The sequence below is a fragment of the Candidatus Mycolicibacterium alkanivorans genome, assembly GCF_022760805.1.
In the GTDB taxonomy this organism is placed as follows: Bacteria; Actinomycetota; Actinomycetes; order Mycobacteriales; family Mycobacteriaceae; genus Mycobacterium; species Mycobacterium alkanivorans.
In genome coordinates this window covers 3257879-3314475 of the sequence record NZ_JAIVFL010000001.1, presented here as the reverse complement: position 1 = coordinate 3314475, position 56597 = coordinate 3257879, and the positions used below count along the sequence as shown (strand labels likewise).

Sequence of the window (56597 nt, the reverse complement as noted above, 5' to 3'; positions counted from 1 at the left end):
AATTGGAAGCGACATCGCTGGACGAGCTCACGGGCATCCGCTCAGGTAAGCGCTCGTACTATCCGGCGTATGTCCGCAGCAACGAGCGGCTGCACGACACCGTGCGCGCGCTCGATCGGATCTCCGCCGCGGTCGTGCGCACCCATGAAGGGCCGCGGACGCTCGTGGAAGCGGTACTGCAGGCCGCCGCTGATCATCTGCAGGCGGACTGGGTGATGTTCGCGCTGGCCGACGAGGCGATGCCCGCGGCGCGGCCCCGCTTCCTGATGCTCGGCGGCGCCGGATGGGTTGAGCACGAAGCAGAGCTGCCGCCCGAGGCTCGGGCCGAATTGAGGCTTCTGCAGAACAGGCCCGGGGACGCGGGCGGCTGCCGCGCCCCGGGTCGCGTGGTCCGCGTGTCGATGACGCTCGAAGGCGAACCGATCGGGGGCTTGGCGGCGCTGCCCTCCGACGAGGTCGACATTGCCGACACCGATGTGTCGATCTTGCATGTGCTCGCCAACCAGGCGGCGGTCGCGCTGCACAACTCGTCTCTGTTTCACACCGCTACCCTGTTGAAGGGCCGCACGCAGCAACTCACCGTGGAAGCTGATCGGCAGGCGGCAAATCTTCGCACCCGAAGCACCGAACTGCAGGAGGCGCAACGCAATCTGGTCGGGCTACTCAATCACCAAGCCCTCGATGAGGAGCGTCACCGCATCGCTCGTGAACTTCACGACAGCGTCACCCAGGACGTCTGGAGTGCCGGCATGGCGATCGAACTATGTCGCACCGACCTCGCTGAAATCGACGGTGTCCCCGCTCCGCTCATCGAGCGGCTCACGGCGGCGAAAGACCTCACCCGGCACGCGGTTGAACGTTTGAGGGTGGCCATCTATGCCCTCAATACCGACCCGGGCGAGGAACCGGCGTCCTTGCCGGCACTGCTGGGCCGCTTGTCGACCGTTCACCTGCCCTCCGATCTTCGGATTTCGGTGTCGGTGCGCGGCGAGCCCCGCCAGCTCGACGGCGAGTTGGAACGCGCGTTACTGAGGATTGCCGGCGAGGCGCTGTTCAACACGGCCCGCCACAGCGACGCCACGCAAGCCGCCATCCGGTTGCGCTACGGCGCGGACTCCGTGTCGTTGACAGTTTCTGACGACGGCGACGGAAAGCCCGCCTGCTTGAGAAAGTTACTGCGGTTGTCGCAGGCCGCCGATCTCGGGGGCCAGCACCGCGGACTGGTCAACATGGCCGCGCGGGCGCGAGAGTTCGGTGGGTCGCTCTCGATCGGGAGTTCGCCGATGGGCGGGATCAAGCTGCGGGTCGTCGTCCCGCTGGGTGGCACCGATCCGTCAGTGCCGGCCCAGTGATCAGCGCCTCGTACGAAGACGGCGCTCCGACACGGATAGTTCTCGTCGATGATCACGCGGTCGTGCGAGCGGGCTTGCGCTCGATTCTTGAGCGCGAGCCCGATTTGTCCGTGGTCGGGGAGGCCGCCTCGGCCGGTGAGGCGCTCGCAGTCGTCGACGAAACGAGGCCGGACATCGTCGTCTTGGATCTGAAGCTCTCGACCGGCTCCGACACGGAGGGCCTGGAGGTGTGTGAGAAGTTGACGACGCGCTACCCCGAGGTCGGTGTGCTGGTGTTGACCTCGATCATCGACGACGCGGTCGTTGTCGAGGCGATCCACCGCGGCGCTCGCGGCTACGTCATCAAAGATGTTGACACGACTGCGCTGATCGAGTCCGTTCGCGCTGCGGCGCGCAGTGATGGTGTGCTTGATCCACGGTCGGCGGGCGCAGTCATGCGCTCAATGCGCTCGAAGGTGTCCGAGCCTGCGCTGACCGAGCGGGAGCAGCGCGTGCTCGACCTGATGGCCCAAGGTTTGACGAACGGGCAGATCGCAACTCAGTTGTTCGTCTCCGTCGCGACCGTGAAGTTTCACGTTCGCAATATCTTGACCAAGCTCCATGCATCGAGCCGGGCGGAGGCGGCGTATCTGGCGAGTAAGCGGGGACTGATCTAATGACCTTGGCGCAGTTGGTCGATCCGGCCACGGCTACGTCGGATCGAGGATGAGCCATCCACCGTGGTGTTCGTCCACGGTGAACCCGGTGCCCGCAGCGCGCCCGAGTTCGGCCAACGTGGACAAGTCGAAGGTGCGGACGTGACCGAATTCCATCGTCGGCACCGTTTCCAGCGGGACTGCGACGATCACCTGTCGGGACGCCAGGCGCAGCGCTTCGCGAACGACGGCCAAACCGTGAGCGGGCTCCAGGTGCTCGATCAAGTGCACGACGGAGACGAAATCGGCGGCGTCATCAGGCAATGGGACGCGCGCAGCATCGCAGACGACGGTCTCGACGCGCTGACGCCAGGCCGACGCGACCGTCGCTAGCAGGCTCATGGTGGGCGGCGAAATGTCGGTCGCTGTCACCGCATAGCGGCCGGTCTGCGCCATCAGTAGCGGCAAAAACCCGAAGCACGACCCCAGATCCAGAACACGCCCCGAAGGCACCAGCTCGAGCACGCGGTCATACACCGGCGCCATCCCGACCGTGGTCGTGCACGGCAGGCCGGTGTCTGCGGGCGCGGTCCGCGCCTCCTGCAGGGCCCGCAGGGTATTTCGGTAAAACACCAGCCATGCTTCGATCGGGTCGTCGACGGTAGTGCGCACCAGTCCGGTGAAGACGCTCTCGAACGCTTGGTTCCCGTGCAGCCAGCCGGGGGTAAATAGCTCGTCCACCAACAGCGAAGTGACGTCGTTGTTCAACTCGTGCGGCTGCAGATCATGAATCACCTGCAGCCGGTCGGCGCTGCGGTGCAACGCGAAATGTGCGGTCGCCACCACGAGCGGGCCTTCGGGAGCCGGGCAGGCGGACCGATGCGTGACGAGGACGTGCGCGTCTTCGTAGGACCGCGGCGGAAACGTCCGGAACGGATCGACGGGTGTGGGCTGCAGGCCTCCCGCCACGACGCTGGTATCGGTCATCTCACGCCTTCACGGTTCGCGATGGCGAATGCCGCTCGTTCGAGCCCGGACAAGTCGCGCACGACCTCGACTCGACTGCACAGCTGCGCATAGGCCGGTAGATCGCACCCACCGAGCTTCCAGGAGTAGCGCGGTTCGGGGGTGAGCCAGACGACTTCTCGGGCCCTGCGGGCGATGGTCTCGAAGGCGCCCAGGTTGGCATCGTTGCCATTCCCCCGGCCGTCGCCGAGCACCAGAACCGTCGTTCGTCGCGTTACGGCCGCCAGATGCTCGGCCACGAACTCGCCGAACGCCAATCCATAGTCGGAGTTGGCATCCACATCGAGCACTTCGCCGCCGAAGAGCCGACTCAATGCGTCATCGGCGGTGTAATCGGTGAACAAGTCTGTCACCTCGACCATATCGGCGACGAACGCAAACGACCTCACCTGAGAGAACAGATGCTGCAAGCCGTGCACGAGGTGCAGAGTGAATCGGGCCGTTGCGCGCACCGACAGGCTGACATCGGCCAACACGACCAGTCGTGGTCTGTCTTCGGTGCGACGTACCATCACCGGCGCGAACGGGATGCCGTCGTAGCGCATGTTGCGGCGCATGGTGCGGCACGGATCGATCCGCCCGCGGCCGATTGACAGTCGGCTCGTCAGCGCTCCGTGGAAGGTGCGCGTCACGCGGCGTAACGACTCCTCAAGTTCCGCGCGCTCGGCTTCGCTGAGGGTTTCGGCAGCCGTATGACGCTGCTGGGCGCCTTCGATGATGCGCTGCTCGAGGGCCATCAGGGCCTCCAGGTGCCGCTTGATCGCCTCCGGCAGATTGACCAGCGCACCGGCGAGGCGACGCTGTGTCGTCGTTTCGTCGTCGCCGGCTTCGTCGTCGATCGCGTTGAGCCAGGCCAACAGCACTTCCTGCTGGGCGACGGTGAGGTCGGCGTCGACCTTGGTGCCCTGCGCGCGGGAGAGCCGTCCTGGTGCCCCCGCGCCATGCAAGTGGTCTGTCTCCAACTGGACCTGCTGCAATCCGCTCGCCGAGGGGTCGTTGTTCTTGGCGAACACGAGTTCGTCAGTTAAGGCTGCCAAGTCGATCTTGTTGGCTTCCTGGTGCAGGTTGAACTGCTGGGCAAGGTCGTCGGGGTCGAAGTAGTCGCGAATGTCGGCCGGCGGGCCGTGCTCATGGGTCTGCTGCGGGTTTTCGCTGGGCCGATCCGACATTGTGAACGACTCCAGCTGGCCGCTGTCGACGAGGTCGTCATGGCTGTGGCTGTGGCCGTGGTCGTCGTCGGAACCTACCCGGATCAGCGAGAAGAACGCGTCGAACACCGCCTCGAAGGCGGCTAGGTCGCGGCGATCCTTCACCAGTGCCACCCGCAGCCCGCAGCGCAGCGTTTCGCGATCGCCCAACATGCCGGGCTGGGTGGCGCAGCGCATCGCGTCCAAGGCTTCTGAAACAGAGATCCGCAGGCCGGACAGTCGAAGTAACCGAACGAAGCGGTGAATCGCGGCTTCCATGGCGGGTCAACCTTGCGGGGGGCCCGAGGTGTCGGAGGCGATGCGGCCTGCCTCGACGGGCCTGGACCGCGGGCGAGTAAGCATGCGGCTAGAACTTTCGGCGGCGGGCGAAGGACCGGCTTGCTTGGGCGGCACTGACTTCGGCGCCCGATGCGCGACCCGACGGCCCGGCGGGCGGCGTGCTCGGCGTTCCGTAGTACCCGTCGTCGAACCGGCCGAGTTGGTCCTTGGCGGCCCGGACCCGCTTACCCCCCGCCACGTCGTCATCGTGGCTGTGGTCATGATGGTCGTGATGGTCGTGGTTATGCGGCTCAGCCATTTCGGGAACCGCAGCGTTGGGATCGACCAAGCGGGGCAGCACCTGCAGCGCTCTATGGACGTCCTTTTCATACTTGGCGACCACCGAGATCGTCGCCGCCAATGTCTGCGCTGTCAGTTCCTCGGCCCCGAGCACCGCCAGTGTGCGGGCCCAGTCGATCGTCTCCGAGATGGACGGCGCTTTCCGCAGCTCCAAACCGCGAAGGCCGCGGACGATGTCGACCAGCTGCGCCGACAATGCGTCAGGCAAACCGGTGTTCTTACTCTTGACAATCTGCAGTTCGCGCTCGGCCGAGGGGTAGTCGAGAAACAGATGCAGGCAGCGCCGTTTGAGCGCCGCCGCGAGGTCACGGGTGTTGTTCGACGTCAACACAACATACGGCGGCTGGGCTGCGACGAAGGTGCCGATCTCGGGTACCGAGACCTGATACTCGCCGAGCATTTCGAGCAGCACCGCCTCCAAGGCTTCGTCGGCCCGGTCCACCTCGTCGATCAGCAGAACGACCGGTTGCTCTGAGCGGATTGCCTCCAACAACGGGCGCGGCGCCAAGAACCGCTCGGAGAAGAACACGCTTTCTTGAGCTCCGATACGCTCGACCGCTTCTTCGAGATTGTCAGCGTCGGCGATGACCTGACCGATCTTCTCCCGCAAAATCTGGGTGTAGAGGAGCTGCTTGCCGTAGTCCCACTCGTAGAGCGCCTTCGTTTCGTCCTGGCCCTCGTAGCACTGCAGCCGAAGCAGGCGTCGTCCGGTCGCCAGGGCAAGCGCCTTGGCCAACTCGGTCTTGCCGACGCCCGCAGGACCCTCGAGCAGCACCGGCTTGTCCAGACGGGTGACGAGGAAGACCGTCGTGGCTAGGGTGCGATCGGCGATGTATCCGTATTCCGCCAGAGCTTCGACGACGTCGTCGACAGAGCAAAACGGGTCTGCGCCCACGGCTTTCACCCTAGGTCCTTTCTGAGTGATGATCAGTTGGCCGGGGTGCCGCCCGTGTGGATTGGCACCCCGGCCAGCCGGTCAACTGAGCAAATCGTCCAGGTCGCCGTTGAGGCAGTGTTCGACGACCGGCCTGACCGTCTCGAAAGTGCACTCCTTCGGGTTTCCGGGCGTGCACGCGTCTCCGAGGACGTGGTTGGTGAGGTTGTCGATGTCGTCCTTGTCGCCCTTGATGACCTTGTGCTTCTCGTAGAACTTCGTCGGTCCCATACCCAGGCGGTTCTTGATGTAGCTGTCCTGCTTGACGTCGGTGAACTTCTCCGGGATGCCGACGTCGCGCAGCAACCGCACGGCGGCGGCGAGCGCTTGGTCAGCGGCCTGCACGTCTGTCAAGCCGGTCGTGTCGACCCCCATCGCGACGGCGATCTCGGCGAACCGCTTGTACATCACGGGCATGTTGAACGCCCACACCCGAGGCAGCGCGATCGCATTGTTGAGCCCGTGGTGGGTGTCGTAGTAGGCGCTCACCGCGTGCGAGATCGAGTGAATGATGCCCAGACCGCCAGAGTTGAACGCCTGGGCTGCGATGTACTGCGCGTACATCATGCCCTGACGCCCAGGGAGGTCCTGACCGTTCCAGGTCGCCTCACGCAGGTTTTCCGCGGTGAGCTTGATCGCGTAGAGGGCATTGCCCAGCGACGGCGGGAAGTTGAGCCGCGAGACGTAGGGCTCGGACGCATGTGCCAAGACGTCGAAGCCGCACTGAGCGGTGAAGGCGACCGGGCAGTCGTAATAGAGGACCGGGTCGTCGATCGCCAGCGTGGCCACAGCGGCGTCATCGAATGCGACGTATTTGTGCGGTTTGTCGGGGTCGGTCGTGGTGTCGGTGATGACGTAGGCCCACGACGTCTCCGAACCCGTACCGGCGGTCGTCGACACAGCGATGTGGGGAGGATTTTTCGGGTTCTCGGACTGGTTGAATCCTTCGAACTCGTTGACATTGCGACCGTCATGCGCCACCGAAATGCGAGCGCCCTTACAAGCATCATGCGACGAGCCGCCGCCGATCGAAATGAAGCTATCGCACTTGTGTTTCTGGTACAGAGCGACCGAATCCATCACGTTGTAGTCTTTGGGATTCGACTCGACCTGGTCGTAGACGACGACTTCGAGCCCGTGGTACTTCAGCGACTCCACAATCTTGTGGACGGTGTCGGATCCGCGCAGGCCGGTCGTCATCACGAGGGGCTTCTTAAAGCCGAGCTTAATGGCTTCGGGTCCGATCAGCTCGTGCGCTCCCGGCCCGAGCATGGCTCGAGGAAACGGGTGGAATTCTTTAATCGGGAATGGTTTGAGTAGTTCCTCGACTTGCATTGTCTGATGGACCTTTCTGTGCGACACGAATGCCGACGAGACGCCTTCGGTTGAAGTCGCCGCCGTTGACCTGACGCGACCTCGTCGAGCCCGAATCGACCGGGTCGACACCGTTGCGCCTGGCGGTTCTGAGCCTATAGGCGGCCGATGCCGCCGGGGAAGGTCTCGCGGTCAATCCCCTTCTCCCGAGCAGCGAACGCAGCCCGTCGGACGGGTCGCGACCTGGCCACCTGACTAGGTCGGTTTCGGTCCTTCGGATGGCGATCACAGGTTCGGGCCCGCGTTGAGCCTGGGTCATAGGGCAGCTCGACGGTGAATCGGCCGTTGCGGATTCTCGACAAGATCGGCTCGTTGGCCGACGATGTCGTGAGCGTGCAGATCGCCCCGATGACGGGCGCTGGAGTTTCTCGGGGAGGGGGGAGGTCGTCGGGCCGGGTTTCCGAGGGGTTGCCTGGAGGCAGACGCCGTTTTGTTCAGTGCCCGAACATATTTCGTCCACCATGCCCAAGCTCTCGGCGCGGGCGATCTCGATGAGATCGTCAGCGACTACGCTCAGGACGCGGTTTTCATCACACCGAGCGGAGTTCTCAGGGGGAAGGAGGGTGTGCGTGCGGCGTTCACCAAACTCCTCGGCGATGTCGGGGACGCGGAATGGACGTTGAAAACGCAGATCTTCGAGGGTGACGTGCTCTTCCTCGAGTGGTCCGCCGAATCGGAGTCGACGCGCGTAGAGGACGGCATCGATACCTTCGTCTTCAGCGACGGATTGATCCGTACTCAAACCGTCCGATACACGGTCGGCGTCAGGGGATAACGCTGCATCTGATCGCACCTGTTGAACCGGACCTCGTGGCCGCACCGGTGCGCGCCGAAAGGCGTGCGTCGTCTCGGTGCTCCATCGGTTGAAGCTTGTCGGACAGGATCCTGACCTACCCATCTGACTAGGTGCGTTTCGATCCTTTCGCATGGCAGTTGCGCCCGCTTACCGCGCGTAATGTTCTCGCTCGTAACAAGGTGGCAGCGATCGGCCGTTGCCCTCGGAAAGGAGTCGATGTGCCCGAAGACACCAGTGCACCGCAGACGCGACAAGACCCGCCGGACGGCGAGGAACAGCTGGTTTCCAGTGCCAGTCTGGTGGAAGAGGTTTCCATCGACGGTATGTGCGGCGTCTACTGACCGTCGAGAAGTCGCAGATCAATCCATCTGAAATGCCTTTGGGTCGTCAGCCCGGACTGTGACTTATGGACGAGAACGCCGACAGATGCAATCAATTCCTTTCCGCGCCAACGGTTTCGGCGAAGTAATCACCGGCGCCGTCGTCCCCGTGGACGGGGGGGTGTCGCTGTGAACTATCCTCTGCCCGAGGGCTTTTCGGTCGCGATCGACCCGAGTACCCGACGCGTGAACGCCAGAACGCTCGTTGGCGGATCGCCGCCACGCATTTTGCGGCTCACCGACGTCGGACAACAGGCCTGGTCCGAGTTGGCCCGCGGCCCCGCTCACTCCCATAACGCTCGTGTCCTGGGTCGGCTGCTCACCGACGTCAGCGCGGCTCACCCGCGGCCGAACGCAACGTGCGAGCCGCCAAAGGTGACGGTGGTCATCCCCGTGCGCGACCGCCCGCAGAGCTTGAAACGCTGCCTGGCTTCGTTGAGGTATGGCCATCCGATAGTGATCGTCGACGACGCCTCCGTTGACCCAACGGCCGTCGCCGAATTGGCCGAAAGTTTCGGCGCGCGATTGATCCGACGGTCAACCTGTGGCGGCCCGGCCGCTGCCCGCAACACGGGTCTGAAGGCGGTTGAGACCGCAGTGGTTGCCTTCTTGGATAGCGACTGCGTCTGTGTCGATGACTGGATCGGCCGTCTGATCGAACATTTTGCCGACCCGCTGGTCGCCGCCGTGGCACCCCGGATAGCCGCGTTGCCATCATCGACGGCGGCCGGTCGATTCGCAACGAGCTCCGGGGCACTTGATCTGGGCGCCCGCGAGTGCCGCGTGATGCCGGGGGCCGCGGTGCCTTACGTTCCCACGGCCGCGCTGCTCGTGCGCCGGGAGGCGATCGACGACATCGGCGCGTTCGACGAACGTCTGCGCTTCGGTGAGGACGTGGACCTAGTCTGGAGGCTGCACCGCGCGGGCAAGCTGATCCGTTACCAACCCGACGTTCGGGTGCTGCACGCCGAACCCGCTGACTGGGCAAGCCTGTGGACGCGGCGATTCCAATACGGCACCTCTGCGGCACCATTGGCGTGTCGGCATCCTGAGGCGATCGCCCCGCTGGTCTTACACCCCTGGCCCTCGGCGGTTCTGGTGTGTCTTCTGGCGCGCCGACCGCTGATCGCGGCGCTCATCGTCGCGGTGACCGCGGTGCCTGCTACTAGGGGTTGGCGACGCTCAGGAGTGCCAACTCGGGTGGCGGCGAAAATCGCCCTCCAAGGAGTTTTCCAAACCTATTGCGCCGTGGGGCGTTACTGCACGCAGTTCGGCGGTCCGCTGCTCCTGCTCGCGCTCGCGTGGCGCGGCGGGACAAAGACTTTCCAGCGGCGGCGCAGAACTGCAGCTGCTGCGCTGTTGTTCGCAGCCCCCCTCAGGGCGGCGTTCTCCGGCGAGATGCAGCCGGATCCGTTCCGATTCCTGGTTGGGCACCTGGCCGACAACATGATGTACGGCGCAGGGGTTTGGTTCGGTTGCCTGCGGCACCGGACCTTGATCCCCGTCCGCCCAAAGGTTGTCGGGCCGCGTCGCTTGCCTGCGGTCGGGATACCCAGACGGTTCAACAAAAGGCAACAACGATCATGAATGAGGGTTGGTTTGAAACGGTTGCCGGCGAAGTAACAGTTTGCGCCCCGCATTTGTCCGCCGATCACCCACAGTGCCCGAAGTCGTTCGCCAACCAACGATCTGACAACCTTTGGTGAATACGCTCGCGACGTGACCGATACTTACGTCGACGCCTCGTCGTTTCCGCCGCCGGGTGAGTTCGCCTTGAACGCCAACGCTTCGGCGGAGCTCTACCGCGAGGCCGAGCGCGACCGGCTAGCGTTTTGGGGCAAGCAAGCCAAGCGGCTGTCCTGGGACAGCCCGTTCACCGAAGTGCTGGATTGGTCGCAGGCGCCGTTCGCGAAGTGGTTCGTCGGCGGCAAACTCAACGTGGCCTACAACTGTGTCGATCGGCACGTCGAGGCCGGTCATGGCAGCCGGGTGGCGATCCACTGGGAGGGCGAGCCCGTCGGCGACAGCCGCACCCTGACGTACTCCGATTTGCTGGCCGAGGTCTGCAAAGCGGCCAACACGCTGACCGAGTTGGGCCTTGTCGCGGGTGACCGCGTTGCGATCTACATGCCTATGGTGCCCGAGGCGATCGTGGCGATGCTGGCCTGCGCCCGGCTGGGACTCTTGCACAGCGTCGTGTTCGCCGGGTTTTCAGCGTCGGCACTGAAGGCTCGCATCGAAGACGCTGAAGCCAAGCTGGTCATCACCACCGACGGGCAGTATCGCCGGGGCAAGGCGGTGTCTCTGAAAGACGCTGTGGATGAGGCCGTTTCAGGCCAGTCTCACGTCGAGCATGTACTCGTGGTGCGGCGCACTGGAATGGACATGCCTTGGACGGAGGGCCGCGACCTGTGGTGGCATCAGACCGTCGATAAGGCGTCGCCAGAGCACACGCCGGAGGCGTTCGACTCTGAGCATCCGCTGTTCCTGCTTTACACGTCTGGAACCACGGGCTCGCCGAAGGGCATTGTTCACACCTCCGGCGGGTACCTGACTCAGGCGTCCTACACCCACTACAACGTGTTCGACATCAAGGTCGACACTGATGTGTTTTGGTGCACAGCCGATATCGGCTGGGTCACCGGGCACACCTACATCGCCTACGGCCCGCTGTCCAACGGCGCCACACAGGTGGTATACGAGGGCACCCCGGCGTCACCAGATGAGCACCGACATTTCCAAGTGATCGAAAAGTACGGCGTGACAATCTATTACACCGCGCCGACGTTGATCCGGACCTTTATGAAGTGGGGTCGCGAGCTCCCCGACGCCCACGACCTTACGAGCTTGCGACTGCTGGGCACAGTCGGCGAGCCGATCAACCCTGAGGCATGGCGCTGGTACCGCGACGCATTCGGCGGCAACAGGACCCCGATCGTCGACACCTGGTGGCAGACCGAAACCGGCGCGGCCATGATTTCTCCACTGCCGGGCGTCACCGCTGCTGTCCCCGGTTCGGCCACCCAGCCGTTGCCCGGTATCTCCGCGCGTGTCGTCGACGACCACGGCAACACGATTGGACGAAGCCACGAGTTCGGCGAGCACGCACAAGGGTATCTCGTTCTGGACCAGCCGTGGCCGTCGATGCTACGGGGCATCTGGGGCGACCCCGAGCGATACAAGGAAACCTACTGGTCGCGGTTCGCTGAGCAGGGCTGGTACTTCGCCGGCGATGGCGCACGCTACGACGACGACGGCAACATCTGGGTGCTTGGACGCATCGACGACGTGATGAACGTGTCAGGACACCGGATTTCGACCGCGGAGGTGGAGTCTGCACTTGTCGGCCATGCGCACGTGGCCGAGGCTGCCGTCGTCGGCGCTAACGACGACACCACCGGCCAGGCCATCATCGCCTTCGTGATCCTGGAGGCTCACGCTAAGGACACCGGCTCGGAGATGGTCGAGGAGCTGCGCGCGGAGGTGGCCAGAGAAATTTCGCCGATCGCCAAGCCACGCGAGATTCACGTCGTGCCTGAGCTACCGAAGACCCGCAGCGGCAAGATCATGCGTCGGCTGCTGCGCGACGTCGCCGAAGGCCGCGAACTCGGCGACACATCAACCCTGCTCGACCCCAGCGTGTTCGAGGCGATCCGGGAGAGTAAGTAGGCGGGAATGTCGCGATGACTTGGCGAAGTGCGTTCCACAGGAGGAATAGCGAAAGGGCGGTCTACCGGGTGACCGACCGCCTCCATCAAGGACGCGCCGTCCAGGTCCCTGCCGATCGGATTGTCGCGACGGTATCGGCGTGGTTGGCCGAGCTGGGGGTCGATAGCCCGTTGGTCGAGGAATTCGCCCAAGCTGTGAACCGCGGCGACTGGCCGCTTGCTCACCACATCGCCGATTTGTTGTCGGTGGAGATCACGAAGGCGGCGTGAAAAGCCAGGCGCGCCCGCGCAGAGAGCAGCGCATGCGACCAGCGCACGCGCGGGGCCGACGCACCGAGATTCCCGGTGGTTGGGTCTTCGGGATGGATGGGCTAGCTGTGGTGGTGACGTCGGTAGTGGCGCGCCGCTCGTGTGCGGTTGGCGCAGATGTTCTGCGTGCAAAACTTCCGTCGCGCGTCGGTGGCGACGAAAAGCATGCTGCAGGTAGGGTTTTGGCAACGGCGCAAGCGCGTCTGTGACGGACTGACGAGGAGGTCGATCAGGCTGTCCGCAACGGCGGCGAGCGCGAGTTGGTGCTGCTGGTCACTGACCGGGTGATAAGTCATTGTCGTAGCCCATCCGGTCTCAATGTGCACGAGTTGGCGGGTAGTGGTCACGCTGGCAGCGATCTCGTTCACTCGGTTCACGGCGGCCCTATTGGGTGAAATCCCGGCTACGTGTCCATCGAGTATCTCGCGGACAGCGCGGCGAAGTTGGACCGTGGGTGCGAGCGGGGGCGCTGGTGCGCCGTCCGGCACGCGATCGCGCTGAAGGTCCCACCAGAGCCGGCATCTAGTTTCGTCGGAAAGCAAGTCGGTGTGCGGGCTCGTCGTGGTAATGATCGTGTCGGCCAAGTCCACGGCCAGCGGCTCGTCCGCCAGTGGAAATCCGAGAGCTTGAGCTCTGTCGAGTCTCGACGAGGCAACCATCGACATAACGGTATCATGGGGTTGACACCGTTATATCGGTTGTGATATATACCTAACGGTATTATAGTTCCGTAAACGTTAGTCATCGAGAGAGGATGTCCGATGGGATCGTTAGAACTGCTGCGCGGGGCCGACAGCCGCCTGATGGGCCTGGTGTCGACTTTGGCGGCTTCGGATCTGGAGCGCCCCAGCCCATGCAGCGGATGGTCGGTGCGGTCGATGCTCAGCCATACCGTCGCCACGATCGATGCATTCGCCACGGCAGTGGACGGGTTGGGTGGCCCGACCGAGGCGGAGCTCTTTAGTGGCTCGGACATTCTCGGTTCGAACTGGCAGGGGGTTGCCGAGCAGTCGATCAATCGCTCGCAGCGCGCGTGGGCGACGGTGACCGATTGGGACAAGCCCGTCACGACGCTGCTGGGGTCGATGCCGGCCGGTCAGGCCATCGGCATCGTCACGTATTCGACGCTGATCCACAGCTGGGATCTCGCGGCGGCCATCGACCAACCGGTCGAATTCGATGCCTCCGAGGTGGCCTTGGCCGAGGCCGTCGGATCGCAGCTGGTTCCAGGGGGGCGCCCTGGAGGTCTATTCGGTCCGGAGGTCGCGTTGGGGGCCGATGCCAGCCCCACGCAGCGCGTCGTGGCTTTCGCCGGCCGCAATCCACTCTGATTCGGCGGGCTCGTCAGCGCTTCGTAAGAGTTGACGCGCGATTTCGGCGGCAGTGCGACTTTTGCCGGTCCGTAAGCGTTTCGGGCGGGGGGAAACCGGCAGGTAGAGCCACCCGCGGAAAAGGGCCGGGCGCGGGGGACAGCCAGGCCCTTTGTCTCCGGTCCGGTGGGAGGCGACCATGGGGACATCACGACGGTAGCGCCGGACGCTGTGCGTCAGCTTTGAGCGGTGGGTCGGCTCAGCGGCCGGCGAGGTGGCCGGTGCCCGACGGCGACGGCGTCCTCTGGCTGCTTGCGCCGGAACCCACAGAGGTACCGGAGCCTGAACCTGAACCTGAACCTGAATCCGAGTCGGCGCCCGGGTCGGCCGCGCCGACCGGCAGCGGAAGCGGGAGGTCCGACGGCGGCGGAACCATGGGGCGCGGCGCCGGAGTGGTGGCGCCGGAGCGCGACGAGCCGGGCCGATCTCCGCCGGAGGCGGAGATGGTCGTCGTGGTCGGGGCGCAACCCGTTCCCAGGCTGCATGGCGTCCGCGTGGGCCGTGGGGTTGTGGTGGCGTCGGAGGAGGACTGCTTGCGGTCCGGCGCAACGACGTCGATCACCGGCGACGACTGCGCGGGCGCCGGCGGTGGGGTCCGCTGCGACTGAGCGGGTCGCGGTGCGGACGCACCGCAGTTGTCGATCGCGGTTTGCAGCCGCGATTGCAGTGACGAGACCTGGTCGCCGGTGCGCTGCGTGACCGTTGTGACCGCCGCCGCGGGTCCTTGCGCGCAGCCGCCGGTCTGCACCACGCCGCCGTAGGCCGGAGCCCCGCCGGCGAATGTGGGATAGTACCAGGCCAGCCACATCGGGCGGGCGGACACCGCGCCGCTGGCGGTGATCACCTTGGCGAGGTCCTGCTCGGCGGTGGCGGGATTGGCCGCCACGACTTCGAGAGCCTGCAGGCCGGCGGCGTCGAGTCGAAGCCCCCGGACCTCGGCCGGTACGGAGTTGACGACATTGAACACCGCGGTCTGCTCGGTGGGGTCGATCGGGAAGTGCACCACCAACCGTGGGGTCTGCCGCGAGGGGCTCACCGGCGACACCGACACGCTCGGTCCACTGCCGCCGGCGGCGCTGCGCACCGCGTCGAGGATGGTGGACCCGGCGCTGTGCGTCTGGTCGAACGACAGCTGGTTGACGGTGCCGTCGTCGCTGCGGAACCAGTCGATCCGGCCGTCGGTGCCGGCGGCGATCTGGCGAAGCCGAACGGTGTCGTCGGCGACCTGCGCCGGGTCGAGTTGGTTGTGCCGCTGCAGTGTGACGGCGCGGTTCGGGGTGACCCAGAACTCGACGTTCTGGGCGTAGTTCGCGATCAGGCCGAACCGGTTGGCGTCGACGTGGTCGGCGACGTCGGCGATCTGTTCACGGGTCGCGGTCGAGACGTCGACCGCGATGTTGACGGCAACTCCCTGGGCGTAGGTGTTTTCGTGGTAGACCCACGCGTCGCTCACCCCGGGCATCGACGCCAGCGCGCTCTGCGCGGCGTCGGCCGCCTGGGCCAGGTTCTCCGGTGCGCCGCAGCCGGGTGCGGCGGCGGTGATACCGGCCAGAAGGGCGACCGCGGAGAGGATTCGCATCGGACGCCGACGGGTTGAACAAGCTGGCGCGTCGAAAGACGGACCCACTGCCGCACCCACAGAACTGGCCTCCAGCCCTCCCGTTGCATGCTCGCGGACTGCGTGAACGCACGCTCGACCCGCTGATCAGAGAGTTGGGGTAAATCTACACGTGCGACAGATAAATAGCAGGCAGCTTGGCCGACCCGATCGGATAAAGATTCCGCCGGGAGTGAACAGCAGCGGCTACGAGAGGCCGACGGCGTCCGCCGTCGCGGGCAACGCGGCAGCTGTCAGGACCCAGCGCCCGACGATCCTCGCGGCCAGCGCATCGGCGCTGTGGTCCGGAGAAGCCGAGGTCGCGGCCCCGTTGCGGCAGAACCTCTTGACCTCCTCGGCGATGTCGGTGATCTGGGGCGCGACCTCGGCGAGCCGGCCGGCCTGGGCCAGGGAGGTGCCCAGCAACGCGCTGGCCCACCGGGCCGCGGCGTCGGATTCCAGCTCGTCGAGCAGGGTGTCCAGGTTTTCCGGCGTCAGCGGTGAGCACGCCCACGGAGCCATGACGATCTCGTGCGCCCGCTCCAGGGCGGCCTGGTAGAGCGGCGTCTTGCCCGCGAAGTAGTGGTGGACGGCGGGGCGGGTGATGTCGGCGAGATCGGCGACGTCCTTCAGGGTGGCGGCGTCGAAGCCGCGGCAGGCGAACACCCGGATGGCCGCTGAGATCAGAGTGCGGCGGCGGGCTTCGCTGTCGGAGCCGGGCGGCCGTCCGACACGTCGGGCCTCGGTGGAGGGAACCGCTCGCAGATTGAGCCTCGCCCGTCGCTGGAGCTGGGTGTCCGGTGCGTCGGCCAATGCGACACGGGTAGCCATAACGGTGAAGCTAGGAGCCGAAGTTGTGAGTCAGATGTGCGCGGCATAGCAATCCGATCAGAGGCCCTTTTCGGGCCCAATGCGGGCATGCTGGATCTCATGTGTCGGAACATCACCGAGCTGCGCGGCCTCGAGCCGGCGGCCACCCCCGAGGAGATCACCGCCGCGGCACGCCAGTACATGCGCAAGGTCAGCGGCATCACCCGGCCGACCGACGCCGTCGCCGACGCGTTCGAGACCGCCGTCGCCGAGGTGGCCGCCACCACCGCGCGTCTTTTGGCCGAATTGCCGCCGCGCCGTCAGCCGCCGAAAACCGTTCCGCCGCTGCGTCGTCCGGAGGTCCGGGCGCGAATCGCCGGTTCGGCGGGGCGGGCACCGTGACCGCTGCGCTCAAGGAGTGGAGCGCGGCGGTACACGCGCTGCTCGACGGCCGGCAGAGGGTGCTGCTGCGTAAGGGCGGCATTGCGGAGAAGCGATTCGCCGTCGAGGCCGAGGAATTCCTGCTGTTCCCGACCGTCGCCCACAGCCATGCCGAGCGGGTGCGCCCCGAGCACCGCGACCTGCTGGCCCCGGCCGCGCCTGACAGCACCGACGACCAGGTGGTCATTCGGGTGGCCGCGAAAGTGGTTGCCGCAGTGGGCGTCGAGCGTGACGAGGGCCTCGCCGACATCGAAGACCTGCACATCTGGACCGGCGATTCGGTACGTGCCGACCGGCTCGACTTCCGCCCGCGCCACCGGCTGACGGTGCTGGTGGTTCAGGCCGTCCCGCTGGTCGAGCCGATCCCGCTGCCCCGCGCACCGCAGTACGGCGGGTGCACCAGCTGGGTGCAGCTGCCGGTGCGTGTCGAACTCGGCGAGCCGGTCTGTGACACCGACGCGCTAGCCGCGATCGCCGGTCGGGTCCGCGCAGCGGTCGGGTGAGGGAGCCTCTCCTGCATGCAGTCCACATCGGGCGCAGGTCCACCCTGGGGGCGGTCACCGGCGGCCATGTCTTCCTGGGTGTCGTGGCCCCGACCGGTTGAAAATCTAACCGCGGACCGCGCACCAGTAGGCTGGTTCGTTGTGGCTGCCACGCTCTGGGCGATCAGTGATCTGCACACGGGTCACACCGGCAACAAGCCGGTCACCGAATCGCTGTACCCGTCGACACCGGACGACTGGCTGATCGTCGCCGGTGACGTCGCCGAGCGCACCGACGACATCCGTTGGTCACTGGATCTGCTGCGCCGTCGCTTCGCCAAGGTGATCTGGGTGCCGGGCAACCATGAACTGTGGACCACGGGCAAGGACCCGATGCTGGTGTTCGGCCGGGCCCGATACGACTATCTGGTCAACATGTGCGACGAGATGGGTGTGATCACCCCGGAGCACCCGTTCCCGGTGTGGACTGAGCAGGGCGGCCCGGCGACCATCGTGCCGATGTTCCTGCTCTACGACTACACGTTCCTGCCGCCCGGTGCGACGACCAAGGCCGAAGGGCTGGCGATCGCCAAGGAACGCAACGTCGTCGCCACCGACGAGTTCTTGTTGTCCAGCGAACCGTATGCCACCCGTGACGCGTGGTGTCGGGATCGGCTGTCCTACACCAAGTCTCGTCTGGAAGACCTGGATTGGATGACGCCGACGGTGTTGGTCAACCACTTCCCGCTGCGCCGCGAGCCCTGTGACGTGTTGTTCTACCCGGAGTTCTCGCTGTGGTGCGGCACGGTCGCGACCGCCGACTGGCACACCCGCTACAATGCGGTGTGCTCGGTCTACGGCCACCTGCACATCCCGCGGACCACGTGGTATGACGGGGTGCGCTTCGAGGAGGTCTCGGTCGGATATCCGCGAGAGTGGCGGCGCCGCAAGCCCTATCGCTGGATGCGCCAGATCCTGCCCGACCCGCAGTATGCGCCGGGCTATCTCAACGAGTTCGGTGGGCACTTCGTGATCACCCAGGAGATGAGGGAGCAGTCGGAGAAGTTCCACGACCGGCTGCGCAGCCGACGCGGATGAGCGAACTCATGCCCGCGGTGCTCCCGGAGGTGACCGACCTGGTCTACGCCGAGCTGTACGACGACCCGCCGGACCTCGCGCCGCTGCCGCAGGAGGAGCCGTTGATCGCCCGGTCGGTGGCCAAGCGGCGCAACGAGTTCGTCACCGTGCGGCACTGCGCGCGCGTCGCCCTCGAGCAGCTCGGTGTGCCGCCGGCCCCGATTCTCAAGGGGGAGAAGGGCGAACCCTGCTGGCCCGACGGCGTGGTCGGCAGCCTCACCCACTGCCAGGGGTACCGCGGCGCGGTGGTCGGGCTGACCGCGTCGGTCCGCTCGGTGGGTATCGACGCCGAGCCGCACGGCGTGCTGCCCGACGGAGTGCTCGACGCCATCAGCCTTCCGGCTGAGCGCTACCAGATCGGCGCCCTGCCCGGCGGACTGCACTGGGACCGAATCCTGTTCTGCGCCAAGGAAGCAACCTACAAGGCGTGGTTCCCGCTCACCGAGCGCTGGCTCGGGTTCGAAGATGCCCACATCACCTTCGACGTCGACGCCACCGGTGTGTCCGGGAGCTTCGTGTCCCGGATCCTGATCGATCCGGCCGCCCGATCCGGTCCGCCCCTGACACAGTTGGAGGGCCGGTGGTCGGTGGGTGGCGGGCTGGCGTTGACCGCGATCGTGCTGTGACATCCCAACCCGGCGGGCAGGAGCGTAGCGACTCGGCGATCGTGCCCGGCATCGTCGTGGTCGACAAACCCGGCGGTATGTCGAGTCACGACGTGGTGGGCCGCTGCCGGCGCATCTTCGGCACCCGCAAGGTCGGACACGCCGGCACCCTGGACCCGATGGCCACCGGGGTGCTAGTGATCGGAATCGAGCGCGCCACCAAGATTCTCGGACTGCTCACCGCCACGTCGAAGTCGTACACGGCGACCATTCGGCTCGGCCGCTCCACCACCACTGATGACGCCGAAGGTGAAGTGCTGCAAGATGTTCCGGCCGATCAGGTGACCGACGATCAGATCGAGGCCGGGATCGCGAACCTGCGTGGCGAGATCTCACAGCGGCCCTCCTCGGTGAGCGCGGTCAAGGTCGACGGCAAGCGCGCCTACCAACTCGCGCGCGAGGGCCAGGAGGTTCGGCTGGCTGAACGTCGCGTACGCATCGACCGTTTCGACGTCCTAGCGACCCGGCGCGATGGACCGTTCGTCGACGTCGACGTCGCGGTGGACTGCTCCTCGGGCACCTACATCCGGGCGCTGGCGCGTGACCTCGGTGCGGCACTGGGCGTCGGGGGGCACCTGACCGCGCTGCGGCGGAACCGCGTCGGCCGCTACGGGCTTGACCATGCCCGCACGTTGGAGGAACTCGCCGATCACCCGCAGCTGAGCTACACCCTGGACCAGGCGTGCCTGCTGGCGTTCCCGCGGCGCGACATCACCGCAGAACAGGCAGAGGACACCAGCCACGGCCGGCCATTGCCCGCCGCGGGCATCGACGGCGTCTACGCCGCAGCCGATTCCGGGGGGCGGGTGTTCGCGCTGCTGCAGGACAAGGGTCCCCGCACCACGTCGGTCGTGGTGATCCGCCCGGCGACCTTGGCCGACTGAACGCGTGATCGTCGCGCACATCTGCAACGACGTCGCCGAAGACCTCAAAGGAGAGATCCTCGGCGACGTCGTCGCCGGGACCCCGACCGCCGTCGCGATGTCCGAGCCGGGCTCGGGCTCCACCGTCGCCTCGGTGCGCACCTGGCCCGGCTGGAAACCGTGACCGCGATCAAGCACCTGCTCGACGAGGTCGACGGACTGGAGCTGGCCGGACCGGTGCGGTGGGGGACCACACCGTCGCTGCAGGGTCCGGCGTCAGTGCCGGTACGCATCAGGCGGTAGTGAGGCCAGCCTGACTTCGGGCTGGTCAGGTGTCGGATGTCAGCATGAGGGCATGACTGAGACGCACTCCATTCCGAAGGCCGGCTCGATCCTGATCGCCGACCTCACCGGTGACGCGGTGGTTCGGGTGCCGGCTGACGCAACCGTCGCCGACGTCGCCAAGGCGATCGCCGACCACCAGGTCGGCGCGGTGGTGGTCGGGGACGACGCACGGCCCACCGCTTTGGTGACCGAGCGTGACGTGGTCCGGGTGGTGGCCTCGGGGCGGGATCCCGCCGCGGTTCGCTCGGCCGACGTTGCCAGTACACGTCTGGTGTGGTGCGAGGCCGACGAGACCGTCGACCAGGCCGCCATCCGGATGACCGATCATTCGATCCGGCACCTGTTGGTGGAGCGCGACGGCGCGTTGGCGGGCATCGTGTCCGCGCGCGACCTGCTCGGGGTGTACGCCACCGACGCCGATCAGGTCTGAGACGCGAGTTCCCCAGCGTAGGCGAACGCCGGCGACCATCGTCAGGTCGCGCACCCCACTGTTGGGCGTTTCGTCAGGACCCACCACCGAAAGTTTAGGTATTCATCACTTGATCTGGGGATCTAGCGCTTCGGTCCACCAGGGCGCGCCGTAGGCTTGGCCACGTGGAGCGGTGGCGGGGACAGGAAGAGATCCCCTCGGACTGGGGCCGATGCGTTCTGACCATCGGCGTGTTCGACGGCGTCCATCGGGGGCACGCGGAGCTGATCGCCCGCGCGGTCAAGGCGGGCCGTGAACGCGAGGTCCCGACGGTGCTGATGACGTTCGATCCCCACCCGATGGAGGTGGTGTTCCCGGGCAGTCACCCCGCCCAGCTGACCACACTCCAGCGTCGTGCCGAGCTGGTGGAGGAACTGGGCGTCGACGTGTTCCTCGTCATGCCGTTCACCGCCGACTTCATGAAGCTGACCCCGGATCGCTACGTCCATGAGCTGCTCGTCGAGCGTCTTCACGTCGTCGAGGTGTTGGTCGGCGAGAACTTCACCTTCGGCAAGAAGGCCGCCGGCAACGTCGAGACCCTGCGCAAAGCCGGTGAGCGCCTGGGCTTCGCGGTCGAGGGCATGTCGCTGGTCGCCGAGCACCACCGCAGCGAGACCGTCACCTTCTCCTCGACCTACATCCGCTCCTGCGTCGACGCCGGCGACGTGGCGGCCGCTGCCGAGGCGCTGGGCCGCCCGCACCGCGTCGAAGGAGTGGTGGTGCGCGGCGACGGGCGCGGCCGGGTGCTGGGATTCCCGACCGCCAACGTCGCCCCGCCGATGCACTCCGCGATCCCGGCCGACGGCGTCTACGCGGCCTGGTTCACGGTGCTGGGCCACGGGCCCATCACCGGCTCGGTGATCCCGGGGGAGCGCTACCAGGCCGCGGTGTCGGTGGGCACCAACCCGACGTTCTCCGGCCGCACCCGCACCGTGGAGGCGTTCGTCCTGGACTCCGAGGCCGACCTCTACGGCCAGCACGTGGCGGTGGACTTCGTCGCCCGGCTGCGCGGCCAGCTGAAGTTCGACTCCGTCAGCGACCTCGTGGTGGCCATGGGCAGGGACACCGACAAGGCCCGCCAGATTCTCGCGTCGTCCTGACCGGGGTTGGAAGCAACCAGGTCGTCGAAGCCGTCGCGGAAGGTGCAGCTCGTCGGCTCGTCGGCTCGTCGGCGAAGGTGACCGCGGCGCTGACCTGCCGCGATTTCGGTTCGGAAGGGTCCCGCTGTTAGACTCGGCCACCGACACGGCGTGTGCTGCAGTCCGCGGCGGCCACGTTGGATTTTTTCTCGCGGTACCGATTAATGGAGATGCTGTCGTGGCGCTGACCGCCGAACAGAAGAAGGAAATCCTCGGCCAGTACGGCCTGCACGAGACCGACACCGGTTCGCCGGAGGCCCAGGTCGCGCTGCTGACCAAGCGAATTTCCGACCTTACCGAGCACCTCAAGCAGCACAAGCACGACCACCACTCGCGCCGCGGCCTGCTGCTGCTGGTCGGGCGTCGTCGCCGGTTGCTGAAGTACGTCGCCGATCTCGACGTCGCGTGCTACCGCACGCTGATCGAGCGGCTGGGTCTGCGCCGCTGAGCGCCACACCCGCCGTGTAACATGGGGTCGTTGCGCGCCGTTCATCGGCGCGGACAATCGGGTGCGGGTCACGCACATCCGCGTGACCCGTTCCCGCGCGTCACAGCGAAGCTTGCCTGATCGGGCGGTCTTCGGTAGTGGCTGCCGGGCCCCACTCAACCGGGGACAGCCCGGCCGCTTCGATCGATGGCCGTAGCCGCATCGAGGTCCGAGCGTCGCAGTGCTCAGGTCTTCCTGGGTTCACTTGTGATATCGCAAAACAGCTGAACAGTGAACTCAGAAAGGCTGTACGGACGTCCATGTCTGTAGCTGAAATCGACGAAGGCGTGTTCGAATCGACCGCCGTCATTGACAACGGGAGCTTCGGCACCCGCACCGTCCGCTTCGAGACGGGCCGGCTGGCCCAGCAGGCCGCGGGCGCCGTGGTCGCCTACCTCGACGACGAGACCATGCTGTTGTCGGCGACCACCGCCAGCAAGAGCCCCAAGGAGCATTTCGACTTCTTCCCCTTGACCATCGACGTCGAGGAGCGCATGTACGCCGCCGGGCGCATCCCCGGCTCGTTCTTCCGCCGCGAGGGCCGCCCGTCCACCGATGCGATCCTGACCTGCCGGCTCATCGACCGCCCGCTGCGCCCGTCGTTCGTCTCGGGTCTGCGCAACGAGATCCAGGTCGTGGTGACCATCCTGAGCCTGGACCCGAAGGACCTCTACGACGTGCTGGCGATCAACGCCGCGTCGGCCTCCACCCAGATCTCCGGCCTGCCGTTCTCCGGCCCGGTCGGCGGCGTGCGCGTCGCCCTGATCGACGGGCAGTGGGTCGCCTTCCCGACCGTCGAGCAGCTCGAAGGCGCGGTGTTCGACATGGTCGTCGCCGGCCGTGCTCTCGACGACGGTGACGTCGCCATCATGATGGTCGAGGCCGAGGCCACCGAGAACGTCATCGACCTGATCGCCGGTGGCGCCCAAGCTCCCACCGAGGCCGTCGTGGCCGAGGGCCTCGAGGCCGCCAAGCCGTTCATCGCGACGCTGTGTGCCGCGCAGAGCGAGCTGGCCAGCCGCGCCGCCAAGGAGACCGCGGACTACCCGCTGTTCCCGGACTACTCCGACGACGTCTACGCGGCCGTCGCCCACGCGGCCGGCGACTCGCTGGCCCAGGCGCTCACCATCGCCGGCAAGCAGGAGCGCAGCGACCGCACCGACGAGATCAAGAACGAGGTGCTCGGCCAGCTCGGCGAGACCTTCGCCGGGCGCGAGAAGGAGATCGGCGCGGCGTTCCGCTCGCTGACCAAAAAGCTTGTGCGCCAGCGCATCCTGACCGACCAGTTCCGGATCGACGGCCGCGGCATCACCGACATCCGGGCGCTGAGCGCCGAGGTGGCCGTCGTGCCGCGGGCACACGGCAGCGCGCTGTTCGAGCGTGGCGAAACCCAGATCATGGGCATCACCACCCTCGACATGGTCAAGATGGCCCAGCAGATCGACTCGCTGGGACGGGAAACCTCCAAGCGCTACATGCACCACTACAATTTCCCGCCGTATTCGACCGGTGAGACCGGTCGCGTCGGCTCGCCGAAGCGCCGCGAGATCGGCCACGGCGCCCTGGCCGAGCGGGCCCTGGTGCCGGTTCTGCCGAGTGTCGAGGAGTTTCCGTACGCGATCCGTCAGGTGTCGGAGGCGTTGGGCTCCAACGGTTCGACATCGATGGGCTCGGTGTGTGCCTCGACTCTGGCGCTGCTGAATGCCGGTGTGCCGCTGAAGGCCCCGGTCGCCGGTATCGCGATGGGTCTGGTGTCCGACGAGGTCGAGGTGGACGGCGCGACGGAGCGTCGCTTCGTCGCGCTGACCGACATCCTCGGTGCCGAGGATGCCTTCGGCGACATGGACTTCAAGGTTGCCGGCACCAAGGAGTTCGTCACCGCCCTGCAGCTGGATACCAAGCTCGACGGTATCCCGTCGCAGGTGCTGGCCGGTGCGCTGTCGCAGGCCAAGGATGCCCGGCTGACGATCCTGGAGGTCATGGCCGAGGCGATCGACCGTCCCGACGAGATGAGCCCGTACGCGCCTCGCGTGACCGCGATCAAGATTCCGATCGACAAGATCGGTGAGGTCATCGGACCCAAGGGCAAGATGATCAACGCGATCACCGAGCAGACCGGCGCTTCGATCTCGATCGAGGACGACGGGACGGTGTTCGTCGGTGCGACCGACGGCCCGTCGGCGCAGGCGGCCATCGACATGATCAATGCGATCGCCAACCCGCAGCTGCCCAAGGTCGGCGAGCGGTTCCTCGGCACCGTGGTCAAGACCACCGACTTCGGCGCGTTCGTCTCCCTGCTGCCCGGCCGTGACGGCCTGGTCCACATCTCGAAGCTGGGCCGCGGCAAGCGGATCAACAAAGTCGAGGACGTGGCCAAGGTCGGCGACAAGCTGCGCGTCGAGATCGCCGACATCGACAACCGCGGCAAGATCTCGCTGGTCCTGGTCTCGGAAGATTCAGCAGATGCTTCCGAGGACGCTGCACCGGCTCCGGCCGATGCCGATGCCGATGCCGCAACCGCCAGCAGTTAGCCCCTCGCTTCGCCGCGGCCGGCGCTCCGATGATGCGCCGGTTGCGGTGCGCCGCACCGTCCTTCCGGGCGGTCTGAGGGTGGTCACCGAGTACGTGCCGTCGGTGCGTTCGGCTTCGGTCGGGGTCTGGGTCAACGTGGGTTCACGCGACGAAGGCCCGACCGTGGCCGGCGCCGCGCACTTCCTGGAGCATCTGCTGTTCAAGGCGACCCCGACGCGCACCGCCGTCGACATCGCCCAGTCGGTCGACGCCGTCGGTGGTGAGCTCAACGCGTTCACCGCCAAAGAGCACACCTGCTACTACGCGCACGTGCTCGACGAGGACCTCGAACTGGCCGTCGACCTGGTCGCCGACGTAGTGCTCGACGGCAGCTGCGCGGGCCGCGACGTCGAACTCGAGCGCGACGTCGTGCTCGAAGAGATCGCGATGCGCGACGACGATCCCGAGGACGCCCTCGGAGATGTCTTCCTGTCCGCCATGTTCGGCGACCATCCAGTCGGCCGGCCCGTGATTGGCAGCGTCGAGTCGGTGTCGGCGATGAGCCGCTCGCAGCTGCATTCGTTCCACGTGCGCCGCTACATCCCGGAGCGGATGGTCGTCGCGGTTGCCGGCAATGTCGACCACGACGAGGTCGTCGGCCTGGTTCGGGAGTACTTCGGTGCCCGCCTGGTTCGTGGCCGCAAGCCGCAGCCGCCCCGCAAGGGGACCGGCCGGATGACGGGCCGGCCCGGGCTGGCGCTGATCCACCGGGATGCGGAGCAGACCCACATGTCGCTCGGTGTGCGGGTCCCCGGCAGGCACTGGGAGCACCGCCGGGCGCTGTCGGTGCTCAACACCGCACTGGGCGGCGGGCTGAGTTCACGGCTGTTCCAAGAGATCCGGGAGACCCGTGGGCTGGCCTACTCGGTGTACTCGACCATCGACACGTTCTGTGACAGCGGGGCGCTCTCGGTGTACGCCGGCTGCCTGCCGGAGCGCTTCGACGAGGTGGTGCAGCTGACTACCGAGGTACTCGACGCGGTGGCCCGTGACGGCCTCACCGAGGCCGAGGTCCGCATCGCCAAGGGCTCGATGCGCGGCGGACTGGTTCTCGGCCTGGAGGATTCGGCGTCGCGGATGAACCGGCTGGGCCGCAGTGAGCTGAACTACGGCGAGTACCGCAGTGTCGCCAGCACGTTGGACCAGATCGACGCGGTGAGCCTCGAGGAGGTCAACGCCGTGGCGCGCCAGGTGCTTTCCGGGCCGTTCGGTGCCGCGGTACTCGGCCCGGTACGCTCCAAAAGATCGCTCCCACAACCCCTTCGAAGGATTGCGAGTTAGCGCTTGACCTTCAGCCTGCATGATCTGGCCGTTCCCATCGTCGGAGCGCCGATGGCAGGTGGTCCGGGCACACCGGCGCTGGCCGCCGCGGTGTCCAACGCGGGCGGGCTCGGTTTTCTCGCTGCCGGCTACCTCAGCGCGGAGAAGTTCGCGGACTCGATCGCTGCCGTGCGCGCGGCCTCTACCGGCCCGCTCGGGGTGAATCTGTTTGTGCCCCAGCCGTCGCTGGCCGATGCAGCCGCCCTCGCGCGCTACCGCGAGCTGCTCGCGCCGCTGGCCGAGCGCTACGGTGCCGAGCCGGGCCGTACACACCCCGACGACGACGCATGGGATGCCAAACTCGACGTGGTCGCCGACACCGCACCGGAGGTGGCCTCGTTCACGTTCGGCTGCCCGTCATCGGACGCCCTTGCCCGGCTGCGGGATCGAGGCGTGCTGACCGCGGTGACCGTGACCTCGGTGGACGAGGCCGGTGTGGCGGTGGGTGCCGGAGCGGACGCTCTGGTGGTGCAGGGGCCTGCCGCCGGTGGGCACCGCGGCACGTTCGATCCCGGCCGCAAGCCGGGAGACGAGCCGCTGGAGGAGCTGCTGGCTGCCATCCGAGCCGCGCACGACCTACCGCTGATCGCGGCCGGAGGACTCAGCACAGCCGGTGACGTCCGCCGAGTGCTCAGCTTCGGTGCGATGGCCGCCCAGGCGGGCACCGCCTTCCTGCTGTCCGACGAGGCCGGCACCAATCCCGTTCACCGCCAAGCACTCTCCGATCCGCAGTTCACCCACACGGTGGTCACCCGCGCGTTTTCCGGACGCTTTGCGCGGGGCCTGGCCAACGACTTCACCGACCGCTTCGATCCCGTGGCGCCGCTGGGCTACCCGGAGGTCAACCAGCTGACCGGCGCGATGCGCCGGGCCGCGGTCGCCGCCGGTGACCCGCACTGCGCCAACCTGTGGGCGGGCACGGCGTGGCGGGGTATCAGACAGGGCGCTGCTGCGGACATCGTCGCGGCGTTGGCTCACCGAGGTTCTCAGGCCAGCAGGCCTGCAGGATCGGTGTAAGGCAGCTCGAGGTCGTGGGCGACCTCGGCGTTGAGCAGCTGACCCTGATGCGTCGACAGGCCCCTGGCCAGCGCCGGATCGGAGAAGCAGGCGCCCTGCCAGCCCTTGTCGGCGAGCTTGAGCACGTATGGCATGGTGGCGTTGGTCAGCGCGTAGGTCGAGGTCCGCGGCACCGTGCCCGGCATGTTCGCCACGCAGTAGAACACCGCGTTGTGGACGTTGAACGTCGGGTTGTCGTGCGTGGTGGGCCGGGAATCTTCGAAGCAGCCACCCTGGTCGATCGCGATGTCCACCAGCACCGCGCCCGGCTTCATCTGTGCCACAGTCTTATTGGTGACCAGCTTGGGAGCCTTGGCGCCCGGGACCAGGACGGCACCGATCACCAGGTCGGCCTGCTTGACAGCGTCCTCGAGGTCCAGCCGCGAGGAGTAGCGGGTCTCGATGGCGCCGCCGTACTCGGCGTCGATCTTGCGCAGGATGTTGATGTTGAGGTCGAACACCGTGACATGGGCGCCCATACCCCAGGCGACGGCAGCCGCGTTGTCGCCGGCCATACCGCCACCAATCACGACGACCTTGGCGGGGGCGACACCGGGGACGCCACCCACCAGCACGCCGCGACCGCCCTGGGTGCGGATCAGGTGGTAGGAGCCGACCTGGGCCGCGAGCCGACCGGCGACCTCACTCATCGGGGCCAGCAGCGGCAGCGCGCCGTCGGCGGTCTGCACGGTCTCGTAAGCAATCGAGGTGATGCCAGAAGCCAGCAGCGCATCGGTGCACGGGCGCGAGGCCGCCAGGTGCAGGTAGGTGAACAGGGTCTGGCCCGTGCGCATCCGGCTGTATTCCGGCTCGATGGGCTCCTTGACCTTGAGCAGCAGATCGGCCCGGGCCCACACGTCGTCGGCGCTGCTGACGATCTGCGCGCCGGCGCCCTTGAAGTCGTCGTCGGTGATGGCCGAGCCGTCACCCGCGCCGGCCTGGACCAGCACGTCGTGGCCGCGGTGGACCAGCTCGGAAACACCCGCGGGGGTGATGGCAACTCGATACTCGTTGTTCTTGATCTCGGTCGGGATGCCGACGCGCATGATCGCTCCTCGTTCGGAAATTGACTTGCACGAATTGTGAAGAAATTTCGAAGCCGTGGCAATCATGACGACGAAGGTTCGATAAACTGCCGATATGTCTGAAGGAGCGTCGAAATCGATGGTGCGTTCCGCCGCAGCGCCGAAGGATGTTCGGGCCGCTGAGCTCGACGACGTCGACCGGCGCATCCTGGCCGTGCTGCACGCTGATGCCCGCATCTCCAACAGCGCGCTCGCTGACGCGGTGGGGATTGCCCCGTCGACGTGCCACGGCCGGGTCCGGCGGTTGCAGAACTTCGGCGTGATCCGCGGGTTCTACACCGACATCGACCCGGCCGCCATCGGGTTGTCGTTGCAGGCGATGATCTCGGTGCGGTTGCAGTCCAACGCCCGCGGCAAGATCCGCAACTTCATTCAGCACGTCCGGCGCAAGCCGCAGGTGATGGACGTCTACTTCCTGGCCGGGGCCGACGACTTCATCATCCACGTGGCCGCCCGCGATACCGACGACCTGCGCGCGTTCGTCGTCGAGAACCTCAACCTCGACGCCGACGTCGCAGGCACCCAGACATCGCTGATCTTCGAGCACCTGCGCGGCGCCGCGCCGCTCTAGCGGCGGCCGGCGGGTGAAGGAAGACGCGCTGCCTGCCGACCAGCCCGCCTTCGCGGGTGAGCACGGTTGCGGCAGATCGAACGCATCGTCGGCACGACTAGGCTGCTGGCATGCGAGTTGGGGTTCTGGGCGCCAAGGGCAAGGTCGGCACCACGATGTGCGCCGCGGTGCGCGACGCTGACGACCTGACGTTGAGCGCGGAGGTCGACGCGGGTGACGACCTGACACTGCTCACCGACAGCGGCACCGAGGTGGTCATCGACTTCACCCATCCCGATGTCGTCATGGACAACCTGAAGTTCCTCATCGACAACGGGATCCACGCGGTGGTCGGAACCACCGGCTTCACCGACGACCGCCTCGAGCAGGTGCAGGCGTGGCTGTCGGCCAAGCCCGGTACCGCAGTTCTGATCGCGCCGAACTTCGCCATCGGCGCGGTGCTGTCGATGTACTTCGCGCAGAAGGCGGCACCGTACTTCGAGTCGGTGGAAGTGATCGAACTGCACCACCCGCAGAAGGCGGACGCCCCCTCGGGTACCGCGACGCGCACCGCCAAGTTGATCGCGCAGGCGCGAAAAGGCTTGCCGCCCAACCCTGATGCCACCAGCACCGCACTGGAGGGTGCGCGCGGTGCGGATGTCGACGGCATCCCGGTGCACTCGGTACGGCTGACCGGACTGGTCGCGCACCAGGAGGTGCTCTTCGGCACGCTCGGGGAGACGCTGACCATCCGTCACGACAGCCTGGATCGCACCTCGTTCGTCCCCGGCGTGCTGCTGGCCGTACGGCAGGTCGCCAAGCGGCCGGGGCTGACCATCGGAATCGAACCGCTGCTCGACCTGTGAACCGCGCCCTGCGCATCCAGCTGCTGATCGGCTTCATGTGTGTGGCCCTGCTGGTCTACGTCGTGCTGCTGGGCCGCACCGGGGTGGCGCTGATCGGCACCGGCAAGCCGGCCGGGATCGCGCTGGGCATCGGGGTGCTGATCTTGCCGCTGGTGGGGCTGTGGGCGATGATCGCCACGCTGCGGGCGGGTTTGGCCCATCAGCGGCTGGCCCGCCTGGCCGGAGAGGACGGGATGGAACTCGACGTCAGCGGGTTGCCGCGCACGCCGTCGGGCCGCATTGCGCGCGACGCCGCCGACGCGCTCTTCGACACCGTGCGTGCTGAACTCGAGGCCGACCCGGACAACTGGCTCCGCTGGTATCGGCTGGCACGGGCCTACGACTACGCCGGGGACCGCGGCCGCGCCCGGGTCGCGATGCGCAAAGCCGTCGCCATGCAATCGGGGGAGAAGCCGTGACGCGCCTGCTGATCGTCCATCACACGCCGTCGCCGCATTGCCAGGAGATGTTCGAGGCGGTGGTGGCCGGAGCGACCGCCCCCGAGATCGAGGGCGTCGAGGTGGTGCGCCGGCCGGCGTTGACGGTCTCGCCGGTCGAGATGTTGGAAGCCGACGGCTACGTGCTCGGCACTCCGGCCAACCTCGGCTACATCAGTGGCGCACTCAAACACGCCTTCGACGTCTGCTACTACCCGTGCCTGGACGCCACCCGCGGGCGGCCCTTCGGCCTCTACATCCACGGCAACGAGGGCACCGAAGGGGCGGAGCGCGCAGTCGCCGCCATCACGACCGGGCTGGGCTGGATCAAAGCCGCCGAGACCGTCGTCGTCTCCGGCAAGCCAGGCAAGGACGACGTCGAGGCGTGCTGGAATCTGGGTGCGACGGTCGCCGCTCAGTTGATGGGATAGCCGCCATCGACAGACGGGCCCGCACTACCCTCGTTGAGAAGGATCTGGAGTCTGGAGGTGGCATGGGAATCGCCGACATCGCACTGGGAGCCGCGCCCGTCGCCGGTGGTGCGCTGATGGGTCTTGCCGCGGGCAGCCTCAAGGGTCCCGACTTCCGGGGCATGATCAAGACGGACCTGGACCTCCTCGACAAGATTCCGCCCGAGGACGTCGAACTGCGAGCAGAGTTCAAGGCCAGCATCGACCGGCGGATCAAGGACTTGATCGTCAGCACCGAGAAGAGCCGCGAACTGTTGGACGTCGCCGCCTCCTACAAGGGCAACTGGCGCGACATCGTCGTGTTCGTCTGTGCGGTGCTGTTCACCATCGTCTGGTGGAACGTCCCGCACAGCCGGACCAACTGGCTGCCGACATTCGTGTTCTTGATCCTGCTGTCGGCCGTCGTGTTCTTCTACGCCTCACGCGGCGCCGTCCGAGCCGTGCGCAGTATCGGCAAGCACCACGACGAGCACCACTCAGCGGGGTAGGCGTCGTTTCTACCTCGTGTCGCCGGACGTAAGCTGAGCCGCGTGCCGATCGCCACACCGTACGAGGATCTGCTGCGACTTGTGCTCGAGAAGGGGACGCCCAAAGCCGACCGCACCGGCACCGGCACCCGCAGCCTTTTCGGCCACCAGCTGCGCTACGACCTGGCGGTTGGTTTCCCGCTGATCACCACCAAGAAGGTGCACCTGAAGTCGGTGGTCTGCGAGCTGCTGTGGTTCCTGCGCGGGGATTCCAACGTCGAATGGCTGCAGCGGCACGGCGTCACGATCTGGGATGAATGGGCTTCTCCCACAGGCGATCTCGGGCCGGTCTACGGGGTCCAGTGGCGCTCGTGGCCGACGCCGACCGGCGAACACGTCGACCAGATCAGCAACGCGTTGGAGCTGCTGCGCACCGATCCGGACTCGCGGCGCATCATCGTCTCGGCCTGGAACGTGGGGCAGATCCCGCAGATGGCGCTGGCGCCGTGCCATGCGCTGTTCCAGTTCTACGTGGCCGACGGCCGGTTGAGTTGCCAGCTCTACCAGCGCAGCGCCGACCTGTTCCTCGGGGTGCCGTTCAACATCGCCAGCTACGCCCTGCTGACCCACATGATGGCCGCGCAGGCCGGGCTGGGAGTCGGCGAGTTCATCTGGACCGGGGGCGACTGCCACATCTACGACAACCACGTCGAGCAGGTCGCCGAGCAGCTCGGTCGCGACCCCAGGCCGTATCCCGAACTCGTTCTGGCCCAGCGTGATTCGATCTTCGACTACAGCTACGAAGACATCGAGATCCGCAACTACGACCCGCACCCGGCGATCAAGGCGCCGGTCGCCGTATGACGACGCGAGTCGACGATGCGGTGCGAGGAACGAGCAGGGCGGAGGAGCGAGCGAATGGGCCTTGGCCTGATCTGGGCGCAGTCGACTTCGGGGGTCATCGGTCGGGACGGGGGCATCCCGTGGCACCTGCCCGAGGATCTCGCCCGCTTCAAGGACGTGACGATGGGCCACACCGTGGTGATGGGCCGTCGCACCTGGGAGTCACTGCCCGCGAAGGTGCGCCCGCTGCCGGGACGCAGAAATGTCGTACTGACCCGGCAACCTGACTACATGGCACATGGAGCGACGGTGGTGGGCGACCTCGACGCCGCGCCCACCGATGACGACACCTGGGTGATCGGCGGGTCGGAGATCTATCACCTGGCCTTGCCGTCGGCGACCCGCTGCGAGGTGACCGAGGTCGAGACCGACCTGCGGCTGGAGGACGACGACGCCCTGGCCCCGATGCTCGACGAATCGTGGGTCGGCACGTCGGGGGACTGGCAGACCAGCAGTTCGGGTCTGCGCTTCCGGTTCCACAGCTACCTACGGGCATGACCCGGCTGACCGCCGACCAGGCGCGCCGGGTCGCGGTGGCCGCCCAGGGTCTGGCCGAGCCGAGGCCAAGCGGGCCGGTCACCCGCGCGCACCTGCGCCGGCTCATCGGACGTATTCAGGTGTTGCAGCTCGACTCGGTGTCGGTGGCTGTCCGCGCGCACTACGCGCCGGTCTTCAGTCGGCTGGGCCCGTACGACCGCGACGTGCTCGACGGGGCGGCGTGGAGCCACACCGCCCGCTCACCGCGGCTGCTGGTGGAGTACTGGGCGCACGAGGCTGCGCTGATGGCCATCGAGGACTGGCCCCTGCTGCGCTGGCGGATGCGTGAGTACGTGCACGGCCGGTGGGGCACCGAGATCGTCAAGAAGAACGCCCGGCTGGCCGAGGACATCGTCGCCGCCGTCGCCGAACTCGGGCCCAGCACCGCCGGGCAGATCGAGGCCCACCTGGAGGCCGAACCGCCCGGCCGCAACGGTCCGTGGTGGGACCGCAGCGAGACCAAGTGGGTGGCCGAGGCGCTGTTCGCCTCGGGGGTGCTGACGACGGCGCACCGGGTCGGCTTCGCCCGCCACTACGACCTCACCGAGCGGGTGCTGCCGGCCGACGTCCTGGCCCGCGAGGTCGACGACGCGCAAGCCCTTCGCGAGCTGACGCTGCGTGCGGCCGGTGCCCTGGGCGTGGGTACCGAGGCCGACATCCGCGACTACTTCCGGCTGCGCGCCGAACAGATCAAGCCCGCGCTGGCCGAGTTGGTCCCCGCGGGGGAGTTGGAGCGCGTCGAGGTGGCCGGCTGGTCTGCGCCGGCCTACCTGCGGGCCGGCTCGACGGTGCCGCGGCGGGACCGCGGGACGGCCCTGCTGTGCCCGTTCGACCCGCTGATCTTCTTCCGGCCCCGCGTGGAGCGGCTGTTCGGCTTCGAGTACCGCATCGAGATCTACACCCCGGCGGTCAAGCGCAAGTTCGGCTACTACGTGTGGCCGTTCCTGCTCGACGGGCGGCTGGTGGGCCGGGTGGATCTCAAGGCCGACCGCACCGCGGGCGTGCTGCACGTCGTCGGGGCGTTCGCTGAACCGGGACAGGATTTGGCGCGGGTGGCCCCGGCGCTGGCCGCCGAATTGCAGACGATGGCGGGCTGGCTGGGTTTGTCGGCGGTGACAGTCGGTAGCCGCGGCGAGCTGGCTCCTCAGCTGTCGCACTGCGTTTAGCGGCCGAGCGCGCGGATGAGGAGTTCCTTGATCTCGCTGGTGGTGTCCTCCAACGAACGGACCCGGGTATTGGTGTCGTCGAGCTTGGATTCGACACTCGTCAGTCGATGATCCACCTTGTCCAGGTGGTTGTCCACCCGCCCCAACCGCTCCGCCTGATCACGCTGATTGGCCCCAAGTGCGTTGACCGCAGCGAGTACGGCTCGGTAATCGGCCTGCGACGCCTCGAGCGCGGCGACGCGAGCTTCGAGATCGGCGAGCGTGGACATGGCCCGATTCTAGGAGCGTCGTGCGCGCCTGTCAGTTCACTGACAACACCGCACCGGCGCTACTGTTCTCCCGTGGCCGAGACTGCGCCGCTGCGCGTGCAACTGATCGCCAAGACCGAGTTCTCGGCCCCTGCCGACGTCCCTTGGAGCACCGACGCCGACGGCGGCGAAGCGCTGCTGGAGTTCGCCGGCCGCGCCTGTTACCAGAGCTGGTCCAAGCCCAACCCGCGCACCGCCACCAACGCCGCCTACCTCAAGCACATCATCGACGTCGGCCACTTCTCGGTGCTCGAGCACGCCTCGGTGTCGTTCTACATCACCGGCATCTCCCGCTCGTGCACCCACGAACTGATCCGCCACCGTCACCTGAGCTACTCGCAACTCTCCCAGCGCTACGTGCCCGAGAATGAGGCTCAGGTCGTCATCCCGCCCGGGTTGGAGGACGAACCAGAACTGCAGCAGATCCTGCTGGCAGCGGCCGACGCCAGCCGCGCCGCCTATGTCGAACTACTGGCCAAACTGGAAGCCAAGTTCGCCGACACGCCGGGAGTGCTGCGCCGCAAGCAGGCCCGCCAAGCCGCCCGTGCCGTCCTGCCCAACGACACCGAAACCCGCATCGTCGTCACCGGTAACTACCGCGCCTGGCGGCACTTCATCGCCATGCGCGCCAGCGAGCACGCCGACGTCGAGATCCGCCGCCTGGCAATCGCCTGCCTTCGCCAGCTGGCGCGCGTGGCGCCGGCGGTGTTCGCCGATTTCGAGATCGCCGAGCTCGCCGACGGCACCGAGGTGGCAACCTCGCCGCTGGCGACTGAGGATTGAGGCCCAGCGGGTAATCTGTGCCCGTGAGCACCAGCGGATTCGATGCCAGCGCCCGGTTGGGCACGGTTCTGACCGCCATGGCTACGCCGTTCAAGCCCGACGGCTCGCTGGACACCGATACCGCCGCGCGGCTGGCCACCCGGCTCGTCGACTCCGGCTGCGACGGACTGGTGATCTCCGGAACCACCGGTGAGTCGCCCACCACGACCGACGCCGAGAAGACGCTGCTGTTGCGCGCCGTGGTCGAGGCGGTCGGTGACCGGGCCCGGATCATTGCCGGCGTCGGCACCTACGACACCGCCCACAGCGTGCACCTGGCCAAGGCCGCCGCGGCTGAAGGTGCGCACGGCCTGCTGGTTGTCACCCCGTACTACTCGCGGCCGCCGCAGTCGGGGCTGGTCGCGCATTTCACCACCGTCGCCGACGCCACCGACCTGCCGGTGATCCTCTACGACATCCCGCCGCGCTCGGTGGTGCCCATCGACTGGGACACCATGCGCACCGTCGCCCGGCATCCCAACATCGTGGCGGTCAAGGACGCCAAGGCCGATCTGCCCGGCGCTGCGCAGATCATGGCCGAGACCGGGCTGGCCTACTACTCGGGGGACGACGCGCTCAACCTGCCGTGGCTGGCGATGGGCGCCGTCGGCTTTATCAGCGTCTGGGGGCACCTCGCCGCCGGCCAGCTGCGAGAGATGCTGAACGCCTTCAACTCCGGTGACGTTGCCACCGCCCGCAAGATCGCGGTGACGCTGGGCCCGCTGAACGCCGCACAGGCCCGCCTCGGCGGTGTCACCCTGTCGAAGGCGGGCCTGCGGCTGCAGGGCTTGGAAGCCGGCGATCCGCGACTGCCGCAGATGCCGGCGACTCCCGAACAGCTCGACGAACTGGCCGCCGACATGCGCGCGGCCGGTGTCTTGCGATGAGTTCGTCGTGAACGAAGAACTCAGAACTCCCGGTCCGCTGGCACCCGGTGCCCTGCGCGTCACCCCGCTCGGCGGTGTCGGGGAAATCGGCCGCAACATGATGGTTTTCGAGCATCTCGGTCGTCTGCTCATCATCGACTGCGGTGTGCTGTTTCCGACGCATGACGAGCCCGGCGTCGACCTGATTCTGCCCGACCTGCGCCACATCGAGCACCGGCTCGACGACGTCGAGGCCCTGCTGCTCACCCATGCCCACGAGGACCACATCGGCGCGATCCCGTTCCTGCTCAAGTTGCGCGCCGACATCCCGGTGGTGGGCTCGAAGTTCACCCTCGCCCTGGTCGCCGCGAAATGCCGTGAGCACCGGATCAATCCAGTCCTCGTCGAGGTCTGCGAGGGCACCCGCAGTACCCACGGCGTCTTCGAATGCCAGTACTTCGCCGTGAACCACTCGATTCCCGACGCGCTGGCCATCGCCGTCCGCACCGGCGCCGGAACCGTACTGCACACCGGCGACATCAAGCTCGACCAGCTTCCGCTGGACGGCCGGCCCACCGACCTGCCGGGGATGTCGCGCCTCGGTGACGCCGGCGTCGACCTGTTTCTGTGCGACTCCACCAATTCCGAGATCCCCGGCGTGGGGCCCTCGGAGAGCGAAATCGGGCCGACCCTGCACCGGCTGATGCGCGGCGCCGACAGCCGCCGGGTGATCGTCGCCTGCTTCGCCTCCAACGTCGACCGCGTGCAACAGATCATCGACGCCGCGGTGGCACTGGGCCGGCGGGTGTCCTTCGTCGGTCGGTCGATGGTTCGCAACATGGGCATCGCCAAGGAACTCGGCTTCCTGCGCGTTGATGACCGCGACGTCGTCGATATCGCCGTCGCCGAGGAGATGCCGCCCGAGCAGGTTGTGTTGATCACGACCGGCACCCAGGGCGAGCCGATGGCGGCGCTGTCCCGGATGTCGCGCGGCGAGCACCGAAGCATCACCATCACCTCCGACGACCTGATCATCCTGTCCTCGTCGCTGATCCCCGGCAACGAGGAGGCGGTGTTCGGTGTGATGGACGCGCTGGCCAAAATCGGTGCCAGGGTGGTGACCAATCAGCAAGTGCGCGTACATGTTTCGGGTCACGCCTACTCCGGTGAGCTGTTGTTCCTCTACAACGCGGTTCGCCCGCGCAACGTGATGCCGGTGCACGGCACCTGGCGCATGCTGAGAGCCAACGCCAAGCTGGCCGCCGGCACCGGCGTCCCCGAAGACCGGATCGTCCTGGGCGAGAACGGGGTCAGCGTGGATCTGGCCAACGGCGTCGCCAGCATCGCCGGCGCCGTGCCGGTGGGCAAGATGTTCGTCGACGGCCTGATCACCGGCGATGTGGGCGAGTCCACCCTGGGCGAACGGTTGATGCTCAGTGCGGGTTTCGTGGCGATCACCGTGGTGCTGCGCCGCGGAACCGGGCGTCCGGCGGCGCCGCCGCACCTGCACGCGCGTGGATTCTCCGAAGACCCCAAGGCGCTGGAGCCCGCGGTCCGCAAGGTGGAGGCCGAATTGGAGAAGCTGGCCGGCGACAACGTCACCGATACGGTGCGCATCGCACAGGCGGTGCGTCGCACGGTCGGCAAGTGGGTAGGGGAGACCTACCGACGCCAGCCGATGATCGTGCCGACGGTCATCGAGATCTAGACATTCGCCGAGCAGACGCAAAGGCCCCCGAACTGCGGCGTGTCACGGTACATTTCCGTCTGCTCGCGGATGTGGGGACGGCCCACGCGACCCCAACCACGACACCGCGCGGTCGCGGTAGGCGCTGATGCCCTTGTAGTCGGCGATGTCCTCGGGCAGCTCGGCCAGTATCGAGGCGGTCCGCACCCGCCACTTTTCGACGGTGGCGATATCGGCCAGCGGCAGCATGTAGCTGCGGATCAGAAAGCAGATCGCTCCGGATTCGGCCAGCCGGATCAGATGCTGGATCTCCACCCGCAGATGCACAAGCCGGCCGAACGTCTCGTCGTCGACGGCGTCGAGCTCAACGCCGTCGGGCAGCCGTTCCGGCAGTGTCTCGGTGGACACGTCAAGGGTGCGCCCGATCGTCATAGACCAGTTGGTGCGCCGGTAGATCTGGTTGGGCTGCAACCGCATCAGGAACTCGCGCGCGCGGGTGATCACCCCGGACCCGCGCAGGCGCGGTACCGGGCCGTGGATCTCCAGGAACGTCATGCCGACGTCGAACCCGAAGGACCAGCCCGCGGCGAAGGTGACCACCCCGGCGTCGGCGAACAGGTCACCGTCGCGCTGGTCGTGCAGGACGATGTCGTCCTGCACTTGCCCGGCGATGTAGGCCAGCGGGTCGCAGGCAAGCTGGATTCGTCACCGAGCACGAAATCCTGTGTCAGACCGAGTAGTTCGTTGCGCCAGTGCCAGACGTCCCCCTCGCGGGTCAGGGACATGGGTGTATTCGCAGTCGATGTGCAGGACCGCCTGGCCCCACTGTCCGGTCGGCGTGCGCACCGTCGTGCGCGCCGGTTCGAGGTTGGTGCTGTACCGGTATTCGTCAGCGGTGTACGGGAATGGGAACGATGCCAGCAACTCGGGAGCGCTCACAGCCCCAACTCCAGGCGTCCGTGGGCGCGAGATACGCACGCCATCATCGCATCGCCCGCCTCCCGCTCATCTTGGCCCAGGTACAGGTCCCGGTGCTGCAGCGCTCCCGAGCGCACGGGTACCCGGCATTCGCCGCACACCCCCTGACGGCACATGCTCGGCACCGCCAGTCCGTGCGCCTCGAGCTCCTCCAACAGGGAGACGCCCGAGTCGACCACGAAAGTCCGTCCACTGCTCGCCAACTCGACCTCGAATGGCTCGCCGGGGGCCAGCTCACCGCCGAAGTGCTCGACGTGCATTCGGCTCTCGGCGGCCAGCCGAATTCGGTGGCCAGGGCGACCACGTCGTCGATGAACGCCCCCGGCCCGCAGATGTAGGCGTGGGTGCCGAACGGCGAGTCGGCCAGCGTCGCAGCCAGCTCGGCGACGAACGGGGCGCGGTCGGTGAAGAACCGGGCGTGGTCGGTCAGCGCTTTGATCTGCTCGACGTAGGCGCCGCGGCCCTCGCGATGAATGTAGAGCAGTTGCACGTCGCGGCCCCAGCGGTGCGCGCTGCGCAGGTGCGACACCATCGGGGTGATTCCGATCCCGGCGGCGATCAGCAGATGCCGGGTGGCGCGCAGCACCGGGGCGAACGCGCTGCGCGGCTCGCGAACCGCAACAGTGTCCCCGGTCAGCGAATAGGCGTTGGCGCCGCAGCCGCACTCGATGACGAGGTGGCTGCCCGGGGTGAACGACGGCAGCGGGCCGCGGTCCGGGGCGGGCCAGGGTCAGTGTCCGGATGCCGGCCACGGAGTCGTTGACGGCGACGACCTGCAGGCTCAGCGCGCTCACGGAGCCGCCCGGTGATCGGCATGCATCGCGAACCCCAGATGAGCACCGAGCCGCCGCGACACGTCGTAGTAGACGTACAGCTCGCGGCCGCAGCCGGGGCAGGGCAGCGTCCCGGTGAGTTCCACGCGCGCCGTTGTCGTGGTTCGGCAATGGGCGCAGAAGATCTCGCGGATGCCCACCTCGGTACTGGCCACTGTCAGCTCGTCATCACCGACCGATGGCCAGCACCGTCCAGTGCCGCCCGGTCAGGTCGGCCCGGCGGCCGCAGCGCAGCCACCGCCCAGGGTGGGACGCTGGTGAGTTGTCCCACGACGGTGCCCTCGCGTTCTGGCTCGCGAGCCCGTCAGGCCCGCAGCTGACCCTTGGCCGGGTCGCCGGCGACGATGGGCGTGAGCATCTTGATGTCCGGCGCGCCGTCGAGGTGCTCGCCGATCTCGGCGAACAGCGTGGTGACACCCGGTGCGGTGCTGTGGGTCTTCAGCGCGTCGGCATCGGCCCACTGCTCGACGAAGACGAAGGTGCGGTCGGCCTCGTGCAGGGAGTACAGCTGGCAGCCCGGCTCGTCGTGAACGGCGGCGATGGCCTTCTTGCAGGACTTGCGCACGCTGTCGACCGACTCTGGCTTGGCGGTGAAGCTGGCAACGACGACGACGGGCATGCGGAACTCCTCGCTGAAAATGTGTGTGACCGCGCTTACATTAGCCTGCGGATTCGGCGCGGTTTGCGCCGCTGCGCGGCGATAACCGCGCCGAAATCGCGCTTGGTCGCAGGTTGGCAACAGCCACCCTGGAACCAGTGTGGCGGATGGTGCACATGGGGTAGTTGCGACTAGCCTTGCGGACATGGCGAACAAGACGGCCGCTCGCTCTGGCGCGCGAACGACCAGGTCAAAGGGTGCCACGAAGCCGGTCAAGGCCTCCAGGTCGGCCGCACCCCGTCGGAAGCCGCCGGCCAAGAAGCGCACCGCCTCGCCGGTGGTCAGCGCTGCCTCGGCCAGTGGCCGCGCGGCGCGGGCGACCTGGCTGATGGTGGCCAAGGGCGCTGGCTCCACGGCGCGTTCGGTCGGCCGCGCCCGCGACATCGAGCCGCACCATCGCCGAGACGGCATCGCGCTGGGGCTGCTGGCCGTCGCCGTCGTCACCGCCGCGAGTTCCTGGTTCGACGCCGCCCGCCCGGTCGGCGCCTGGATCGACTCGGTGCTGCGGACCTTCGTCGGTGGCGCCGTGGTGCTGCTGCCCCTGATCCTCGCCGTCATCGCCGTGCTGCTGATGCGTTCCGAACCCAACCCCGAGGTGCGACCGCGCCTGATCCTCGGCGCGACCATGATCGCGCTGCCGGTGCTCGGGCTGTGGCACCTGTGGTCCGGGGCGCCGATGGATCCCGCCGCGCGTCAGCGCGCCGCGGGCTTCGTCGGCTTCGCCATCGGCGGCCCGCTGTCCGACGGCGTGACCCCGTGGATCGCCACACCGCTGCTGATCATCGCCGCCCTGTTCGGGATGCTGCTGCTGTCGGGCACCACCATCCGCGAGTTGCCCGACACCCTGCATTCGATGTTCAGCACCCGGGTTCGGTACGCCGACGACGAGTACGACGACGACTACGACGACTATGACGAGACACAGGACCGCGCCGAGGCAGAGCCCGAGGACTTCTCCGACGGCTACTACGACGACCCGCGCGCCTGCGAGGAGGAAGCCCCGTCCTGGCCGGGCACCCCGAAACCCGTCGGCACGCCGTATGACAACTACCCACTCGAGCAGGACGCGCCCACCGTTCCCGAGCCGGTCAAGGCGCGGCGCAAGAAGCCAACTCCCAAGCAGGACACCAAGGTTCTCGATCGGGTAATCGAAGGTCCCTACACGCTGCCGTCGCTGGAGCTGCTGGTGGCCGGCGACCCGCCGAAGCGGCGCAGCGCGGCCAACGATCAAATGGTGGACGCGATTTCGTCTGTCCTGCAGCAGTTCAAGGTCGACGCCGCGGTCACCGGCTGCACCAGGGGCCCGACCGTCACCCGCTACGAGGTGGAGCTCGGCCCCGGCGTGAAGGTCGAGAAGATCACTGCACTGCAACGCAACATCGCCTACGCGGTGGCCACCGAGAGCGTGCGCATACTCGCGCCGATCCCGGGCAAGTCGGCGGTGGGCATCGAGGTGCCCAACACCGATCGCGAGATGGTGCGCCTGGCCGACGTTCTCACCGCGCCATCCACCCGCCGCGACCACCATCCACTGGTGATCGGCCTGGGCAAGGACATCGAAGGCGACTTCATCTCGGCCAACCTGGCCAAGATGCCGCACCTGCTGGTGGCCGGCTCGACCGGCTCGGGCAAATCGAGCTTCGTCAACTCGATGCTGGTCTCGCTGCTGGCGCGCGCCACCCCCGACGAGGTGCGGATGATCCTCATCGACCCCAAGATGGTGGAACTCACACCGTATGAAGGCATTCCGCACCTGATCACGCCGATCATCACCCAGCCGAAGAAGGCTGCGGCAGCGCTGGCGTGGCTGGTCGAGGAGATGGAACAGCGCTACCAGGACATGCAGGCCTCCCGGGTGCGCCACATCGACGACTTCAACGCCAAGGTGCGCTCCGGGGAGATCACCACTCCGCCGGGCAGCCAGCGGGTGTACAAGCCGTATCCCTACATCGTCGCCATCGTCGACGAGTTGGCCGACCTGATGATGACCGCGCCGCGTGACGTCGAGGACGCCATCGTGCGCATCACCCAGAAGGCCCGCGCCGCAGGTATTCACCTGGTGCTAGCTACCCAGCGTCCGTCGGTCGACGTCGTCACCGGCCTGATCAAGACCAACGTGCCGTCCCGGCTGGCGTTCGCGACCTCGTCGCTCACCGACAGCCGCGTCATCCTCGACCAGCCGGGCGCCGAGAAGCTCATCGGCATGGGCGACGGGCTGTTCCTGCCGATGGGAGCCAGCAAGCCGCGGCGCTTGCAGGGCGCCTACATCACCGACGAGGAGATCCAGGCCGTCGTGCAGGCCTGTAAGGACCAGGCTGAGCCGGAGTACACCGAGGGTGTCACCGCGGCCAAGCCCTCGGGCGAGCGCACCGATGTCGACCCGGACATCGGCGACGACATGGACGTCTTCCTCCAGGCCGTCGAGCTGGTGGTGTCCAGCCAGTTCGGCTCCACCTCGATGCTGCAGCGCAAGCTGCGGGTGGGCTTCGCCAAGGCCGGGCGCCTGATGGACCTGATGGAAACCCGCGGCATCGTCGGCCCGTCGGAGGGCTCCAAGGCGCGCGAGGTGCTGATCAAGCCCGACGAACTGGCAGCCACCCTGATGGCCATCCGCGGTGGGGGATCCGACGACTCCGGTGACGACCCCGACGAGGACCACTGACCCTCACAGGCTCATCTGGCCGGTCGCGAGCAGGACGACGGCGACTGCCGCGCCGACACCGAGGGTGGCGAATAGCAGTGCCTCTGCGACGGTGAAGACCCGCGCGCTGTGTTCCCGCCGGGCCGCGACGTAGAGCGCGGCGGCGGGCGTGTACAGAAGGCAGGACAACAGCAGGAACTTCGGACCGGCTGCGGAGACCAGGAACGTGGCGTATGCTGTCGCCAGGAGTGCGATCGCGAAATCGGTACGCCGGGAGCGGGTATCGCCGTAAGTTTCACCGGTGATCGTGAGCTTCAGCGCGTACTCGCCTGCCAGCAGATAGGGAACCACCGCTAGCGCCGCCGTCAGATCCAGGATGAAATCCAATGCCTCCGAGGCGAACAGCACGACGATCAGCAGAGCTTGGATGTAGCCACTGACCATGAACAGCGCCGACACTGGGGTGCCCTTGGCGTTGACCTTGGTCAAGAACCGCGGCACGTCTCCCGTGGTGGCCGGAACGTAAATCACCTCGGAGGCCATCAGCGTCCAGGCCAGGTACGCCCCGAGAACCGAGATGATGACTCCGACCTTGATGAAGACGTCGCCCCACGGGCCGACCAGGGAGGCGAAGACCGTCGCCATCGAACGCGGTGTGGCGGTGGCCAATTCGGCTTGCGGCATGGCGCCGTAGGACTCCAGGGTGACCAGCATGAACACCGCCGGCACCGAGACGAAGCCCAAGACGGTTGCCCGGCCGACGTCAGAACGTTTGCGTGCGCATCTGGAGTACACGCTGGCACCTTCGACGCCCAGTAGCCGACGGCGGCGTTGAACCCCACGTAGTTGCCGAATCCAGCCTTCGCGTAGGCGAATATGCCGGCGTTGAGGTCGGGCTTGCGGACCGCGAGGGATCTGAAGACCAGCGCGAGCATCAACGTGCCGGTGCCCGCGATCGTCCACGCGATCAGCGCCCCGAGTACACCGGTCTGGGCACCGAACCGGCGGGGCAACACGAACACACCCGACCCGACGATGGAGCCGACCACCATAGCGGTCAGCGTGAGAATGCTTACCTTCTTGACAGACTGAGCCGAATCCGTCGTCGCACTGTCGGTGGGGACCTGGGCTGAATTCTGCATGCCGAACGAAACCCTGGCTGACGCGATCGTAAATCCTTCTCGACGCACCTGCAGGGCCGCTCGCGCAGTTGTTACGGTCTGTCGAAGTTGACGATGTCAGGGAGGCGCTGTGTCCGAAATGACCGAATTGAAGGAAACGTCGGGAGGACCCCCGGCAGCGCAGGCCAGCCTCGGGCTCGCCGCTCTGATCGCCATCGTGGTCGGCTCGATGATCGGCAGTGGTATCTTCGCGCTGCCGTCGCAGATGGCGGGCAGCGCGGCCCCCGGCCCACTCCTCATCGGGTGGGTGATCACCGGTGTCGGGATGCTGATGCTGGCCTTCGTGTTCCAGACGCTCGCCGAGCGCAAACCGGAAGTCGACGGCGGTGTCTACGGCTACGCCCGCGCCGGGTTCGGCAACTTCATCGGCTACACCGCGGCATTCGGCTACTGGGCCTCAGCCTGGATGGGAAACGTTGCCTACCTGGTGCTGCTGTTCTCCACGCTGGGCTACTTTTTCCCGCAGTTCGAGGGCGGCACCACGTTGCCGGCGATCATCAGTGCGTCCATCCTGCTGTGGATCGTGCATTTCATGACCCTGCGCGGGGTTCAGACCGCCGCCTTCGTGAACGTGATCGTCACCATCGCCAAGATCGTCCCTATCCTGACGTTCATCGCGATCGCGATCGTGGGCTTCAAGGCGGGGGTCTTTACCGCGGACTTCTGGGGGCAGCACACCCAGATCGATGGCAACCCGCTGGGCAGCACCATGAATCAGGTCAAGAACATGATGCTGGTGACCGTCTGGGTGTTCATCGGCATCGAAGGTGCGGCGGTGTACTCGCAGCGCGCCAAGAAACGCAAGGACGTCGGCCGTGCCACTGTGCTGGGGTTCCTGGCCGTGCTTGCCCTGCTGTTGGCGGTGAACTTCCTGTCCTACGGCCTGATGGAACAGGCGAAACTCGCCGGGCTGGCCGATCCGTCAATGGCCGGTCTGATGGAGCAGCAGGTCGGCAGTTGGGGGGTCGGCTTCATCTCGATCGGGCTGATCGTCTCCCTGCTGGGCGCGCTGATTGCCTGGGTTCTGCTGTGCGCCGAGATCCTGCGCATCCCGGCTCAGGAGGCCGTGATGCCGACGGTATTCGGTCGCGAGAATGCGCACGGTTCACCCGCCGCGGCGCTCTGGCTGACCAACGGATGCATCCAGGTCGTCTTGATCTTGACGCTCTTCGCGAGCAGTTCCTACCTGGGCCTGGTGCTGCTGGCGACGTCGCTCATCCTGTTGCCGTACCTGTGGTCGGCGGCTTATCAGGTGCTGCTCGCGGCGCGCGGTGAGACTTACGGTGACGGCCAGGGCCGCAGCCGGGATCTGGTGATCGGCGGCGTCGCCCTGATCTACGCGATCTGGCTGGTCTACGCCGGTGGCCTGGAGTATCTGCTGACCGGTGCTGTCGCCTACTTCGTGGGCACCATCTTGTTCGTGTGGGCGCGTCGGGAGAAGGGCCTGCAGATCTTCACCAAACCGGAGTGGATCATCTTCGCGCTCGTCGCGGTAGCCGCCGCGTTCGGGCTCTTCGGGATCGTCACCGGCGACATCAAAGTCTTTTAACGCCATCGATATTCGAAAGAATGGAGGGACGGTCATGACCGGCAAAGAGCCCCGGGTGGGTGTGTGGTCGGAGATCGGCAAGCTGCGCCGGGTGCTGGTGTGCCCGCCGGGCCTGGCACACGAGCGGCTGACCCCGGACACCGCCGCCGATCTGCTCTACGACGATGTGCTGTGGGTGCAGCAAGCTCGCCGGGACCACTTCGACTTCGTTTCCAAGATGGAGGACCGCGGCGTCGAGGTGCTCGGACTGGACAAGTTGCTCGAGGACGTCGTGGGTGACCCCACCGCCCGCGGATGGCTGCTGGACCGCAAGATCACTCCCGATCAGGTCGGTGCTGGCATCGCCACGGAGGTGCGGCCCTGGCTCGACGAGATGCCGGCGAAGGAACTTGCCGAACTGCTCATCGGCGGCATCCCGTTCCACGAGGTTCCCAAGGAGGTCTCGGGACCATTCGCGACGGCCTTCGGTCAGATCAGTAAGACGGGCTTCGTCATCAAGCCGCTGCCCAACACCCAGTTCATGCGGGACAACTCGTCGTGGATTTTTGGCGGCGTGACCCTCAACCCGATGTTCTGGCCGGCCCGCCGGCAGGAGACGCTGCTGACCACCGCGGTGTACAAGTTCCACCCGGCCTTCGCCGGCGAGGACTTCGAGGTCTGGCTCGGTGACCTCGACGGGGAGCCGCACGACTACGGCGCTGTGACACTCGAAGGCGGTGACGTGATGCCGATCGGCAAGGGCGCCGTGCTGATCGGGATGGGGGAGCGGTCCTCCCGCCAGGCCATCGTCAAGGTCGCGCAGAACCTGTTCGAGGCCGGCGCGGCCGAACGGGTCATCGTCGCGGTCCTGCCCCGGTCGCGGGCGGCCATGCACCTGGACACCGTCTTCACCTTCTGCAACACCGACGTCCTCACCGCCTTTGCGCCGGTGATCGACGACGCCCAGGCGATCAGTCTGCGACCGGACGACAAGTCGCCGGCCGGCCTGAGCATCGAGGTGGAGAACAAGGGCCTCATCGAGGTGGTCGGCGACGCCCTCGGCGTGACCTTCCGGGTCGTCGACACTGCCGGTGACGTCTACGGCATGCAGCGTGAACAGTGGGACGACGCGAACAATGTGGTTGCCCTGGAGCCCGGTGTGGTCATCGGCTACGACCGGAACACGTTGACCAACACCGCGTTGCGCAAAGCCGGCATCGAGGTCATCACCATCGCTGCCAGCGAGCTCGGCCGCGGCCGCGGTGGCGGTCGCTGCATGACCTGCCCGATCCTGCGCGACCCCGCCTACTGACACCACCTACCAAAAGGAGAATTGCCGTGGCCTTCAATCTGCGCAACCGTGACCTGCTGAGCTTGGTCCACCACAGCGAGCGCGACTTGCTGTACTTGATCGACCTGGCTCGGGACCTCAAGCGCGCCAAGTACTCCGGTGGCACCCGGGACAGCCTGAAGGGCAAGAACATCGCCCTGATCTTCGAGAAGACCTCCACCCGTACCCGGTGTGCCTTCGAGGTCGCGGCCTACGACGAAGGGGCGCACGTCACCTACATCGACCCCAGCTCGTCGCAGATCGGTCACAAGGAGTCCATGAAGGACACCGCGCGGGTGCTGGGCCGGATGTACGACGCGATCGAGTACCGCGGCGCCGGCCAGGAGATCGTCAACGAGCTGGCCGAGTACGCCGGGGTGCCGGTGTTCAACGGGCTCACCAACGAGTTCCATCCCACCCAGATGCTGGCCGACGTGCTCACGATGACCGAGCACTGCTCCAAGTCGTTGCATGACATCGCCTATGCCTATGTCGGCGACGGCCGCAACAACATGGCGAACTCGCTCCTGCTGGTGGGTGCCAAGCTCGGGATGGACGTGAGAATCGGTGCGCCCAAACACCTTTGGCCGACCGACGACCACGTCAAGATGTGCCAGGAGTTCGCCGAGAAGTCGGGGGCTCGCATCCTGATCACCGACGACCCCAAGGAAGCGGTCAGGGGCGTCGACTTCATTCACACCGACGTGTGGGTCTCGATGGGCGAGCCCATCGAGAGCTGGGCCGAACGGATCGACGAGCTCATGCCGTTCCAGGTCAACTCCGAACTCGTTGCCGCGGCCGGCAATCCGCGGGTGCGCTTCATGCACTGCCTGCCGGCGTTCCACAACTCGGAGACCAAGGTCGGCGCCCAGATCGCCGCGCAGTACCCGGCTCTGAAGAACGGCATCGAGGTCACCGAGGACGTCTTCGAAAGCCCGGTGAACATCGCCTTCGAGCAGGCCGAGAACCGCATGCACACCATCAAGGCGGTCCTCGTGGCCACTCTGACGTAGGGAGGACGTCGGATGCGAATTGTGATCGCCTTGGGCGGTAACGCTCTGCTGCAGCGCGGGCAGCCGATGACCGCTGAAAACCAGCGGGCCAACATCCGGCTGGCGGCCGAGCGGATCGCGTCGATTGCGCCGGGAAACGAGATCGTCGTTGCGCACGGCAACGGCCCCCAGGTCGGGCTGCTCGCTTTGCAGGATCTCGCCTACGAAGCCGTCGACCCCTATCCGCTAGACGTGCTGGGTGCGGAGACCGAGGCGATGATCGGGTACGTCATCGAACAGGAGTTGGGCAACCTGCTGCCCTTCGAGCAGCCGTTCGCCACCGTGTTGACCATGGTCGAGGTCGATCCTGCCGACCCTGCCTTCGCGCATCCGACCAAGCCGATCGGACCGATCTATGACAAGGCAACCGCGGAACGGCTGGCCGCCGAGCACGGCTGGGCGGTGGCACCCGATGGCGACAACTACCGACGGGTGGTGGCCAGCCCGAAACCGCAGCGGATCTTCGAGATTGACCCGATTCGGATGCTCGTCGAGCAGGGCGTCATCGTCATCTGCGCCGGCGGTGGTGGAATCCCGACCATGTACGGCGAGGACGGCAAGCTGCGCGGCGTCGAAGCCGTCATCGACAAGGACCTTGCCGCCTCGCTGTTGGCTCAGGAGTTGGACGCCGACCTGCTGGTGATCGCCACCGACGTCGACGGCGTCTACACCGGCTGGGGGACTCCCGAGCAGACGAAGCTCGGGTCGGTCACCGTCGACGAGATCGTCGAGATGAACCTGCCGGCCGGATCGATGGGACCCAAAGTGGCAGCCGCGTGCGGCTTCGCCACGGCGACGAAGAACGAGGCCGTCATCGGCTCACTGGCCGACATCGACTCGATCGTGACGGGCGCGGCCGGAACCCGGGTGCGCGTCGGCTGAAGTCAGATGACGCCGATCAGCGGCGGGGGTGTGCCGCGCGGGCTGCCGAAGCGAGCAGTCCGGGTCGATCTCAGCCGCTGGGCTGAGGACCAGTGCCTTCCGACGGCACGGTCCTGCCTGGATGCGCATGTGAAAACGGTGTGCCTCGGCTCAGAGGACCAACAGCATTCTGGTGTTTCCCAGGATGTTCGGTTTGACGTAGGACAGGTCCAGGAATTGGGCGACACCAATGTCGTACGAGCGGCACATCTCCTCGTACACCTCGGCGGTGACCGGCGTGCCCTCGATCTCGCTGAATCCGTGCCGGCCGAAGAACTCGGTTTCGAAGGTCAACACGAACAACCGCTGCAACTGCAGCTCACGTGCGACCTGCAGCAGCCGGTCGACGATCGCGTGCCCGACACCGTGGCCCTTGACCTTCGGGTCGACGGCGACGGTGCGGACCTCCCCGAGGTCCGACCACAACACGTGCAGCGCCCCGCAGCCGACGACCTCGCCGCCGACCTCGGCCACCCAGAACTCCTGTACCGCCTCGTACAGCGTCACCAGGTTCTTCTCCAGCAGAATCTTGCCGGCGTAGGTGTCGACCAGGCGTTTGATGTCGGGAACGTCCGACGTTCGGGCGCGGCGGATGACGACGCCGAGGGTACTGGGTTGGTCCAGCCGCGAGCCCTCGGGCGAGGAGCCATCGGATCGGGCGGTCACGGGTGCAGAGTATCGGGCGCAAGCGCGCCCACTGCCAACCGATATTCTGATTGTGTGTCGGCACAACCCCCAAGCGGTCCGGTGGTGCCGCGCGCGCGGGTGGCCAACCTCGCCAACTTCCTGACCGGTATCCGGCTTGTCCTGGTCCCGGTTTTCCTGCTCTTCCTGTTCACCGGCGACGGTCACGAATCAGCAAGCCGGATAACAGCGTTCGTGATTTTTGCGGTCGCAGTCGTCACCGATCGGCTCGATGGTTCGCTGGCCCGCACCTATGGGATGGTCACCGAGTTCGGCAAGCTCGCCGACCCGATCGCCGACAAGATGCTCATCGGGGCCGCGCTGATCGGGCTGTCGATGCTCGGCGACCTGCCGTGGTGGGTGACCGTGGTGATACTGGTCCGCGAGATCGGCATTACCGTGCTGCGCTTCGCGGTGCTGCGCCGCGGTGTCATCCCGGCCAGCCGCGGCGGCAAGCTCAAGACCCTGGTGCAGGCCGTCGCGATCGGGCTGTTCGTGCTGCCCCTGCACAACTGGCCCGCGCCCTGGCTCACCGTCGCGTGGGCGGCGATGTGGGCGGCCATCGTGCTCACAGTGCTCACCGGCATCGACTATGTGGTCTCCGCGGTCAGGGACTCGCGTGCCCGATCCGCTGGTCGATGACGGCGCCCGCGGCCTGATCGCGCGGGGCCAGGTCAGCTCTGAGCATCCGGGAACCAACCGGCCCCTTCCCGGCGTTGCAGTAGTGGCTGCAATTGACTGAGGAGGACAGCCTCATGGCGGTACCGCTGCGCGAGGTCATCGGCGATGTGATCCGCGACGCCCGGACCTCACAGGGACGCACCCTTCGTGAGGTCTCCCATTCGGCGCGGGTGAGCCTCGGCTACCTCTCCGAGGTCGAGCGCGGTCGCAAGGAAGCATCCAGCGAGCTGCTCAGCGCGATCTGCACCGCCCTCGACGTTCCGCTGTCGCGGGTGCTCACCGACGCCGGCGAGAAGATGGCCAGCCAGGAGCGCATCGCCACCCTGACGGCCGTGCCGCACGAGTCCGGGGCTCCGATCGACGTCAACACCAAGGTCGTCATCCCGCATCCTGTCGCGATGGCTGTCGCCTGATCTGTTGACCGGCCGACATGCCGACAGGCTGTGGTCGGGCATCGCGAACCACTAAATTGGGGCACGACCACCGAATGCGGCAACAAATACGAAGGCGGGGCAACTGATGGCCAATCCGTTCGTCAAGGCGTGGAAGTACCTGATGGCGCTGTTCAGCTCCAAGGTCGACCAGTACGCCGACCCGAAGGTGCAGATCCAGCAGGCCATCGAGGAGGCTCAGCGCACCCACCAGGCGCTGACCCAACAGGCCGCCCAGGTGATCGGTAACCAGCGTCAGCTCGAGATGCGCCTCAACCGTCAGCTCGCCGACATCGAGAAACTCCAGGTCAACGTCCGTCAGGCGCTGACGCTGGCCGACCAGGCGGTGGCCAACGGTGACGCCGCCAAGGCCACTGAGTACAACAATGCGGCCGAGGCGTTCGCTGCCCAGCTGGTCACCGCCGAGCAGAGCGTCGAGGACCTCAAGGCGCTGCACGACCAGGCGCTGCAGGCCGCAGCCCAGGCCAAGAAGGCCGTCGAGCAGAACGCCATGATGCTGCAGACCAAGATCGCCGAGCGGACCAAGCTGCTCAGCCAGCTCGAGCAGGCCAAGATGCAGGAGCAGGTCAGCGCCTCGCTGCGGTCGATGAGCGAGATCGCCGCCCCGGGCAACACACCCAGCCTCGACGAGGTGCGCGACAAGATCGAACGGCGCTACGCCAACGCGATGGGCGAGGCCGAGCTGGCCCAGAACTCGGTGCAGGGCCGGATGATGGACGTGCAGCAGGCCAGCGTGCAGATGGCCGGTCACTCCCGCCTCGAGCAGATCAAGGCGTCCATGCGTGGTGAGGCCCTGCCTTCCGGGGGCGCTTCGGGTGTTCCCGCCGCCGCCCCGGCCACGCCCGCCCCACCTGAGCCTGAAAACCCCTCGGACAGTAGGAGGCGAACGTCTCGATGGCGGTCCAACCCGACAAGCCGGGCTTCGTCTCGAGCCAGTGGCGCTTGGCGTTGCAGCGCGGCATCGACAGCGCCAGCGAGTACGTCGACGTGGCGGCGCAGAAGCTGTCCGCCGTCTCCGATCCCCGCGCCAGGCTGCTGCGCAAGCGGCGCTGGGCCCTGCGGCTGGGAGTCTTCTTCAGCTTTGCGACGGTGTTCTGGGTCTGTGTCACCGGTCTGCTGGCGACTTGGAGCACCCCGGTGTGGGCGCTGCTGATCACCGGAATCATCGCCGCGGCGGCGGCGGTCCCGGCGACGTTGTTCCTGCTGCGCTACCGTTTCCTGCGCAGTGAGCCGCTGCCGCCGCAACGCCAGGTCAGCGGCCGCCGGCTGCCGCCGCACGGCTCGGCGGCGCGGCCGTCGATGTCGGCGCTGGGTGCCTCCGAGCGCGGTCTGCATTCGCTGCTCGGCGTGCTGCAGCGCGGAAACATGTTGCCGCCGGAGGAGATTCGTGAGCTGACGGCCGCGGCCAACCGGAGCGCGGCGACCATGGCGGCCACCGCCGCCGAGGTGGTCTCGATGGAGCGTGCGGCGCTCGAGGCGCCGAACTCACGCGCCTATCTTGCGCCGACCATCAATGCGTTCACCGCGCAGCTCAATACTGGTGTGCGGCAGTACAACGAGATGGTCACCGCCGCAGCGCAACTGGTGTCTTCAGCCAACTCCGGGTCGATGTCGAGCTCGCCGATGGCGCAGCAGCGATACCGCAACGAGCTTTCCGACGCGACCGATCGGCTGCTGGGCTGGTCGCAGGCGTTCGACGAGCTGGGCCAAGCTGCGCCGGGCGTGACTTCGGCGCGCTAATCGTCGCCTACCGACGACAACCGCGCCGAAATCGCAACCTGTGGCAGGGTAGGCCGATGCGCGTCGGGGTGGTGGCCGGCCCGGATCCGGGACATGCGTTTCCCGCGATCGCGCTGTGCCTGAAGTTCGCCGTCGCCGGCGATGATCCCGTTCTGCTGACCGGCGCCGAATGGCTCGACACCGCCCGCGCGGTCGGCCTCGACGCGGTCGAGCTGGCTGGACTGGATCCGACCGAGGCCGGCGACGACAGCGATGCCGGTGCCAAGATCCATCAACGTGCCGCCCGGATGGCGGTGCTCAATGCGCCGGTGCTGCGCGAGCTCGCGCCCGATCTGGTGGTGTCCGACGTGATCACCGCCTGCGGGGGAATGGCTGCCGAGCTGCTGGGTCTGCCCTGGATCGAGCTGACCCCGCATCCGCTCTACCTGCCGTCCAAGGGCCTGCCGCCGCTGGGCAGCGGGCTGGCTCCCGGCACCGGTCTGCGCGGCCGGCTGCGCGATTCGATTATGCGCGCCCTGACCGGACGGTCCTGGCGAGCAGGCCTCCGCCAACGCGCGCACGTTCGGACAGAGATCGGCCTGCCGGCCACCGACCCCGGGCCGCTGCGCCGGCTGATCGCCACACTTCCCGCCTTGGAGGTGCCGCGACCGGACTGGCCCGCCGAGGCCGTCGTTGTCGGGCCGCTGCATTTCGAACCCACCGCCGCGGTGCTGCCGATCCCGGCGGGTCAGGGGCCGGTGATCGTGGTCGCGCCGTCGACGGCGAGCACCGGAGCCGGCGGGGTGGCCGCGCTGGCGCTCGAGCACCTGGTGCCCGGACAGAGCCTGCCTGCCGGGTCGCGGGTGGCGATCTCCCGGCTCGGCGGCGACGATCTCGATGTGCCGCCGTGGGCGACCGTCGGCCTGGGCCGCCAGGACGAACTGCTCACCCATGCCGACGTGGTGGTCTGCGGCGGCGGGCACGGCATGCTGTCCAAGACCCTGATGGCCGGTGTGCCCATGGTGGTGGTGCCCGGTGGCGGTGATCAGTGGGAGCTGGCGAATCGCGTTGTGCGCCAAGGCAGTGCGCGACTGATCCGGCCGCTGACCGCCGAGGCTCTGGTCGCCGAGGTGACCGAGGTGCTCTCCTCGCCGCGGTACCGGGAGGCGGCGCGGCGCGCGGGGGAGAGCCTCGCCACGGTGGCCGATCCGGTACGGATGTGCCATGAAGCGATGCGACCGGCCGGGTAGGTTGGCGGCGTGCGGCTGACGGAATTCCACGAACTCGTCGATGCGCAGTTCGGCTCGGTTCGGGGGGCCTCCCTGCTGGTCGATCACGTGCTGACCCGGCTCGGCGGGCGGACCGCCGCGCAGGCGATCGAGGCCGGAGTCGAGCCCCGCGAGGTGTGGCGGGCGCTGTGCGCGGACTTCGACGTGCCCCGCGACCAGTGGTGAGCAAAGTGAGCGGCGCGCCTCCTTGCCATCGAACACATGTTCGTTATGGTGGGCGGTGTTCGACCGTCCCAGTTTTGTCGGTGCCTTGTCCTAGCGTCACGGCCAACTGGCCAACACCGGTCAACCGAACACCGGAGAGAATGGAGACCCCATGGCGCGGCAAGCCCCCGATCGCGAGAAAGCTCTCGAGCTCGCGCTCGCGCAGATCGAGAAGAACCACGGCAAAGGCGCGGTAATGCGCCTCGGTGACGAGGTGCGTCAGCCGATCTCGGTCATCCCGACCGGCTCCATCGCCCTAGATGTGGCGCTGGGCATTGGCGGCCTGCCCCGCGGCCGCATCGTCGAGATCTACGGCCCGGAGTCCTCGGGCAAGACCACCGTCGCCCTGCACGCGGTGGCCAACGCGCAGGCGGCCGGCGGGATCGCGGCGTTCATCGACGCCGAGCACGCGCTGGACCCCGAGTACGCCAAGAACCTGGGCGTGGATACCGACGCGCTGCTCGTCAGCCAACCCGACACCGGCGAGCAGGCGCTGGAGATCGCCGACATGCTGGTCCGTTCGGGAGCCATCGACATCCTGGTCATCGACTCGGTGGCCGCGCTGGTGCCGCGTGCCGAGATCGAGGGCGAGATGGGTGACAACCACGTCGGCCTGCAGGCCCGCCTGATGAGCCAGGCGCTGCGCAAGATGACCGGCGCGCTGAGCAACTCCGGCACCACCGCGATCTTCATCAACCAGTTGCGCGAGAAGATCGGCGTGATGTTCGGGTGCGGATCTTGGTACACCAACGTTACTCTCGCTGATGGTTCCACGGAGAAACTCGGCAAGATCGTGAATCAAAAGATGGATGTTGAAGTCATGTCGTATGACTTTGAGTCCGGCCAGATAGTGCCTCGCAAAGTCACCAATTGGTTCAACAACGGCAAGGCTGAAGAGTTCTTACACTTCAAAGTTGATCGTGCTGGCGGTGGCACCGGGAGAGGTCATGCCAGCTTGGCGATGACACGCAATCATCTCATCCGCACGCCAGGCGGTTGGCGAGAAGCCGAGGACATCCAAATCGGTGACCGCGTGATGTTGGCTCAACCCAGCCTCCTCAGCGATCAGCAGTGGGAAGTCATCTTGGGATCGTTGATGGGGGACGGATGCCTAACTTCCCCCGTTCGACGAGATTCCGAAGCCGCCCGGTTCCGTATGGGACACGGACAGAAACAGTCGGAGTATCTCGATTGGAAGATTTCGCTACTTGAGAACATTCCGCATGTCCGTAGTGTCAACGGTAAGGGTGCAGTTTTCGCTGATTTCACGCCGCTAGCCGAGCTGCATGAGCTCCGGTCGGCGGTGTACCTCGGCGACGGCGAGAAGTTCCTCTCCGAGGACTACCTGAAGGCGCTCACTCCACTGGCACTGGCCATTTGGTACATGGACGATGGCTCCCTCGCGATTCGATCCAAGGGGTTGCAGCAGCGCACCGCCGGCGGAAGCGGACGTATCGAAATCTGCGTTGAGGCAATGACCGAAGGCTCGCAAGTTCGGCTGCGCGATTATCTTCGCGACACGCATGGACTGGACGTAAGCCTGCGCGAGGCGGGTGCGGCCGGTCAAGCGGTGCTGGTGTTCTCCACTAATGCCTCGGCCAAGTTCCAGGAGTTGGTGGCGCCTTTTGTGTATCCGTCCATGGCGCACAAGCTGCTACCGCGTTTCCGCGGATTGTTCAATGTTGAATCGCGGGTTGTTGAACCAACCATGCAACTAATGCCAGCGCGCGTAATGGAGATTGAGTCCAAGAAGGATTATCAGAAAATGGACCGCTTTGACATTGAGGTCGACGGTTCGCACAACTACTTTGCTGACGGAGTCATGGTCCACAATTCGCCCGAAACGACAACGGGCGGTAAGGCGTTGAAGTTCTACGCCTCGGTGCGTCTGGACGTGCGGCGCATCGAGACGCTCAAGGACGGCACCGACGCGGTGGGCAACCGCACCCGCTGCAAGGTGGTCAAGAACAAGGTGTCGCCGCCGTTCAAGCAGGCCGAGTTCGACATCCTCTACGGCAAGGGCATCAGCCGCGAGGGCTCCCTGATCGACATGGGGGTCGATCAGGGCTTCATCCGCAAGTCCGGGTCGTGGTTCACCTACGAGGGCGAGCAGTTGGGGCAGGGCAAGGAGAACGCCCGCACCTTCCTCGTGGAGAACCCCGACGTGGCCAACGAGATCGAGAAGAAGATCAAGGAGAAGCTCGGTATCGGCGCGGTGATCACCGGCGAGCTGATCGATGACGTTCTGCCCGCCCCAGTTGACTTCTGACAAGCGCGAGGCGCAGGCGCACGAGCTGTGCCTGCGCCTGCTCACCGCGCGGTCGCGAACCCGATCCGAGCTGGCCGACCACTTAGCCAAGCGGGGGTATCCCGATGACGTCGCCGAAACGGCACTGAGCCGGCTGGTGGCCGTCGGCCTGATCGATGACGCGGACTTCGCCGAGCAGTGGGTGCGGTCGCGACGGGCGCGGGCCGGAAAAGGCAAGCGCGCGTTGGCCGCCGAGCTGCGCACCAAGGGTGTCGACGCCGACGTGATCGCCACCGCTCTCGACGGTATCGACGCGGCCGCCGAACGGGAGCGTGCCGAGCAGCTGGTGGAGCAGAAGCTGCGGCGCGAGATGCTGGCCGACGACGCGAAGGTGATGCGCAGGCTGGTCGGCATGCTCGCGCGCCGCGGCTACAGCCAGAGCATGGCCGTTGCGGTGGTCAGCGACGCACTGGCCGCTGAACGGGAGCGCCGGCGGGTTTAGGCTCCGCATCATGCGGATCTCGGTCAAGCTGGCGCCCACGTTCGACTATCCCGAGCGCGCGCGGCCGACGGTCCGCTCGCCGGGTCTCTAGTCGCCTGGCTCCAATCGGGTGCTGGGCGCACCGCCCTGCTCGAGCGCTTCAGCCTCCAACGGTGCGGCCCGGCCCGACCGTCGCAGCCGACGCTCGAGACGCGTCGCCGCCGCCGACAGCGCGAAGTTGATGCTGATCATCAATACCGCGATGACGATGAGCGCCGGGACGTAGTTCCCGTAGGACGAGCCGACGACCGTGCCCTGGCGAACCATCTCGACTAAGGTGATCTGGTAGCCGATCGCGGTGTCCTTTAGCACGACGACCAACTGGGAGACCAGAACCGGCAGCATCGATGTGACGGCCTGGGGCAGCAGGATCGACCGCATCGTCTGACCCCAGCTCAGACC

58 protein-coding genes and 4 pseudogenes (2 of these 62 running past the window's edge) are annotated in these 56597 nt (G+C 66.9%); 45 read left to right on the top strand and 17 right to left on the bottom strand.

Features of this window, described 5'->3' with window-relative positions; translation table 11 throughout:
- Positions 1 to 1352, top strand: the 3' portion of a protein-coding gene (locus K9U37_RS16270; RefSeq protein ID WP_243072563.1) for a MadS family sensor histidine kinase. Its footprint begins 28 nt before the window's first position; the window shows 1352 of its 1380 coding nt (coding positions 29–1380); its start codon lies off the left edge, out of view; the stop codon is at positions 1350 to 1352.
- Entirely contained in the window at positions 1349 to 2008 is a 660-nt protein-coding gene (locus K9U37_RS16265; RefSeq protein WP_308197398.1) for a MadR family response regulator transcription factor, read from the top strand. Before K9U37_RS16270 ends, K9U37_RS16265 begins: the two co-directional genes overlap by 4 nt.
- A 33-nt stretch (positions 2009 to 2041) precedes the next feature.
- On the opposite strand, the gene mftM is transcribed toward K9U37_RS16265, so the two are convergent.
- The 4 genes from mftM to mdo form a co-directional block, all read right to left on the bottom strand.
- The gene (gene mftM, locus K9U37_RS16260; RefSeq protein WP_243072562.1) at positions 2042 to 2974 is read right to left on the bottom strand and encodes a mycofactocin oligosaccharide methyltransferase MftM; all 933 of its coding nucleotides are present in this window, start codon (positions 2972 to 2974) and stop codon (positions 2042 to 2044) included.
- On the bottom strand, positions 2971 to 4479 hold the full coding sequence (locus K9U37_RS16255; RefSeq protein ID WP_243072561.1) for a VWA domain-containing protein: 1509 nt from the start codon (positions 4477 to 4479) through the stop codon (positions 2971 to 2973). The genes mftM and K9U37_RS16255 overlap by 4 nt, the downstream gene beginning before the upstream one ends.
- A gap of 88 nt (positions 4480 to 4567) precedes the next feature.
- Complete coding sequence (locus tag K9U37_RS16250; RefSeq protein WP_243072560.1) at positions 4568 to 5743, bottom strand: AAA family ATPase; 1176 nt, start codon at positions 5741 to 5743, stop codon at positions 4568 to 4570.
- Between the two features lie 72 nt (positions 5744 to 5815).
- Positions 5816 to 7108: an NDMA-dependent methanol dehydrogenase gene (mdo, locus tag K9U37_RS16245; protein WP_243072559.1), complete on the bottom strand. Its 1293-nt coding sequence runs from the start codon at positions 7106 to 7108 to the stop codon at positions 5816 to 5818.
- Positions 7109 to 7577: 469 nt separating this feature from the next.
- Between mdo and K9U37_RS16240 the strand changes: the two genes are divergently transcribed.
- The 5 genes from K9U37_RS16240 to K9U37_RS16220 all read left to right on the top strand — a co-directional run bounded on the left by K9U37_RS16240 (position 7578) and on the right by K9U37_RS16220 (position 12261).
- The gene (locus K9U37_RS16240; RefSeq protein ID WP_243072558.1) at positions 7578 to 7922 is read left to right on the top strand and encodes a nuclear transport factor 2 family protein; all 345 of its coding nucleotides are present in this window, start codon (positions 7578 to 7580) and stop codon (positions 7920 to 7922) included.
- 239 nt (positions 7923 to 8161) lie between these two features.
- Entirely contained in the window at positions 8162 to 8284 is a 123-nt protein-coding gene (mftA, locus tag K9U37_RS20250) for a mycofactocin precursor MftA (RefSeq protein WP_243072557.1), read from the top strand.
- 168 nt (positions 8285 to 8452) lie between these two features.
- Entirely contained in the window at positions 8453 to 9910 is a 1458-nt protein-coding gene (gene mftF / locus K9U37_RS16230; protein WP_308197396.1) for a mycofactocin biosynthesis glycosyltransferase MftF, read from the top strand.
- 132 nt (positions 9911 to 10042) lie between these two features.
- Complete coding sequence (gene acs, locus K9U37_RS16225) at positions 10043 to 11992, top strand: acetate--CoA ligase (protein ID WP_243072556.1); 1950 nt, start codon at positions 10043 to 10045, stop codon at positions 11990 to 11992.
- Between the two features lie 68 nt (positions 11993 to 12060).
- Positions 12061 to 12261, top strand: a complete 201-nt coding sequence (locus tag K9U37_RS16220; RefSeq protein WP_372489528.1) for an Rv2628 protein family — start codon at positions 12061 to 12063, stop codon at positions 12259 to 12261.
- Positions 12262 to 12362: 101 nt separating this feature from the next.
- Here K9U37_RS16220 and K9U37_RS16215 read toward each other — a convergent pair whose 3' ends face one another.
- Positions 12363 to 12959 (bottom strand): CGNR zinc finger domain-containing protein, encoded by a 597-nt coding sequence (locus K9U37_RS16215; protein WP_243072554.1) that lies wholly within the window; start codon positions 12957 to 12959, stop codon positions 12363 to 12365.
- Between the two features lie 102 nt (positions 12960 to 13061).
- On the opposite strand from K9U37_RS16215, the gene K9U37_RS16210 reads away from it, so the two are divergent.
- A complete protein-coding gene (locus K9U37_RS16210) occupies positions 13062 to 13631 on the top strand; it encodes a TIGR03086 family metal-binding protein (protein WP_272888051.1) in 570 nt (189 codons plus the stop codon).
- Positions 13632 to 13869: 238 nt separating this feature from the next.
- Here K9U37_RS16210 and K9U37_RS16205 read toward each other — a convergent pair whose 3' ends face one another.
- On the bottom strand, positions 13870 to 15249 hold the full coding sequence (locus K9U37_RS16205; protein ID WP_243072552.1) for a hypothetical protein: 1380 nt from the start codon (positions 15247 to 15249) through the stop codon (positions 13870 to 13872).
- 225 nt (positions 15250 to 15474) lie between these two features.
- Positions 15475 to 16098, bottom strand: coding sequence for a TetR/AcrR family transcriptional regulator (locus K9U37_RS16200; protein ID WP_243072551.1), 624 nt, complete (start codon positions 16096 to 16098; stop codon positions 15475 to 15477).
- Positions 16099 to 16197: 99 nt separating this feature from the next.
- Here K9U37_RS16200 and K9U37_RS16195 point away from each other — a divergent pair, with 99 nt between their 5' ends.
- From K9U37_RS16195 to K9U37_RS16135, 13 genes are all read left to right on the top strand, one after another.
- A complete protein-coding gene (locus K9U37_RS16195; RefSeq protein ID WP_243072550.1) occupies positions 16198 to 16479 on the top strand; it encodes a DUF2277 domain-containing protein in 282 nt (93 codons plus the stop codon).
- Entirely contained in the window at positions 16476 to 17021 is a 546-nt protein-coding gene (locus K9U37_RS16190; RefSeq protein ID WP_243072549.1) for a DUF1802 family protein, read from the top strand. Before K9U37_RS16195 ends, K9U37_RS16190 begins: the two co-directional genes overlap by 4 nt.
- A gap of 141 nt (positions 17022 to 17162) precedes the next feature.
- Positions 17163 to 18098, top strand: coding sequence for an ACP phosphodiesterase PptH (gene pptH, locus K9U37_RS16185; protein WP_243072548.1), 936 nt, complete (start codon positions 17163 to 17165; stop codon positions 18096 to 18098).
- Positions 18095 to 18763: a 4'-phosphopantetheinyl transferase PptT gene (pptT, locus tag K9U37_RS16180; RefSeq protein WP_243072547.1), complete on the top strand. Its 669-nt coding sequence runs from the start codon at positions 18095 to 18097 to the stop codon at positions 18761 to 18763. The genes pptH and pptT overlap by 4 nt, the downstream gene beginning before the upstream one ends.
- Positions 18760 to 19686, top strand: coding sequence for a tRNA pseudouridine(55) synthase TruB (gene truB / locus K9U37_RS16175; RefSeq protein WP_308197395.1), 927 nt, complete (start codon positions 18760 to 18762; stop codon positions 19684 to 19686). The genes pptT and truB overlap by 4 nt, the downstream gene beginning before the upstream one ends.
- A 4-nt stretch (positions 19687 to 19690) precedes the next feature.
- Positions 19691 to 19849: a hypothetical protein gene (locus K9U37_RS16170; protein WP_243072546.1), complete on the top strand. Its 159-nt coding sequence runs from the start codon at positions 19691 to 19693 to the stop codon at positions 19847 to 19849.
- A complete protein-coding gene (locus K9U37_RS16165) occupies positions 19846 to 19968 on the top strand; it encodes a cytochrome P450 (protein WP_243072545.1) in 123 nt (40 codons plus the stop codon). Before K9U37_RS16170 ends, K9U37_RS16165 begins: the two co-directional genes overlap by 4 nt.
- 52 nt (positions 19969 to 20020) lie before the next feature.
- Entirely contained in the window at positions 20021 to 20440 is a 420-nt protein-coding gene (locus tag K9U37_RS16160; protein WP_243072544.1) for a CBS domain-containing protein, read from the top strand.
- 164 nt (positions 20441 to 20604) lie between these two features.
- Positions 20605 to 21579 (top strand): bifunctional riboflavin kinase/FAD synthetase, encoded by a 975-nt coding sequence (locus K9U37_RS16155; RefSeq protein WP_243072543.1) that lies wholly within the window; start codon positions 20605 to 20607, stop codon positions 21577 to 21579.
- A gap of 217 nt (positions 21580 to 21796) precedes the next feature.
- Positions 21797 to 22066 (top strand): 30S ribosomal protein S15, encoded by a 270-nt coding sequence (gene rpsO / locus K9U37_RS16150; RefSeq protein WP_243072542.1) that lies wholly within the window; start codon positions 21797 to 21799, stop codon positions 22064 to 22066.
- Between the two features lie 299 nt (positions 22067 to 22365).
- The gene (locus K9U37_RS16145; RefSeq protein ID WP_243072541.1) at positions 22366 to 24636 is read left to right on the top strand and encodes a polyribonucleotide nucleotidyltransferase; all 2271 of its coding nucleotides are present in this window, start codon (positions 22366 to 22368) and stop codon (positions 24634 to 24636) included.
- The gene (locus K9U37_RS16140; protein WP_243072540.1) at positions 24614 to 25957 is read left to right on the top strand and encodes a M16 family metallopeptidase; all 1344 of its coding nucleotides are present in this window, start codon (positions 24614 to 24616) and stop codon (positions 25955 to 25957) included. Before K9U37_RS16145 ends, K9U37_RS16140 begins: the two co-directional genes overlap by 23 nt.
- A 3-nt stretch (positions 25958 to 25960) precedes the next feature.
- Positions 25961 to 27013: a nitronate monooxygenase gene (locus K9U37_RS16135; protein ID WP_272888050.1), complete on the top strand. Its 1053-nt coding sequence runs from the start codon at positions 25961 to 25963 to the stop codon at positions 27011 to 27013.
- Here the strand turns inward: K9U37_RS16135 and ald are convergent.
- Complete coding sequence (gene ald / locus K9U37_RS16130; protein ID WP_243072539.1) at positions 26983 to 28098, bottom strand: alanine dehydrogenase; 1116 nt, start codon at positions 28096 to 28098, stop codon at positions 26983 to 26985. The two genes, K9U37_RS16135 and ald, sit on opposite strands and share 31 nt — an antisense overlap.
- A 94-nt stretch (positions 28099 to 28192) precedes the next feature.
- Between ald and aldR the strand changes: the two genes are divergently transcribed.
- The 8 genes from aldR (at position 28193) to K9U37_RS16090 (ending at position 33572) form a co-directional block, all read left to right on the top strand.
- Positions 28193 to 28708, top strand: coding sequence for an HTH-type transcriptional regulator AldR (aldR, locus tag K9U37_RS16125; RefSeq protein WP_243072538.1), 516 nt, complete (start codon positions 28193 to 28195; stop codon positions 28706 to 28708).
- 110 nt (positions 28709 to 28818) lie between these two features.
- Positions 28819 to 29553, top strand: a complete 735-nt coding sequence (gene dapB, locus K9U37_RS16120; RefSeq protein ID WP_243072537.1) for a 4-hydroxy-tetrahydrodipicolinate reductase — start codon at positions 28819 to 28821, stop codon at positions 29551 to 29553.
- A gap of 35 nt (positions 29554 to 29588) precedes the next feature.
- Positions 29589 to 30011, top strand: a complete 423-nt coding sequence (locus tag K9U37_RS16115) for a hypothetical protein (protein ID WP_243073415.1) — start codon at positions 29589 to 29591, stop codon at positions 30009 to 30011.
- A complete protein-coding gene (locus K9U37_RS16110; RefSeq protein ID WP_243072536.1) occupies positions 30008 to 30460 on the top strand; it encodes a flavodoxin family protein in 453 nt (150 codons plus the stop codon). The genes K9U37_RS16115 and K9U37_RS16110 overlap by 4 nt, the downstream gene beginning before the upstream one ends.
- Positions 30461 to 30522: 62 nt before the next feature.
- Positions 30523 to 30987: a hypothetical protein gene (locus tag K9U37_RS16105; RefSeq protein WP_243072535.1), complete on the top strand. Its 465-nt coding sequence runs from the start codon at positions 30523 to 30525 to the stop codon at positions 30985 to 30987.
- Positions 30988 to 31029: 42 nt separating this feature from the next.
- A complete protein-coding gene (locus tag K9U37_RS16100; protein WP_243072534.1) occupies positions 31030 to 31830 on the top strand; it encodes a thymidylate synthase in 801 nt (266 codons plus the stop codon).
- Between the two features lie 54 nt (positions 31831 to 31884).
- A complete protein-coding gene (locus tag K9U37_RS16095; RefSeq protein ID WP_243072533.1) occupies positions 31885 to 32367 on the top strand; it encodes a dihydrofolate reductase in 483 nt (160 codons plus the stop codon).
- Positions 32364 to 33572, top strand: a complete 1209-nt coding sequence (locus tag K9U37_RS16090) for a winged helix-turn-helix domain-containing protein (protein WP_243072532.1) — start codon at positions 32364 to 32366, stop codon at positions 33570 to 33572. The genes K9U37_RS16095 and K9U37_RS16090 overlap by 4 nt, the downstream gene beginning before the upstream one ends.
- On the opposite strand, the gene K9U37_RS16085 is transcribed toward K9U37_RS16090, so the two are convergent.
- Positions 33569 to 33841 (bottom strand): hypothetical protein, encoded by a 273-nt coding sequence (locus tag K9U37_RS16085; RefSeq protein WP_243072531.1) that lies wholly within the window; start codon positions 33839 to 33841, stop codon positions 33569 to 33571. The two genes, K9U37_RS16090 and K9U37_RS16085, sit on opposite strands and share 4 nt — an antisense overlap.
- Before the next feature lie 72 nt (positions 33842 to 33913).
- Here K9U37_RS16085 and thyX point away from each other — a divergent pair, with 72 nt between their 5' ends.
- Genes thyX through K9U37_RS16070 form a run of 3 tightly spaced genes read left to right on the top strand, consistent with a single transcriptional unit; the run spans position 33914 to position 37276 of the window.
- A complete protein-coding gene (gene thyX / locus K9U37_RS16080; RefSeq protein WP_243072530.1) occupies positions 33914 to 34663 on the top strand; it encodes an FAD-dependent thymidylate synthase in 750 nt (249 codons plus the stop codon).
- Between the two features lie 17 nt (positions 34664 to 34680).
- Positions 34681 to 35589: a 4-hydroxy-tetrahydrodipicolinate synthase gene (gene dapA, locus K9U37_RS16075; RefSeq protein ID WP_243072529.1), complete on the top strand. Its 909-nt coding sequence runs from the start codon at positions 34681 to 34683 to the stop codon at positions 35587 to 35589.
- A gap of 7 nt (positions 35590 to 35596) precedes the next feature.
- On the top strand, positions 35597 to 37276 hold the full coding sequence (locus K9U37_RS16070) for a ribonuclease J (protein ID WP_243072528.1): 1680 nt from the start codon (positions 35597 to 35599) through the stop codon (positions 37274 to 37276).
- Between the two features lie 42 nt (positions 37277 to 37318).
- Here the strand turns inward: K9U37_RS16070 and K9U37_RS16065 are convergent.
- The 4 genes and pseudogenes from K9U37_RS16065 to K9U37_RS16050 form a co-directional block, all read right to left on the bottom strand.
- Positions 37319 to 38194, bottom strand: a pseudogene (locus K9U37_RS16065) (heme-dependent oxidative N-demethylase family protein).
- Positions 38191 to 39027: pseudogene (locus tag K9U37_RS16060) on the bottom strand (PDR/VanB family oxidoreductase). The pseudogenes K9U37_RS16065 and K9U37_RS16060 overlap by 4 nt, the downstream one beginning before the upstream one ends.
- Complete coding sequence (locus K9U37_RS16055; protein ID WP_243072527.1) at positions 39024 to 39221, bottom strand: dimethylamine monooxygenase subunit DmmA family protein; 198 nt, start codon at positions 39219 to 39221, stop codon at positions 39024 to 39026. Before K9U37_RS16055 ends, K9U37_RS16060 begins: the two are co-directional and overlap by 4 nt.
- Positions 39222 to 39370: 149 nt before the next feature.
- Complete coding sequence (locus K9U37_RS16050) at positions 39371 to 39685, bottom strand: putative quinol monooxygenase (protein ID WP_243072526.1); 315 nt, start codon at positions 39683 to 39685, stop codon at positions 39371 to 39373.
- A gap of 184 nt (positions 39686 to 39869) precedes the next feature.
- Here K9U37_RS16050 and K9U37_RS16045 point away from each other — a divergent pair, with 184 nt between their 5' ends.
- Entirely contained in the window at positions 39870 to 42386 is a 2517-nt protein-coding gene (locus K9U37_RS16045) for an FtsK/SpoIIIE family DNA translocase (RefSeq protein ID WP_243072525.1), read from the top strand.
- Positions 42387 to 42389: 3 nt separating this feature from the next.
- On the opposite strand, the gene K9U37_RS16040 is transcribed toward K9U37_RS16045, so the two are convergent.
- A complete protein-coding gene (locus tag K9U37_RS16040; RefSeq protein ID WP_308197394.1) occupies positions 42390 to 43160 on the bottom strand; it encodes an amino acid permease in 771 nt (256 codons plus the stop codon).
- 65 nt (positions 43161 to 43225) lie between these two features.
- A pseudogene (locus tag K9U37_RS20245) lies at positions 43226 to 43417 on the bottom strand (arginine-ornithine antiporter); the annotation flags it as partial.
- A 208-nt stretch (positions 43418 to 43625) separates the two neighbouring features.
- Here K9U37_RS20245 and arcD point away from each other — a divergent pair.
- From arcD to arcC, 4 genes are read left to right on the top strand one after another with little or no spacing between them, the layout of a single operon-like run.
- Positions 43626 to 45095 carry an arginine-ornithine antiporter gene (gene arcD, locus K9U37_RS16035; RefSeq protein WP_243073414.1) on the top strand — a complete coding sequence of 490 codons (1470 nt, stop codon included), beginning with the start codon at positions 43626 to 43628 and terminating at the stop codon, positions 45093 to 45095.
- 34 nt (positions 45096 to 45129) lie between these two features.
- Complete coding sequence (locus tag K9U37_RS16030) at positions 45130 to 46386, top strand: arginine deiminase (RefSeq protein WP_243072524.1); 1257 nt, start codon at positions 45130 to 45132, stop codon at positions 46384 to 46386.
- A gap of 26 nt (positions 46387 to 46412) precedes the next feature.
- Complete coding sequence (locus K9U37_RS16025; protein ID WP_243072523.1) at positions 46413 to 47417, top strand: ornithine carbamoyltransferase; 1005 nt, start codon at positions 46413 to 46415, stop codon at positions 47415 to 47417.
- A 12-nt stretch (positions 47418 to 47429) separates the two neighbouring features.
- Positions 47430 to 48338 carry a carbamate kinase gene (arcC, locus tag K9U37_RS16020; protein ID WP_243072522.1) on the top strand — a complete coding sequence of 303 codons (909 nt, stop codon included), beginning with the start codon at positions 47430 to 47432 and terminating at the stop codon, positions 48336 to 48338.
- 150 nt (positions 48339 to 48488) lie between these two features.
- Here arcC and K9U37_RS16015 read toward each other — a convergent pair whose 3' ends face one another.
- The gene (locus K9U37_RS16015; protein ID WP_243073413.1) at positions 48489 to 49001 is read right to left on the bottom strand and encodes an amino-acid N-acetyltransferase; all 513 of its coding nucleotides are present in this window, start codon (positions 48999 to 49001) and stop codon (positions 48489 to 48491) included.
- Positions 49002 to 49097: 96 nt separating this feature from the next.
- Here K9U37_RS16015 and pgsA point away from each other — a divergent pair, with 96 nt between their 5' ends.
- From pgsA to recX, 8 genes and pseudogenes are all read left to right on the top strand, one after another.
- Positions 49098 to 49703 carry a CDP-diacylglycerol--glycerol-3-phosphate 3-phosphatidyltransferase gene (gene pgsA / locus K9U37_RS16010; protein WP_243072521.1) on the top strand — a complete coding sequence of 202 codons (606 nt, stop codon included), beginning with the start codon at positions 49098 to 49100 and terminating at the stop codon, positions 49701 to 49703.
- A gap of 113 nt (positions 49704 to 49816) precedes the next feature.
- On the top strand, positions 49817 to 50155 hold the full coding sequence (gene clgR / locus K9U37_RS16005; RefSeq protein ID WP_243072520.1) for a transcriptional regulator ClgR: 339 nt from the start codon (positions 49817 to 49819) through the stop codon (positions 50153 to 50155).
- 106 nt (positions 50156 to 50261) lie between these two features.
- A pseudogene (gene pspA, locus K9U37_RS16000) lies at positions 50262 to 51062 on the top strand (phage shock protein PspA); the annotation flags it as partial.
- Between the two features lie 26 nt (positions 51063 to 51088).
- Positions 51089 to 51934, top strand: a complete 846-nt coding sequence (pspM, locus tag K9U37_RS15995; protein WP_243072519.1) for a phage shock envelope stress response protein PspM — start codon at positions 51089 to 51091, stop codon at positions 51932 to 51934.
- Between the two features lie 56 nt (positions 51935 to 51990).
- Positions 51991 to 53163, top strand: coding sequence for a glycosyltransferase (locus K9U37_RS15990; protein WP_243072518.1), 1173 nt, complete (start codon positions 51991 to 51993; stop codon positions 53161 to 53163).
- A 9-nt stretch (positions 53164 to 53172) separates the two neighbouring features.
- A complete protein-coding gene (locus K9U37_RS15985; RefSeq protein WP_243072517.1) occupies positions 53173 to 53367 on the top strand; it encodes a DUF3046 domain-containing protein in 195 nt (64 codons plus the stop codon).
- A 151-nt stretch (positions 53368 to 53518) separates the two neighbouring features.
- Positions 53519 to 55675 (top strand): intein-containing recombinase RecA, encoded by a 2157-nt coding sequence (gene recA, locus K9U37_RS15980; RefSeq protein WP_243072516.1) that lies wholly within the window; start codon positions 53519 to 53521, stop codon positions 55673 to 55675.
- On the top strand, positions 55644 to 56156 hold the full coding sequence (gene recX / locus K9U37_RS15975; RefSeq protein ID WP_243072515.1) for a recombination regulator RecX: 513 nt from the start codon (positions 55644 to 55646) through the stop codon (positions 56154 to 56156). The genes recA and recX overlap by 32 nt, the downstream gene beginning before the upstream one ends.
- An 87-nt stretch (positions 56157 to 56243) precedes the next feature.
- Here recX and K9U37_RS15970 read toward each other — a convergent pair whose 3' ends face one another.
- A protein-coding gene (locus tag K9U37_RS15970) for an amino acid ABC transporter permease (protein ID WP_243072514.1) crosses the window boundary here: on the bottom strand, positions 56244 to 56597 show its 3' end. 534 nt of this gene lie beyond the right edge of the window; only the last 354 of its 888 coding nucleotides appear in the window; the start codon falls outside the window, past its right edge; it ends in the stop codon at positions 56244 to 56246.

Bases quoted from the DNA above. Each gene is read 5' to 3' on its own strand.
- pspM (WP_243072519.1), top strand. From the start codon at position 51,089: ATGGCGGTCCAACCCGACAAGCCGGGCTTCGTCTCGAGCCAGTGGCGC.
- K9U37_RS16205 (WP_243072552.1), bottom strand. From the start codon at position 15,249: ATGCGAATCCTCTCCGCGGTCGCCCTTCTGGCCGGTATCACCGCCGCC.
- pptT (WP_243072547.1), top strand. From the start codon at position 18,095: ATGAGCGAACTCATGCCCGCGGTGCTCCCGGAGGTGACCGACCTGGTC.
- K9U37_RS16095 (WP_243072533.1), top strand. From the start codon at position 31,885: ATGGGCCTTGGCCTGATCTGGGCGCAGTCGACTTCGGGGGTCATCGGT.
- K9U37_RS16160 (WP_243072544.1), top strand. From the start codon at position 20,021: ATGACTGAGACGCACTCCATTCCGAAGGCCGGCTCGATCCTGATCGCC.
- K9U37_RS16210 (WP_272888051.1), top strand. From the start codon at position 13,062: ATGGGATCGTTAGAACTGCTGCGCGGGGCCGACAGCCGCCTGATGGGC.
- K9U37_RS16195 (WP_243072550.1), top strand. From the start codon at position 16,198: ATGTGTCGGAACATCACCGAGCTGCGCGGCCTCGAGCCGGCGGCCACC.
- mdo (WP_243072559.1), bottom strand. From the start codon at position 7,108: ATGCAAGTCGAGGAACTACTCAAACCATTCCCGATTAAAGAATTCCAC.
- K9U37_RS16145 (WP_243072541.1), top strand. From the start codon at position 22,366: ATGTCTGTAGCTGAAATCGACGAAGGCGTGTTCGAATCGACCGCCGTC.
- clgR (WP_243072520.1), top strand. From the start codon at position 49,817: ATGGCGGTACCGCTGCGCGAGGTCATCGGCGATGTGATCCGCGACGCC.
- aldR (WP_243072538.1), top strand. From the start codon at position 28,193: ATGTCTGAAGGAGCGTCGAAATCGATGGTGCGTTCCGCCGCAGCGCCG.
- K9U37_RS16255 (WP_243072561.1), bottom strand. From the start codon at position 4,479: ATGGAAGCCGCGATTCACCGCTTCGTTCGGTTACTTCGACTGTCCGGC.
- recA (WP_243072516.1), top strand. From the start codon at position 53,519: ATGGCGCGGCAAGCCCCCGATCGCGAGAAAGCTCTCGAGCTCGCGCTC.
- ald (WP_243072539.1), bottom strand. From the start codon at position 28,098: ATGCGCGTCGGCATCCCGACCGAGATCAAGAACAACGAGTATCGAGTT.
- K9U37_RS16085 (WP_243072531.1), bottom strand. From the start codon at position 33,841: ATGTCCACGCTCGCCGATCTCGAAGCTCGCGTCGCCGCGCTCGAGGCG.
- K9U37_RS16090 (WP_243072532.1), top strand. From the start codon at position 32,364: ATGACCCGGCTGACCGCCGACCAGGCGCGCCGGGTCGCGGTGGCCGCC.
- recX (WP_243072515.1), top strand. From the start codon at position 55,644: ATGACGTTCTGCCCGCCCCAGTTGACTTCTGACAAGCGCGAGGCGCAG.
- arcC (WP_243072522.1), top strand. From the start codon at position 47,430: ATGCGAATTGTGATCGCCTTGGGCGGTAACGCTCTGCTGCAGCGCGGG.
- K9U37_RS16050 (WP_243072526.1), bottom strand. From the start codon at position 39,685: ATGCCCGTCGTCGTCGTTGCCAGCTTCACCGCCAAGCCAGAGTCGGTC.
- K9U37_RS16140 (WP_243072540.1), top strand. From the start codon at position 24,614: ATGCCGCAACCGCCAGCAGTTAGCCCCTCGCTTCGCCGCGGCCGGCGC.
- arcD (WP_243073414.1), top strand. From the start codon at position 43,626: ATGACCGAATTGAAGGAAACGTCGGGAGGACCCCCGGCAGCGCAGGCC.
- dapB (WP_243072537.1), top strand. From the start codon at position 28,819: ATGCGAGTTGGGGTTCTGGGCGCCAAGGGCAAGGTCGGCACCACGATG.
- mftM (WP_243072562.1), bottom strand. From the start codon at position 2,974: ATGACCGATACCAGCGTCGTGGCGGGAGGCCTGCAGCCCACACCCGTC.
- K9U37_RS16115 (WP_243073415.1), top strand. From the start codon at position 29,589: ATGTGTGTGGCCCTGCTGGTCTACGTCGTGCTGCTGGGCCGCACCGGG.
- K9U37_RS16045 (WP_243072525.1), top strand. From the start codon at position 39,870: ATGGCGAACAAGACGGCCGCTCGCTCTGGCGCGCGAACGACCAGGTCA.
- K9U37_RS16200 (WP_243072551.1), bottom strand. From the start codon at position 16,098: ATGGCTACCCGTGTCGCATTGGCCGACGCACCGGACACCCAGCTCCAG.
- K9U37_RS16105 (WP_243072535.1), top strand. From the start codon at position 30,523: ATGGGAATCGCCGACATCGCACTGGGAGCCGCGCCCGTCGCCGGTGGT.
- K9U37_RS16030 (WP_243072524.1), top strand. From the start codon at position 45,130: ATGACCGGCAAAGAGCCCCGGGTGGGTGTGTGGTCGGAGATCGGCAAG.
- K9U37_RS16215 (WP_243072554.1), bottom strand. From the start codon at position 12,959: ATGGTTGCCTCGTCGAGACTCGACAGAGCTCAAGCTCTCGGATTTCCA.
- K9U37_RS15990 (WP_243072518.1), top strand. From the start codon at position 51,991: ATGCGCGTCGGGGTGGTGGCCGGCCCGGATCCGGGACATGCGTTTCCC.